This is a genomic window from Embleya sp. AB8 (assembly GCF_049739465.1).
Lineage (GTDB): Bacteria > Actinomycetota > Actinomycetes > Streptomycetales > Streptomycetaceae > Embleya.
Genome location: NZ_JBMHHY010000042.1, coordinates 1 through 57,671 on the forward strand (window position 1 = coordinate 1; position 57,671 = coordinate 57,671).

General features: G+C 70.9%; 49 protein-coding genes (1 of these 49 running past the window's edge). 34 read left to right on the top strand and 15 right to left on the bottom strand.

What is annotated here, in order from left to right; translation table 11 throughout:
• Nucleotides 1-1,658 precede the first annotated feature (1,658 nt).
• Complete coding sequence (locus ABIA38_RS41245; protein WP_424644138.1) at nucleotides 1,659-3,365, top strand: MFS transporter; 1,707 nt, start codon at nucleotides 1,659-1,661, stop codon at nucleotides 3,363-3,365.
• 109 nt (nucleotides 3,366-3,474) lie between these two features.
• On the opposite strand, the gene cysC is transcribed toward ABIA38_RS41245, so the two are convergent.
• The 5 genes from cysC to ABIA38_RS41270 all read right to left on the bottom strand — a co-directional run bounded on the left by cysC (nucleotide 3,475) and on the right by ABIA38_RS41270 (nucleotide 7,886).
• Nucleotides 3,475-4,068, bottom strand: coding sequence for an adenylyl-sulfate kinase (gene cysC / locus ABIA38_RS41250; protein WP_424644139.1), 594 nt, complete (start codon nucleotides 4,066-4,068; stop codon nucleotides 3,475-3,477).
• A 231-nt stretch (nucleotides 4,069-4,299) separates the two neighbouring features.
• Nucleotides 4,300-5,766: an MDR family MFS transporter gene (locus tag ABIA38_RS41255; protein WP_424644140.1), complete on the bottom strand. Its 1,467-nt coding sequence runs from the start codon at nucleotides 5,764-5,766 to the stop codon at nucleotides 4,300-4,302.
• 340 nt (nucleotides 5,767-6,106) lie between these two features.
• On the bottom strand, nucleotides 6,107-6,430 hold the full coding sequence (locus ABIA38_RS41260; RefSeq protein ID WP_424644141.1) for a DUF2470 domain-containing protein: 324 nt from the start codon (nucleotides 6,428-6,430) through the stop codon (nucleotides 6,107-6,109).
• Between the two features lie 35 nt (nucleotides 6,431-6,465).
• Complete coding sequence (locus ABIA38_RS41265) at nucleotides 6,466-7,107, bottom strand: neocarzinostatin apoprotein domain-containing protein (protein ID WP_424644142.1); 642 nt, start codon at nucleotides 7,105-7,107, stop codon at nucleotides 6,466-6,468.
• A gap of 62 nt (nucleotides 7,108-7,169) precedes the next feature.
• Complete coding sequence (locus ABIA38_RS41270; protein ID WP_424644143.1) at nucleotides 7,170-7,886, bottom strand: neocarzinostatin apoprotein domain-containing protein; 717 nt, start codon at nucleotides 7,884-7,886, stop codon at nucleotides 7,170-7,172.
• 464 nt (nucleotides 7,887-8,350) lie between these two features.
• Here ABIA38_RS41270 and ABIA38_RS41275 point away from each other — a divergent pair, with 464 nt between their 5' ends.
• From ABIA38_RS41275 to ABIA38_RS41300, 6 genes are all read left to right on the top strand, one after another.
• On the top strand, nucleotides 8,351-9,040 hold the full coding sequence (locus tag ABIA38_RS41275) for a heme oxygenase (biliverdin-producing) (protein ID WP_424644144.1): 690 nt from the start codon (nucleotides 8,351-8,353) through the stop codon (nucleotides 9,038-9,040).
• Nucleotides 9,041-9,161: 121 nt separating this feature from the next.
• Nucleotides 9,162-10,151 carry an ABC transporter permease gene (locus ABIA38_RS41280; protein ID WP_424644145.1) on the top strand — a complete coding sequence of 330 codons (990 nt, stop codon included), beginning with the start codon at nucleotides 9,162-9,164 and terminating at the stop codon, nucleotides 10,149-10,151.
• Nucleotides 10,148-11,107 (top strand): ABC transporter permease, encoded by a 960-nt coding sequence (locus tag ABIA38_RS41285; RefSeq protein WP_424644146.1) that lies wholly within the window; start codon nucleotides 10,148-10,150, stop codon nucleotides 11,105-11,107. Before ABIA38_RS41280 ends, ABIA38_RS41285 begins: the two co-directional genes overlap by 4 nt.
• Nucleotides 11,104-12,687, top strand: coding sequence for an ABC transporter substrate-binding protein (locus ABIA38_RS41290; protein WP_424644147.1), 1,584 nt, complete (start codon nucleotides 11,104-11,106; stop codon nucleotides 12,685-12,687). Before ABIA38_RS41285 ends, ABIA38_RS41290 begins: the two co-directional genes overlap by 4 nt.
• Nucleotides 12,687-13,682 carry an ABC transporter ATP-binding protein gene (locus ABIA38_RS41295; protein WP_424644148.1) on the top strand — a complete coding sequence of 332 codons (996 nt, stop codon included), beginning with the start codon at nucleotides 12,687-12,689 and terminating at the stop codon, nucleotides 13,680-13,682. The genes ABIA38_RS41290 and ABIA38_RS41295 overlap by 1 nt, the downstream gene beginning before the upstream one ends.
• A gap of 163 nt (nucleotides 13,683-13,845) precedes the next feature.
• Nucleotides 13,846-14,826, top strand: coding sequence for an oligopeptide/dipeptide ABC transporter ATP-binding protein (locus ABIA38_RS41300; protein WP_424644149.1), 981 nt, complete (start codon nucleotides 13,846-13,848; stop codon nucleotides 14,824-14,826).
• 2 nt (nucleotides 14,827-14,828) lie between these two features.
• Here the strand turns inward: ABIA38_RS41300 and ABIA38_RS41305 are convergent, their stop codons facing one another.
• Entirely contained in the window at nucleotides 14,829-15,269 is a 441-nt protein-coding gene (locus tag ABIA38_RS41305; RefSeq protein ID WP_424644150.1) for a pyridoxamine 5'-phosphate oxidase family protein, read from the bottom strand.
• 560 nt (nucleotides 15,270-15,829) lie between these two features.
• On the opposite strand from ABIA38_RS41305, the gene hpnC reads away from it, so the two are divergent.
• The 11 genes from hpnC (at nucleotide 15,830) to ABIA38_RS41360 (ending at nucleotide 26,796) form a co-directional block, all read left to right on the top strand.
• The gene (hpnC, locus tag ABIA38_RS41310) at nucleotides 15,830-16,729 is read left to right on the top strand and encodes a squalene synthase HpnC (RefSeq protein ID WP_424644151.1); all 900 of its coding nucleotides are present in this window, start codon (nucleotides 15,830-15,832) and stop codon (nucleotides 16,727-16,729) included.
• A 10-nt stretch (nucleotides 16,730-16,739) separates the two neighbouring features.
• Nucleotides 16,740-17,621: a presqualene diphosphate synthase HpnD gene (hpnD, locus tag ABIA38_RS41315; protein ID WP_424644152.1), complete on the top strand. Its 882-nt coding sequence runs from the start codon at nucleotides 16,740-16,742 to the stop codon at nucleotides 17,619-17,621.
• A gap of 115 nt (nucleotides 17,622-17,736) precedes the next feature.
• On the top strand, nucleotides 17,737-19,113 hold the full coding sequence (gene hpnE / locus ABIA38_RS41320; RefSeq protein WP_424644153.1) for a hydroxysqualene dehydroxylase HpnE: 1,377 nt from the start codon (nucleotides 17,737-17,739) through the stop codon (nucleotides 19,111-19,113).
• Nucleotides 19,110-20,135 (top strand): polyprenyl synthetase family protein, encoded by a 1,026-nt coding sequence (locus ABIA38_RS41325; protein WP_424644154.1) that lies wholly within the window; start codon nucleotides 19,110-19,112, stop codon nucleotides 20,133-20,135. The genes hpnE and ABIA38_RS41325 overlap by 4 nt, the downstream gene beginning before the upstream one ends.
• Before the next feature lie 4 nt (nucleotides 20,136-20,139).
• A complete protein-coding gene (shc, locus tag ABIA38_RS41330) occupies nucleotides 20,140-22,089 on the top strand; it encodes a squalene--hopene cyclase (protein ID WP_424644155.1) in 1,950 nt (649 codons plus the stop codon).
• Between the two features lie 3 nt (nucleotides 22,090-22,092).
• Nucleotides 22,093-22,731 (top strand): 1-hydroxy-2-methyl-2-butenyl 4-diphosphate reductase, encoded by a 639-nt coding sequence (locus tag ABIA38_RS41335; RefSeq protein ID WP_424644156.1) that lies wholly within the window; start codon nucleotides 22,093-22,095, stop codon nucleotides 22,729-22,731.
• Complete coding sequence (locus ABIA38_RS41340) at nucleotides 22,712-24,091, top strand: aspartate aminotransferase family protein (protein ID WP_424644157.1); 1,380 nt, start codon at nucleotides 22,712-22,714, stop codon at nucleotides 24,089-24,091. The genes ABIA38_RS41335 and ABIA38_RS41340 overlap by 20 nt, the downstream gene beginning before the upstream one ends.
• Nucleotides 24,092-24,174: 83 nt before the next feature.
• Nucleotides 24,175-25,053, top strand: coding sequence for an amidohydrolase family protein (locus ABIA38_RS41345; protein ID WP_424644158.1), 879 nt, complete (start codon nucleotides 24,175-24,177; stop codon nucleotides 25,051-25,053).
• A complete protein-coding gene (locus ABIA38_RS41350; protein ID WP_424644159.1) occupies nucleotides 25,053-25,175 on the top strand; it encodes a hypothetical protein in 123 nt (40 codons plus the stop codon). Before ABIA38_RS41345 ends, ABIA38_RS41350 begins: the two co-directional genes overlap by 1 nt.
• A gap of 190 nt (nucleotides 25,176-25,365) precedes the next feature.
• Complete coding sequence (locus ABIA38_RS41355) at nucleotides 25,366-26,208, top strand: hypothetical protein (RefSeq protein ID WP_424644160.1); 843 nt, start codon at nucleotides 25,366-25,368, stop codon at nucleotides 26,206-26,208.
• A 102-nt stretch (nucleotides 26,209-26,310) separates the two neighbouring features.
• On the top strand, nucleotides 26,311-26,796 hold the full coding sequence (locus ABIA38_RS41360) for a nitroreductase/quinone reductase family protein (protein ID WP_424644161.1): 486 nt from the start codon (nucleotides 26,311-26,313) through the stop codon (nucleotides 26,794-26,796).
• Nucleotides 26,797-26,834: 38 nt separating this feature from the next.
• Here ABIA38_RS41360 and ABIA38_RS41365 read toward each other — a convergent pair whose 3' ends face one another.
• Complete coding sequence (locus tag ABIA38_RS41365) at nucleotides 26,835-28,160, bottom strand: acyl-CoA synthetase (RefSeq protein WP_424644195.1); 1,326 nt, start codon at nucleotides 28,158-28,160, stop codon at nucleotides 26,835-26,837.
• 275 nt (nucleotides 28,161-28,435) lie between these two features.
• Between ABIA38_RS41365 and ABIA38_RS41370 the strand changes: the two genes are divergently transcribed.
• From ABIA38_RS41370 to ABIA38_RS41380, 3 genes are all read left to right on the top strand, one after another.
• Nucleotides 28,436-28,915 carry a hypothetical protein gene (locus ABIA38_RS41370; RefSeq protein ID WP_424644162.1) on the top strand — a complete coding sequence of 160 codons (480 nt, stop codon included), beginning with the start codon at nucleotides 28,436-28,438 and terminating at the stop codon, nucleotides 28,913-28,915.
• Between the two features lie 324 nt (nucleotides 28,916-29,239).
• On the top strand, nucleotides 29,240-30,073 hold the full coding sequence (locus ABIA38_RS41375) for a hypothetical protein (protein WP_424644163.1): 834 nt from the start codon (nucleotides 29,240-29,242) through the stop codon (nucleotides 30,071-30,073).
• A gap of 172 nt (nucleotides 30,074-30,245) precedes the next feature.
• On the top strand, nucleotides 30,246-30,827 hold the full coding sequence (locus tag ABIA38_RS41380; RefSeq protein WP_424644164.1) for a TerD family protein: 582 nt from the start codon (nucleotides 30,246-30,248) through the stop codon (nucleotides 30,825-30,827).
• Between the two features lie 24 nt (nucleotides 30,828-30,851).
• Here the strand turns inward: ABIA38_RS41380 and ABIA38_RS41385 are convergent, their stop codons facing one another.
• Both ABIA38_RS41385 and ABIA38_RS41390 read right to left on the bottom strand, forming a co-directional pair.
• Entirely contained in the window at nucleotides 30,852-31,490 is a 639-nt protein-coding gene (locus tag ABIA38_RS41385) for a sigma-70 family RNA polymerase sigma factor (RefSeq protein WP_424644165.1), read from the bottom strand.
• A gap of 265 nt (nucleotides 31,491-31,755) precedes the next feature.
• Nucleotides 31,756-32,310, bottom strand: a complete 555-nt coding sequence (locus ABIA38_RS41390; RefSeq protein ID WP_424644166.1) for a DUF3558 family protein — start codon at nucleotides 32,308-32,310, stop codon at nucleotides 31,756-31,758.
• A gap of 390 nt (nucleotides 32,311-32,700) precedes the next feature.
• On the opposite strand from ABIA38_RS41390, the gene ABIA38_RS41395 reads away from it, so the two are divergent.
• Both ABIA38_RS41395 and ABIA38_RS41400 read left to right on the top strand, forming a co-directional pair.
• The gene (locus tag ABIA38_RS41395; protein ID WP_424644167.1) at nucleotides 32,701-36,078 is read left to right on the top strand and encodes a pyruvate carboxylase; all 3,378 of its coding nucleotides are present in this window, start codon (nucleotides 32,701-32,703) and stop codon (nucleotides 36,076-36,078) included.
• A 328-nt stretch (nucleotides 36,079-36,406) separates the two neighbouring features.
• Nucleotides 36,407-37,294, top strand: coding sequence for an RNA polymerase sigma factor SigF (locus ABIA38_RS41400; RefSeq protein ID WP_424644168.1), 888 nt, complete (start codon nucleotides 36,407-36,409; stop codon nucleotides 37,292-37,294).
• Between the two features lie 167 nt (nucleotides 37,295-37,461).
• Here ABIA38_RS41400 and ABIA38_RS41405 read toward each other — a convergent pair whose 3' ends face one another.
• Complete coding sequence (locus ABIA38_RS41405) at nucleotides 37,462-38,253, bottom strand: PIG-L deacetylase family protein (RefSeq protein WP_424644169.1); 792 nt, start codon at nucleotides 38,251-38,253, stop codon at nucleotides 37,462-37,464.
• A gap of 252 nt (nucleotides 38,254-38,505) precedes the next feature.
• Nucleotides 38,506-39,885 carry an MFS transporter gene (locus ABIA38_RS41410; RefSeq protein WP_424644196.1) on the bottom strand — a complete coding sequence of 460 codons (1,380 nt, stop codon included), beginning with the start codon at nucleotides 39,883-39,885 and terminating at the stop codon, nucleotides 38,506-38,508.
• 493 nt (nucleotides 39,886-40,378) lie between these two features.
• On the opposite strand from ABIA38_RS41410, the gene ABIA38_RS41415 reads away from it, so the two are divergent.
• Nucleotides 40,379-40,852, top strand: a complete 474-nt coding sequence (locus tag ABIA38_RS41415) for a MarR family winged helix-turn-helix transcriptional regulator (protein ID WP_424644197.1) — start codon at nucleotides 40,379-40,381, stop codon at nucleotides 40,850-40,852.
• A gap of 32 nt (nucleotides 40,853-40,884) precedes the next feature.
• On the opposite strand, the gene ABIA38_RS41420 is transcribed toward ABIA38_RS41415, so the two are convergent.
• Nucleotides 40,885-41,763 (bottom strand): hypothetical protein, encoded by an 879-nt coding sequence (locus ABIA38_RS41420; RefSeq protein WP_424644170.1) that lies wholly within the window; start codon nucleotides 41,761-41,763, stop codon nucleotides 40,885-40,887.
• Here ABIA38_RS41420 and ABIA38_RS41425 point away from each other — a divergent pair.
• The 5 genes from ABIA38_RS41425 to ABIA38_RS41445 all read left to right on the top strand — a co-directional run bounded on the left by ABIA38_RS41425 (nucleotide 41,762) and on the right by ABIA38_RS41445 (nucleotide 48,126).
• The gene (locus ABIA38_RS41425) at nucleotides 41,762-42,793 is read left to right on the top strand and encodes a WD40 repeat domain-containing protein (RefSeq protein WP_424644171.1); all 1,032 of its coding nucleotides are present in this window, start codon (nucleotides 41,762-41,764) and stop codon (nucleotides 42,791-42,793) included. The two genes, ABIA38_RS41420 and ABIA38_RS41425, sit on opposite strands and share 2 nt — an antisense overlap.
• Before the next feature lie 2,132 nt (nucleotides 42,794-44,925).
• Complete coding sequence (locus ABIA38_RS41430) at nucleotides 44,926-45,738, top strand: ABC transporter ATP-binding protein (RefSeq protein ID WP_424644172.1); 813 nt, start codon at nucleotides 44,926-44,928, stop codon at nucleotides 45,736-45,738.
• Between the two features lie 45 nt (nucleotides 45,739-45,783).
• Complete coding sequence (locus tag ABIA38_RS41435) at nucleotides 45,784-46,368, top strand: DoxX family protein (RefSeq protein ID WP_424644173.1); 585 nt, start codon at nucleotides 45,784-45,786, stop codon at nucleotides 46,366-46,368.
• A 120-nt stretch (nucleotides 46,369-46,488) separates the two neighbouring features.
• The gene (locus tag ABIA38_RS41440) at nucleotides 46,489-47,202 is read left to right on the top strand and encodes a uracil-DNA glycosylase (RefSeq protein WP_424644174.1); all 714 of its coding nucleotides are present in this window, start codon (nucleotides 46,489-46,491) and stop codon (nucleotides 47,200-47,202) included.
• A gap of 306 nt (nucleotides 47,203-47,508) precedes the next feature.
• Nucleotides 47,509-48,126 carry a hemerythrin domain-containing protein gene (locus tag ABIA38_RS41445; protein WP_424644175.1) on the top strand — a complete coding sequence of 206 codons (618 nt, stop codon included), beginning with the start codon at nucleotides 47,509-47,511 and terminating at the stop codon, nucleotides 48,124-48,126.
• 31 nt (nucleotides 48,127-48,157) lie between these two features.
• Here the strand turns inward: ABIA38_RS41445 and ABIA38_RS41450 are convergent, their stop codons facing one another.
• The 3 genes from ABIA38_RS41450 to ABIA38_RS41460 all read right to left on the bottom strand — a co-directional run bounded on the left by ABIA38_RS41450 (nucleotide 48,158) and on the right by ABIA38_RS41460 (nucleotide 51,229).
• Nucleotides 48,158-49,024, bottom strand: coding sequence for a TIR domain-containing protein (locus ABIA38_RS41450; RefSeq protein WP_424644176.1), 867 nt, complete (start codon nucleotides 49,022-49,024; stop codon nucleotides 48,158-48,160).
• 73 nt (nucleotides 49,025-49,097) lie between these two features.
• The gene (locus tag ABIA38_RS41455) at nucleotides 49,098-50,063 is read right to left on the bottom strand and encodes an effector-associated domain 2-containing protein (RefSeq protein ID WP_424644177.1); all 966 of its coding nucleotides are present in this window, start codon (nucleotides 50,061-50,063) and stop codon (nucleotides 49,098-49,100) included.
• Between the two features lie 107 nt (nucleotides 50,064-50,170).
• A complete protein-coding gene (locus ABIA38_RS41460) occupies nucleotides 50,171-51,229 on the bottom strand; it encodes a TIR domain-containing protein (RefSeq protein ID WP_424644178.1) in 1,059 nt (352 codons plus the stop codon).
• A 342-nt stretch (nucleotides 51,230-51,571) separates the two neighbouring features.
• On the opposite strand from ABIA38_RS41460, the gene fxsA reads away from it, so the two are divergent.
• From fxsA to fxsT, 5 genes are all read left to right on the top strand, one after another.
• Entirely contained in the window at nucleotides 51,572-51,820 is a 249-nt protein-coding gene (gene fxsA, locus ABIA38_RS41465) for an FxSxx-COOH cyclophane-containing RiPP peptide (protein ID WP_424644179.1), read from the top strand.
• A 15-nt stretch (nucleotides 51,821-51,835) separates the two neighbouring features.
• Nucleotides 51,836-52,984: an FxsB family cyclophane-forming radical SAM/SPASM peptide maturase gene (locus tag ABIA38_RS41470; protein ID WP_424644180.1), complete on the top strand. Its 1,149-nt coding sequence runs from the start codon at nucleotides 51,836-51,838 to the stop codon at nucleotides 52,982-52,984.
• Complete coding sequence (locus tag ABIA38_RS41475) at nucleotides 52,981-54,360, top strand: HEXXH motif domain-containing protein (protein WP_424644181.1); 1,380 nt, start codon at nucleotides 52,981-52,983, stop codon at nucleotides 54,358-54,360. The genes ABIA38_RS41470 and ABIA38_RS41475 overlap by 4 nt, the downstream gene beginning before the upstream one ends.
• A gap of 132 nt (nucleotides 54,361-54,492) precedes the next feature.
• Entirely contained in the window at nucleotides 54,493-55,314 is an 822-nt protein-coding gene (locus ABIA38_RS41480; RefSeq protein ID WP_424644182.1) for a hypothetical protein, read from the top strand.
• A 4-nt stretch (nucleotides 55,315-55,318) separates the two neighbouring features.
• Nucleotides 55,319-57,671 carry the 5' portion of an FxSxx-COOH system tetratricopeptide repeat protein gene (gene fxsT / locus ABIA38_RS41485; protein ID WP_424644183.1) on the top strand. It continues 1,529 nt past the right edge of the window, so 2,353 of the gene's 3,882 nt are visible here — the first part of the coding sequence; the start codon lies at nucleotides 55,319-55,321; the stop codon falls past the right edge of the window.

Sequence of the window (57,671 nt, forward strand, 5' to 3'; positions counted from 1 at the left end):
CTTGGTGCTTCGCATCCGTTGTTGCCCGTCCACTACGTGGCCGTTACTGCCCTGGTCGGCTTCCCCGATTCGTGGTCGGGGGCGGTCGGCCGCTTGGGCGTCGGGGTGTTGGGCTGCTGGCGCGGTGGCTCTGGGTCCGTTCGGCGGGGCCGTCTCGTGGCAGGTGGCCGCCGTCTCGTCGTTGCTCGTCCCCTCCGGGGCCGGGGTTTTTTCTTGGTGCTTCGCATCCGTTGTTGCCCGTCCACTACGTGGCCGTCACTGCCCTGGTCGGCTTCCCTGGCTCGTGGTCGGGGGCGGTCGGCCGCTTGGCGGCCTCGGTGGCCGGTGGCCATGCCGCGTCTCGCAGCCCCTCACGGCTCCCGCTCTCTCCTCGGGACCGAAACCGGATCCCGACGAGACTCCCAGGGCCTGGGGCGATGCGTGACCTGCGGTTTTGCCCGGCACCCGCATCTACGCAGGCCGGCGAGTGCGGGTTTCGTGCTCTCCGGGCCGAAACCGAGGCACGACAAGACAAAAAGGGCCGCACGCCGACGGAGAACCCAGCGCCTCACACACCCCACCGGCGCAACCCGAGCCGACAAACCCACGCCCCGAACGGAAACCGACCAACTCGCACGAGGCCGGAACGCCTGCGCAGCGGCCGAACACCCCGACGCCCCACGGACAACCGCCCCCGACCGCGAATCGGGGGATGCCGTCCAGGGCAGTGACGGCCACGTAGTGGACGGGCAACAACGGATGCGGAGCACCAAGCAAAGACCCCGGCCCCGGAGGGGACGTGCAACGACGAGACGGTGGCAGCCGCCACGACCCGGCCCCGCCGAACGGACCCGGGGCCACCGCGCGCCAGCCCAACAGCACGACGCCCAATGCACAACGGCCCCGACCGCGAGTCAGAGGAAGCCGTCCCGGGTGGTAACGGCCACGTAGTGGACGGGCAACAACGGATGCGAAGCACCAAGCAAACCCCGGCCCCGGAGGGGACGTGCAACGACGAGGCGGTGGCAGCCGTCACGAGCCGGCCCCGCCGAACGGACCCAGGGCCACCACGCCACCAGCCCAACACCACGACGCCAAGCGACAACCGCCCCCGACCGCGAGCCAGCGAAGCCGACCAGGGTGGTAACGGCCACGTAGTGGACGGGCAACAACGGATGCGGAGCACCAAGCAAAGACCCCGGCCCCGGAGGGGACGAGCAACGACGAGACGGTGGCCACCCGCCACGAGTCGGCCCCGCCGACCAGACCTAGGACCAACCACCCCACCAGCCCAACACCACCACGCCCAACCCGCCAACCGCCCCCGCCGCGAACTGGCCAAGCCGACCCCCGTGGCAACGGCCGCGTCCTGGCTGGCCTTCCTTCTCCTCCTCGGACTTCGACAGCTAGCTGACGAGGCGTCAGGGAATTATTGTTGCGAATCGGGATTCAGTGGGCATCGCGCCCGCGCTCGCTCTTCCTCGCTTCCCTCTGACGTGCTAAACACTGTCAAGCAGTTCGGCTGGAGTGCACCGATCCGGTTGGCATCGTCCACGAGACGCGCCCGCCCCGTCGAGGCCGAGTGGCTCTTTGCCCCGAAGATTCCGTACAAAACCGGGCGTGTCGCCGCAGTGACACGTGTCCGGTGCACGCCCCTGCACAGAACGGAAAGTACCGGTATGTCTGCGACCGTTGAAGTACCCGCGAAGCCGCCGGAGCCCGAACCCGAACCCGAGCCGGAGCCCGAACCCAAAGCCGAGCCCGATCCCTCCTCCGTCGACACCGGTCGACTCGAAGGAGCTTCCAAAGGCCGGGTGTTCGCCGTTCTGGCCGTCGTGGTGATGTTCTCCGAGGTCGTGCCGCTTCAGTACGCGATGATCTCCTCGGCCGTGCCGGAGATCGCCCCGTCGTTTCGGTCCGTCGGCGAGAGCATCTCGTGGATGGTGGTGATCCTGGGCCTGGTCGGCGGCGCGGTCAGTCCGCTGATCGGCAAGCTTTCCGATGTCTACGGCAAGAAGCGGCTGTTGCTCGCGACCAGCGTCTCGTTCCTGTTCGGCTCGCTGATCTGCGCGCTCACCAGTTCGTGGCCGCTGTTCCTGGTCGGCCGCGCCCTCCAGGCGGTCGCGTTCGGGATGACCGCCGTCGTGTACGGGCTGATCCGCGACCTGATGCCGCGCAGGTTCATCCCCGTCGCGATCGGCGTCTCGGCCACCGGCCTCGGCCTGTCGGCCGCGCTCGCGCCGGTGGTCGGCGGGCTGCTCACCGAGCACTACACCTGGCGCTCGTTGTTCTGGTTCCTGGTCGTCTACATGGTCGTCCTGATCCCGCTGCTGTTGATCGTGGTGCCCGAGTCCAAGCTGCGGGTGCCGCAGAAAGTGGACTACGTCGGCGGCGTCATCCTCGGCGCCGGACTCGCGTTGATCCTGCTGTACATCAGCCAGGGGCAGGCCTGGGGCTGGGGTCGGCCGTCCGCGTTCGGGTACGCCATCGTCGGCGTGCTCGTGATCGGGCTGTGGGTGTTGTGGGAGCAGCGGGTCGCGAACCCGATCATCGACCTCAAGCTGCTCACCGCCCCGCGCGTAGCGCTCGTGCTCGGGATCGCGTTCCTGGCCAACATGATCATCGGCATCCAGAACTACCTCACCAGCTACATGGGCCTGACCCCGGACGACGTCAAGCAGAACACGCTCGACAAGTACGGCGCCGGCGCCGTCCAGGGCGCCAAGGCCATGGGCGCGCCCGAGGCGACGTGGGCGGGGATCGCCGACCAGGTCAAGGCGGCCGTGTCGATCAACGACTCGCTCGACTACGCGCTCGGCTTCACCCTGCTCGGACTGGCGCTGCACGTACTGATCTGGCAGTCGATGTCCAGCATGATCGCCGGCCCGCTGGCGGGTCTTTGGGGGCAGCGCCGGGGGCTGCGGATGCCGATGGTCGTGGGTGTCGCGACGCTGACCGCGGCCGGCTTCATGTACCTGTTCCTGCACGACTCGTGGCAGCTGATGCTGATCTGCGGCGTGGTCTACGGCATCGGTTTCGGGATGTACTACGCCGCCGCGCCGAACCTGATCATCGAGGCCGTACCGCAGGAGCAGCAGGGCATCTCGTCCAGCATGCTGGTCGTCGCCCAGTCCTTCGGCGCCTCGGTCGGCGTCGCGCTCCTGTCGCCGATCTTCACCGACAACCGCCTGCGGATCACCGGCCCGGCGCCGAGCGGTCAGGGCCTGGCCACCCAGGACGCGTGCAACGAGCGGGGCTGTACGTACACCACGGACGCCTTCACCACCGGCTTTTGGATCCTGATCGGGTGCGGCGTACTGGCGCTGGTGATCGCGCTGGTGATGAAGCACGGCCGCAAGCCCGCCACGGGTGGTCTGCTGCACTGAGTCCCGAACCGAGTCCCGAACCGAGTCCCGATTCGATATGACGTGATGTCAGGACCCGTGAATCCGCCAAGGATCCACGGGTCCTGACATCACGTCAGCAGGTGGCCCGCTACCCCCCGAGCAGCGTCGCGTCCAGCAGCGCCACCAGCTTGGCCGCCTGCTGCTCCGGGTCGCCGTCGGCCGGGGTCAGGCGCAACTCCGGGGCGTCCGGGGCCTCGTACGGGGCCGAGATGCCGGTGAAGTCGCCGATCTCGCCGCGCCGCGCCTTCGCGTACAGGCCCTTCGGGTCGCGGCGTTCGCACTCCTCGATCGGGGTGTCCACGAACACCTCCAGGAACGGCAGCCCGTCCCCGGCGTGCAGGGCCCGGACCCGGTCGCGGTCGGCGCGATAGGGGCTGATCACCGGGACGATCGCGATCACACCCGCGTCGGCGAACAGCCGGGCCACCTCGCCGACGCGGCGGATGTTCTCCGTACGGTCCTCGGGGCCGAATCCGAGGTCACCATTGAGGCCGAGCCGGACGTTGTCCCCGTCCAGCCGGTACGCGGTGACCCCGCGCTCGACCAGGAGCCGTTCGGCGATCACCGCGACCGTGGACTTGCCCGAGCCGGACAGGCCGGTGAACCAGATCGTCGCCCCGAGCGCCGGACGCCGCTCGCGCGTCACACCGCCCTCGTGCCAGACCACGTTGCGCTCGCTCACGACCGACTCTCCATCCACCCAGGCGCTTGTCCGCGTCGATTCCCGCGTTGATTCCCGCGTCGATTCCGCATTGATTCCGCGCTGATACCGAGGATTCGTACCGTACGGGGCGCCCCGCGCCGACTCGGATCCGGTCCGCCACCCGGACGCGTTGTCCTCGGACGCGTTGTCCCCGAACGCCAAACAAAGCAAAACGCCGGACAAAGCAAATCAGCCCGGGTAGGCGTTGACTCAGACCGCCGCGCTCTCCGTGATCGGCTCGCCCGCCGGGACCACCTCGGTCTTCTTCCGGAGTGTCGAGGCCGCGTCGTTGTCGCGGATCGTCAAGGCGGCGATCGCGCCGAGCACCGCCAGGCCCGCCGCGACCAGGAAGGCCACGTGGTAGGCGTGCAGGTTCGGGCTGGGGGCGGCACCGGACTTGATGGTCATCGTGCCGATCCCGGCCAGCACGCTGGCCAGCAGCGCGACGCCGAGGGCCGAGCCGAGTTGGCGCTGGACGTTGAAGATGGTCGAGGCGCGGCCGTTGTCCGCCGGGGCCGTACGCGCGAACGCCGCCGCCTGCATCGGGATCATCACGTGGGCCATCGACGCGCCGGTGCAGAACATCAGCACCACGATCAGCGCCGCCGAGGTGTCCCCGTCGACCAGCGAGAGCAGCGCCGCACACGCGCCGATGCCGAGCAGGCCGCCCGCCATCAACCGGCGCGGGCCGACCACCGGGTACAGGCGCGAGACCCACTGGGTGGCGAGCACCACGCCGAACGCCTCGGGGAAGGTGAGCAGGCCGGTCTCCAGGGCGCTCTTCCCGAACGCCTGCTGCTGCATCAGCGGGAAGACGTACAGCACGCCCAGGAACGCGGCCGAGTTGACCATCGAGACCACGTTGGTGCTGACGAACAGCCGGTCGCGGAGCAGGCGCAGGTGCAACATCGGCTCCTTGACCCGGAGTTCGACGAAGACCATGGCAATACACAGGATCAGTCCGGCGATTCCGGTGGACAGGATGATCGGCGAGCCCCAGCCCTTGGACGCGCCCTCGCTCAGCGCGTACATGAGCAGCGCGAAGCCCGCGCCGGAGAGGACGAAGCCCGGCAGGTCGAAGCGGCCCGCCTTCGGGTTCCGGTACTCCTCCAGGAAGACCAGGCCGAACACGAACGCGGCCAGGCCCACCGGCAGGTTGATGTAGAAGACCCAGTGCCAGGACGCCTTGTCCACGAGCAGGCCGCCGAGTACCGGGCCGAGTGCGGGGGCCAGTGCGGTGGGGACCATCAGGATGCGGGACGCGCGCACGCGCTCCTCGGGCGGGAAGACCCGGAACATCATGGCCATGCCGACCGGGGTCAACATGCCGCCGCCCGCGCCCTGGAGGATGCGGAACAGGACGAGCTGGTCGATGCTCTGCGCCAGGCCGCACAGTGCGGACGCGCCGGTGAAGACGGCCAGGGCGATCAGGAAGATCCGCTTGGTGCCGAACCGGTCGCCGAGCCAGCCGGAGGCGGGGATGAACACCGCCAGGCTCACCAGGTAGCCGACCGCGACCGTGGCCAGCGATGCCTGGGACGCGCCGAGGTCCTTGCCGATGGCGGGCAGCGCGACGTTGATGATGGTGACGTCGAGGATGTTGACGAACATCGCGGCGACGAAGACGGCGCCGACCACGACCTTCTGGCTGAGACGTGACGCGGATATGGGCGGCATGCGGCTGGGGCCTTCATTCGGGGGGCGGAGGAGCGCGGGGCGCGTCGAGGGGCGGAGCCTGGTACTGAGCGAAGCTCACTATATCTATTGGTACAGGTGCGGCCGACTGGTTTTCCCGGACACGACAACGCCGACGACCCGGGAGACCTTCCTCCCGGGTCGTCGGCATGACACGTGTTACACGTACAGGTGACGACTACACGTACAGGTGACTACAGGTACGTGTGACTACAAGTACGGGTGACCACCAGTACGGGTGACCACAGGTAGGTGGTCGGGCCGATCGGCCTGCCGGTTCCTGCCGATCCGCTCGCCGGTTCCTGCCGATCGGCCGCGCCGCTCAGTGCTCGCCCTCGCCGCGCGCCGGCACGCCGAGTGCCTCGCAGGCCGCGTGGTACTGCGCGACGACCTCGATGCGCACCTCGCGCCGCTCGGTGATCGACCGGCTCCACGGCACGCGCACCGCGACCGGCTCGCCCGCCACGATCGCCGAGTAGTAGGCCGCTTCGCCGTCCAGGCCGGTCATCGTCGCCGCGGTGGCCTCGGGTTGTCCGCCCAGGCCGCGCGCGATGAGCAGGCAGTCGTCGGGGTGGTCGTCGTTCATGTGCTTGCGGACGGCGGTGATCGCGTCCGGTCCGAACGGGTTGACGGTCGCCTCGCTCATGCGGGTCGCCTCCGGCGGTAGGGGTCGAGGATGGGTCAGCCGCGCACCGAGTCGCGGCGCCGACGCGACGCGAACACCGCGCCCACGCCGACCACCAGGATGCCCGCGCCCAGGTAGCCGAGCTGCGTGCTCGACGCGCCGGTCTTGGGCAGCTGCGGCTGCCCGGCCTCGGTGGTGGCGCCGGTCTGCGGCGTGGTGCCGGCGGGCGGCTGCGTGGCGGGGGCGGCGGGGGCGGTGCCGAAGGTCACCGGCATCCAGACGTCCTGGTCCCGGTTGGCGATGTCGGTGTGGTCGTTGAACGTGGCCACGAAGCACGCGGTGGCGGCGCAGTCGACCTTCGTCTTGTCCTTGCCCTCGAAGGTCTGCGCGGGCTTGATCTTCACCGAGAAGGTGCCGTCCGGACCGACCTGCGGGACATAGCCCGCATTGCCGTACTGGGTGGGCACCCCTCCGGCCGGCTTGGCCACGGTCTGCGCGATGTAGACGCCCTTGCCCGGCTTGTAGCCCTTGCCGGTGACCGTGATCTCCTCGCCGCCGGCGGCCAGGCCGGTGGACTTGGACAGGGTGATGGTCGGCGCGTCGGCGGCCGACGCGGGCGCGGCGGCGAACGTGGTGAGGCCGAGGCCGATCGCACCGGCGGCGGCGACGGCGGCGACCGTCGTACGGGACTTGCGCATGGAGTTGCTCCGAAGGCTGGGAACGCTGGGAACGAGGGACAAGAAGATGGGGGAGCGGCGGATCAGGCGCTCGGCCGGCGGCGCTTGACCACGACCGCGCCGGCGATGGCCAGGACCACCACGACGGCGGCGACCACGCCGATGATCAGCCCGGTGTTGTCGTCGCCGTCGTCCTTCTCGGACGAGGACTTCGACGCGGCCTGACCGGCCGCGGCACTCGGCGCCGCGGCCGGCGCCTGAGCCGAGGTCTGCGGCGCCCCGCCGGCCCCCGGCGCACCCGCCTGCGGGGCCGCCGTGGCCGGGGCCGGGCTCGCGGGCAGGCCCGGGGCCTCGCCCTCGAAGCCGATCGGCAGGTAGGCCTCCTGCGTACGGTCCTTGCCGTTGGCCGAGTTGGACGTGGCGATCGCACAGCGGGTCTTGAGGCAGTCGACCGCGCCGAACTTGGCGATGACCTTGACGTCGGTGCTGAACGAGCCGGTCGCGTCCGCCTCGGTGGGTCCGGCGAACGAGCCCATGTCGCACGCGCGGCCCGCGCCCTGGGCCGGGTCGCAGGGCAGGATGAACAGCCGCACTCCCGGCGTGAAGCCCTTGCCGACCAGCTTGACCACGTCGCCCGCCGGGTTCAGTCCGGTGGTCTTCGCCGCGGTCAGGGTGGCCTTGCCCGCCGCCGGGGTACCCGACGCGTGCGCGGGGCCGGCCAGGCCGACGGCCGACCAGGCGAGCAGGAGGATCACGGCGACGACGGCGCCGCCGAGGCGTCCGGTACGGGCTGGGCTCACGTGGTGTCCTCTGGGCCGACCGTACGACTGCGTACGGAATGATTGGAGGTGAGGCTATCCTAAGACCGGGTCCGGTCGCCGGAACCTGCGGGGGTGACCCCGAAGGTGCTCGCGACGGGCCCGGAGCGGGCATCGATACATGCTCCTCCCGGCCGTCGATCGGGTCGAACGCGACCCCGCCGACAACGTGCCGACAAGTTGTCGGTAACTTATTGACGGCACCGCATCGCGCCACACAGACTGCGAGGGCCGGTGGAAACGGGTGGCGACCCGAATCGCCGGGAGTGCTTCGCCCTGGGCAAAAGTGCCCAATCCGCACGGGCATCGTCGCCCATCCATCACAGTTCGCACCGTTCGCACGCATTCCTACGTGACTTCCTACGTGACTTCCTACGTGATTGCCACGTGATTCCCACGTACTTCGTGCGCGTTCGGTGGATCTTGTCGCACCTAGGGGAAACCTCATGACCACGACCGAGACCGCCGAGACCGCCGGTGCCACCCCGACCTTCGCCGAGTCGCTGCGCAAGCGCTCGTGGGCCTTCCACCAGGAGGCCGAGGGCTCGGGCTTCCTCGAGGCGCTGATGAAGGGCGAGCTGACCCGGGACGCGTACACCGCGATGGTGGCCCAGCACTACTGGGCCTACGTGGTCCTCGACGACGCCGCGGACACCATGCGCAACGACCCGATCGGCGCCCCGTTCGCGGACGCCCGGCTGGACCGGCGGGCCATCCTGGAGGCCGACATGCGCTTCCTGGCCGGCGCCGACTGGAAGGAGCGGTGGCCCGCCAACGAGGCCACCCGGCGCTACGCCGACCGGATGCGGGAGAAGTGCTACGACTGGGCCGGCGGCTTCGTCGCGCACCACTACACCCGCTACCTCGGCGACATGTCCGGCGGCCAGTTCATCGCCAAGCAGATGCGCAAGCACTACGACCTGCCGGGCACCCAGGGCAGCGACTTCTACGTGTTCGACCGGCTCGGCGATCTGACCGTGTGGAAGGACGCCTACCGGGCCGCGATGAACAACGCCCCGTGGGACGCGCAGGAGCAGGAACTGGTGATCCAGGAGGTGCTGTTCGCGTACGACATCAACAGCGCCGTACTGCGCGAACTCGGGCAGGACCTGGAGCGGTTCCGCAAGACCGCCTGACCACTGCCCGACACCGCCCGACCGCCGCCCGACGCCCGGGCGGGACACACCGCACGCCCCGGGGGCCCACCGTTCGATGCGCCGTCCGACAATGGACGGCGTATCGATCGGCAGGAGAGAGATGACGAACTACCTGGTGCGGCGCGTCCTCGGCGTCGTCGTGGTCATGTTCGCCGTCGTGACCGGCCTGTTCCTGCTGCTGCACGCCTCCCCGGTGAGCCCGGTCAACCAGCTCGCGCCGCAGGTCGCGGCCGATCCGGTGGCCCGCGCCGCGGTCGAGCACCGGATGGGCCTGGATCGCCCGCTGCTCACCCAATACCTCGACTATCTCGGCGGCGCGCTGCACGGGGATCTGGGCAACTCGCTCTACGACGACTCCTCGGTGGCCGACCAGATCGGCCGGGCGCTGCCGATCTCGCTCGAACTCGGGCTGCTCGCCTCGGTGTTCGCACTCGTCCCGGCTGCCCTCCTGGGCGCGTGGTCGGTGCTGCGCCGGGGCGGGGCGGTCGACCACGGCACCCGGGTGTTGACCGTGCTGGCGATGTCGCTGCCGGGCTACTGGCTCGCGGTGGTCGCGCTCGTACTGGTCGGCGACAGTCATCCCGACCTGCTCCCCAACGCGGGCGGCTTCGTCACCTTCACCGAGGACCCCGCGACCAACCTGAAGGTGCTCGTGCTGCCCGCGATTGTGCTCGGCCTGGCCACCTTCGCGATGCTCACCCGCTCGTTGCGCGGCGGCCTGGCCGACGCGATGGCCTCCGACCACGCGCTGTTCGCGCGCGCGATGGGCGGGTCGCGATGGCTGACGCTGCGTCGGGTGGCGCTGCGCGGCGCGCTGGTGCCGACGCTGACGGTGGCCGGCGTATTGATCGGCGGGCTGCTCTCGGGCACCGTACTGATCGAGAACGTGTTCCAGATTCCGGGGATCGGGCAGCTGATGGTCACCGCCTTCCAGCGGCAGGACTATCCGCTCGCGCTGGGCGCGTGTGTGGCCACCTCGGCGATCTTCCTGCTGCTGAACCTGGTGGTCGACCTGCTCTACCCGCTGGTGGATCCGCGTACCGGCGTCCACGGCCGCGGCCGGGACGAACTCGGGCGGGTGGCCGGATGAGGGCCCGGCTGCGGCTGCCGCGCCTGGGCGTGGCCGGTTGGCTCGGGCTGACCTGCGTGCTGCTCTACCTCCTGGTCGCCACCGTCGGCCGGCTGCACGGCGACCCCACCGCACTGGTCACCCCGGGGCCCGAGGCGCCGTCGCTCGACCATCCGTTCGGCACCGACCACCTCGGTCGCGACCTGCTCGCCCGGACCGCGCAGGGCGCCTGGACCTCGCTGCTGATCTGCCTGACCTCGGTCGGCTTCGCGGTCGTGGTCGGCATGCCGCTCGGCCTACTCGCCGGCTACCGGCACGGCGGCCGGCTGGACGGGCTGCTGATGCGCACGGTGGAAACCCTCCAGGCGCTCCCGCAGTTCGTCTTCGTGATGTTTCTGATCGGCCTGATGGGCACCGCGGACATGCACTTCGGGCCGGTCACCGTCGGCAACGGGGCCCGCGTGGCATTCGCCATCGGACTGGGCTTCGTGCCCTACTTCGCCCGGGTCGCGCGGGCCGCGACGGTGGTGGAGATGCAGGAGGACTACGTGGCCAACCTGCGCGGACTGGGCGTGCCGACCCGGGAGATCCTCTTTCGCGAGGTGCTGGTCAACGTCTGGCCGCCGGTGCTCGGCCAGGCGTGCCTGGCGATGGCCATCGCGGTCTTCGCCGAGGGCGGCCTGAGCTTCCTGGGCCTGGGCGTGGCCCCGCCGACGGCCACCCTGGGCAATCTGATCGCCGACGCCGGCGGGCAGATCATCGGCGGCGACTGGTGGTACGCCACGCTGCCCGGCACGGTCCTGGTGCTCGGCATCCTGGGCTTCAACCTGCTCGGCGACCCGGCCGCGAGGCGCCCGGCACGATCGACCCAGACCCAGACCCAGACCCAGACCCAGACCCAGACCCCGACCCCAACCCCGACCCCAACCCCGATTCCGAGCCCGACTCCGAGCCCCATTTCGAAGGAGACCCCGTGACACCGGTACGCACAGTCGGCCTGAACCGTCGAGGCTTTCTCGGCCTCGCGGCGCTCGCGGCGGCCGGCGGCACGGGCGTGCTCACCGCGTGTTCGAGCTCCTCCGGTGCCAAGCGGGTGGCCGACCGGCACCGGGACGGCATCCTGCGGATCGGCGTCGCCTCCGCGCCCAGCAGCCTCAATCCGCTCGACTCCGGCTCGGAGATCACCCGGTGGATCGCCGAGCCGATCATGGAGAGCCTGTACGGCTACGACGCCAAGCTCGCCTCGGTGCCGCTCCTGGCCGACGGCGAACCGGAGCTCAGCGACGACAAGTTGGCCTGGACGATCCGCCTGCGTCAAGGCGTGACCTGGCACAACGGCGCGCCGTTCACGGCGGACGACGTGGTGGCCACCCTCGCGCACATGCTCGATCTGGCGGCGGGCAGCGAGTGGATCACCTACATGCTCGGCTACCTCTCCCGGTTCGAGAAGGTGGACGAGCACACGGTACGGATCGTGCTGAGCAAGCCCTACGGCCTGCTCCGCTCGCACCTGACCAACCTGCCCATCACCCACAAGGACTTCGTGGCCCGCAAGGACACCATGATGGGCACCGGGCCGTACCGGCTGGACCGGTTCGTGGCCGGCCAGAGCTTCACCCTCTCCCGCTTCGACCGCTACCACGGCGGCCAGTACAGCGGCGGCGCCGCGCCCGCGTTCAAGGGCATCGAGTACACCGTCTTCAGCGACGCCAACACCCGGGTACTGAGCCTGCGGCAGGGCAAGGTCGACCTGATCACCACGCCGTCCTTCGCCACGTTCGACACGATCCGCAGGGACAAGTCGCTGGCGCTGGTGCTCACCGAGGCGCCACTGGACGTGCTCAGCTACGTGATGATGCGCAAGGAGCCGTTCAGCGACCCCGACTTCCGTAGGGCGGTCGCGCTCTCGATGGACCGCCAGGGCGTACTCCAGCGGGTGTACGGCGGCGAGGGCACCATCGGGCAGGGGCCGATCGGGCCTGCCGAACTCGGCTACGACGCCGCGTTGCAGCCCTTCCCGCCCACGCCGGACCTGACCCGGGCCCGCGAGTCGCTGGCCCGGGCCAAGACGTCCAAGCGCTCGTTCACCGTCACCATCGGTACCAACCAGGGGATCCGCGACATCGCCCAGGTGCTGGTCGCGGGCTGGAAGCAGGTCGGCCTCGACGTCACCATCGAGCAACTCCCGGGCGGGCCATGGTCGAACAAGTGGCTCTCGCGCGACTACGACATGCTGATGAACACCTTCTCGTCGGGCTTCACGTCCGGCCCGGCGAACTACCTCACCCTCGCCCCGGCGGGCTCCACCAACGTGCTCTCCTGCGGCTACGCCAACCCCGAGGTGGACCGGCTGATCGACACCATCTGGCAGACCTCGGACGCCGCGGAACGGGTGGCCGCGCTGGGCCGGGTGGACCGGTTGCTCGCGGAGGACGCGGTGATCACCCCGCCGGTGTACCCGAAGCTGGCGCTCGCCCAGCGGGCCGAACTGTCGCCGTTGGACCCGACGATGTTGCGGATCAGCCGGCTCGATCCGCAACACCTGCGGTTCGTTTGATGACGAGTACGAGTACGAGTACGAGGACGAGCGCGAGCGCGACGCCGCTGTTGCGGGTGCGCGATCTCGACGTCACCTATCGCGGGTCGGCCGGTTCGGTGCCCGCGGTGCGCGGGGTCTCCTTCGACGTGGCGCCGGGCGAGATCCTGGGTCTGGTCGGCGAGTCGGGCAGCGGCAAGAGCAGCGTGTGTGCCGCGCTGACCGGCCTGCTGCCGGCCGGTGCGCGGCGCCGGGCGGCGGGCCTCGAGTTCGAGGGCGCGGACCTGGTCGCGATGCGCGAGCGGGAACTGCGCCGGGTACGCGGTCGCCGACTGGCGTTCGTTCCGCAACAGCCGATGACCTCGCTGGCGCCGACCACCCCGGTGGTGCGCCAACTGCGCTGGTATCTCGGCGATCGGCTCGACGATGTCGAGGTACGCGAGACGCTGCTCGGGATCGGCCTGGGTCCGGTCCTGGACCGGCCGCACGATCTGCCGGGCGGCTTCTCCGGCGGGCAACTCCAGCGGGTGGTGATCGCGATCGCGGCGCTGGCCCACGAGCCCGCGCTGCTCCTCGCCGACGAGCCGACCACGACCCTGGACGCGACCGTACAGGCGCAGGTGTTGCGGTTGTTGCTGACCCTGCGGGACAAGCTCGGGCTGGCCATGGTCTACGTCTCGCACGACCTCGCGGTGGTGTCCACGATCTGTGATCGGGTGGGCGTGATGTACGGCGGGCGGCTCGTGGAGACGGCGCCGGTGCGGGAGATCTTCGCCGCGCCCCGGCATCCGTACACCAGGGCGCTGATCGCCGCGATGCCCGCCACGACCCCGGCCGACCGACCGCTGCGCGCGGTCGAGGGCAGCCCGGACGGCGCGAACCTGCTCCCCGGCTGCCCGTTCGCGCCGCGCTGCCCGGACGTGCTGGACGTGTGCCACGAGCGTATGCCCGACCCGATCCGGCACGGCCCGAACGAGGTGCGGTGCCACTGCGTGGGGCGGGGGGATGGGTCGTGACGGCGGCGTCGAGCGCGCGCGGGCCGGGCCTCGGGCGTGTGGGGGGCGATCCGGGCCGCCGTCGGGTGGAACGGGAGGCCGCGCTTTCGGGCGCGCGCGGGCCGGCCGTCGGGTTCGGTGCGCGCGATGTGGGCTGTCACCGGGGGGACGAGGGGGTCGGGTCGTGACCGCGTTGTTGGGCGTGTCCGGGCTGACCAGGCGGTTCACCCTGCCGCGTGCGCCGGGATTTCGGCGGGTCGGGCCGCGGGTGGTGGCGGCGGTCGAGGATGTCTCGTTCGAGGTGGCGGCCGGGGAGGTGCTCACGATCGTCGGGGAGTCCGGGTCCGGGAAGACCACCGTGGCCCGCGTGCTCGCGGGTCTCGATACCGCGACGGCCGGCACCGTCTCGCTCGCCGGGCGCGAGTTGGCCGGCGTCCGTACCCCCGCCGATCAGCGGCTGATCCAACTGGTCACGCAGAACCCGCGCGCCGCGTTCAACCGCCGGCGCACCCTGCGGCACGCGTTGCATCAGCCGCTGCGGGTGCACGGGTTGGCCGCGAACCGGGCCGAACGGGACGCGCTGGTCCTGGATCTGGTCGAGCGGGTGGGCCTGACGGCGGATCACCTGGACCGGCTGCCCGGTGAGGTCAGCGGCGGCGAACTGGCCCGCCTGGTGCTCGCGCGCGCGTTGTCGGTGCGCCCGCGCGTCCTGGTGTTGGACGAGCCGACCGCGAGCCTGGACGCGAGTGTCAAGGCGACGGTGGTCGAGCTGCTGCTGCGGCTGCGGGCCGACCTGGACCTGGCGATCGTGGTGATCACCCACGAGATCGACATCGCCCGCCGGCTCGCCGATCGGGCTGCGGTGATGTACCTGGGGCGGATCGTGGAACTGGGCCCGGCCGAGCGGGTGCTGGCCCGGCCGCGGCATCCGTATCCGCTCGCCCTGCTGGCCAGTGTGCCGGTGCCCGATCCGGCCCGGGTCGGCCCGGCGAGCGCGGCGGCCCTCGGCGAGGGCATCGTCGGCGAGGTGCCCTCGCCGCTCGACCCGCCGGCCGGTTGCGGGTACCACCCGCGCTGTCCGTTCGCGACCGAGGTGTGCGTCGAACGGCGACCGCTCGCCGAACCGCTCGGCGACGTGGAGGTGGCCTGCCACCACCCTCGGTGAGTTCAGGCCGATATCGGCGCGCCGGCCGGCCCGAGCAGCCGCCCGGCGACCACCTCCGGGTCGAGCCGGAAGATCCGGTGCGGCCGACCCGTGTCCCACGTGCGCGGCAGCAGCCGGGCCAGCCGGGTGCACTCGGTCGGCTCGTCCACCCGCAGCACCCGCCCGGTGACGGTGACCGTCCAGCCGGTGTGCGCGTGTGGGTCGTAGGAGTCCGCCTCGAACGCGCAGACACAGTCGTGCAGCGCCGCGTGCACGCGCTGGTCGGCCGCCGTGCGGAAGGTGAGCGCACCCCGGTCGAAGCGGAAGTGCACCGGCAGGATCGCGGGCAGCGCGTCCAGGTTGAACACGACCCGGCCGATCGGCACCGAGGCCATCAGGCCCAGCGCGTCCCTCGGGGCGAGGTCCACCGGCGCCCCGGGGTGTCGAATCGTGTCGTCCGCCATCCCTCAAGCTTGCCCGCGCGCGGCCGGCGTGCGCAGGGGCAAAAGTCCCGGATGCGCGGACCGTTAGGCGACCCGGGTCGACTGTGGTCGCGCATTCGGGTATCGATTCGGTCTACGGCGGCGTGTCGACGCGCGCGCTATCCTCCGGGTATTCCGCAAATCCGGAAAGTTGATCAACATTTCGCCGGCCACTCGCTTTATCGACCCCGCTTGGTCCATTGGGCACGGATAATCGCGGTACTCCTCATGCGGAAGGCGGAACTCCGCACTACTCCACAGGGAGGGTTCGCGGAACGAAACCTCCCCAGGTGCCCGGAATCCACCAGGGCATGCCGGACGTCCTGTGTGGTACGGGGAACACCATCGCCGGCCAGGGCGTTCGTGGTGATAACAAAAGTGTTTCGTGAAGGAAAAGTCCGGGTGAGCTATGACACGCGTGTTCTCGGTGCTTGATCGATCCGACTTCGATCGGGCAAGCTGAACCGTCAGACCGACCGGGACGGCACGAATTCCTGGCCAACTGTAATGTTGGGAATGTTTTCGGGGGCCCAGGGAGAGTTATGGGGAGTGATTCCCGCGGTCTCGAGCGCGAGCCCGACACGGGCCTGGACGACTCGGCGGGCATCGACGCCGCGGTCATCGACCCGGACGTGGTCATGCGCCAGGCCGGCCACGAGAACTTTCCCGTGGCGATGGGGATCCTGCGTCCCGACCACCGCCGGCACCTGCTGGCCGTCTACGGCTTCGCCCGCCTGGTGGACGACATCGGCGACGAGGCGCGAGGGGATCGACTCGCCCAGCTCGACGCGTTCGAGCAGGACCTGCGCCGCGTCTACACCGGCACCCCCAGGCTCGAGGTGCTGCGCCGGCTGCAACCGAGCGTGCGCGAACTCGACCTGCCGATCGAGCCGTTCCTGGGGCTGATCCAGGCCAACCGGCAGGACCAGGTGGTCCGCCGCTACGCGACCCATGCGGACTTGGTCGCCTACTGTGCGCTGTCCGCCGATCCGGTCGGCCGGATCGTGCTGCACGTGTTCGGCCGGGCCACCGAGGAGCGGATCGCTTACTCCGACGAGATCTGCACCGCGCTGCAGATCGTCGAGCACCTGCAGGACGTCGTCGAGGACCTGGGCCGCGACCGGATCTACCTCCCCCAGGAGGACCTGGACCGGTTCGGCGTCACCGAGGCCGATCTGGCCGCGCCCACCGCGACGCCCGCCGTACGCCGACTGATCGCCTACGAAGCCCACCGCGCGACGTTGTTGTTGCGCTCCGGCGCACCGCTCGCGGGGACACTGCGAGGGCGCGAACGCCTCGCGATCGCCGGATTCGTGGCCGGCGGACGAGCGGCCGTGTCCGCGATCAAGGACGTCGGCTTCGACGTCCTGGCCCATCGGGCCAAGCCCGGTAGGGCCACCCTGTTGCGCGAGCTGTCCGGCGTACTGGTACGAAAGAGGTAAAAGGGGAACCATGGACGTCGACGCTTCGTATGCGTATTGCGAGCGCCTGACCCGCAATCAGGCGCGCAACTTCTACTACGGCATCAGGCTGCTGCCCGAGCCCAAGCGGCTCGCGCTCAGTGCCGTGTACGCCTTCGCGCGCGAGATCGACGACATCGGCGACGGCGACCTGCCGGCCGATCGTAAGGTCGCCGAGTTGGCCCGGATGCGCAAGCAGCTCAAGGACCTGAGCGCGGATCGAGACCCGGTCGCGGTCGCGCTCGCCGACGCCGCGACCCGCTTCCCGATCCCGCTGTCCGCGCTCGACGAGCTGATCGACGGCGTCGAGATGGACGTGCGCGAGACCGCGTACGAGACCTTCGACGAGCTGCGGGTCTACTGCCGCTGCGTGGCGGGCACCGTGGGCCGGCTCTCGCTGGGCATCTTCGGCTCGCGCGACTCGCTGCACGCGCCCGACCTCGCGGACACCCTGGGCATCGCGCTGCAGATCACCAACATCCTCCGCGACATCAAGGAGGACAAGGACAACGGCCGGGTCTACCTGCCCCGCGAGGACCTGGCCAAGTTCGGCCTGGAGGACGCGTGGCACAGGGACGGCCGGTTCACCCAGAGCGCCGCCTTCGACGACCTGGTCCGGTTCGAGGGCGAACGCGCCGAGCAGCTCTTCGAGCGGGGGCTGACCCTGCTTCCGCTCCTTGATCGGCGCAGCGCCGCCAGCACCGGCGCGATGGCGGGCATCTATCGCCGGCTGCTGACCAGAATCCGTGAGGAACCGGGTCAGGTACTGATAGGTCGGCTCTCGCTCCCGGGCTGGGAGAAGGCCGAGATCGCCACCCGCGCACTGGCCGGCCTGCCGGTCGGCGCGCACTCGTTGCTCGCCCGCAGGCGGTGAACCTCCGGTGTCGTGCCGCCGGGCGCGACACTGGCGATGACCGGCCCGAGGCCGGTGTGGCAAACCGGCCGCAGGGGCCGGTACAGGGATTGATCACGTGGGTACGGAGCAAGGCATGAGCGCACGCATGGTGGTGATCGGGGGCGGCCTGGCGGGCATCACCGCCGCGCTGACCGCCGCCGACGCCGGCGTCGAGGTCACCCTCCTCGAGGGCCGGCCCAGACTGGGCGGCGCGACGTTCTCGCTGCGTCGCGACGACATGTGGCTGGACAACGGGCAACACGTCTTCCTGCGCTGCTGCACCGAATACATCTCCTTCCTGGAGCGGATCGGCAGCGCCGACAAGGTCCACCTCCAACCCAGGATGGAGGTACCGGTGCGCACCCCGTGGGGCACCCGGACCCGGCTCGCCCGCTCCGCCCTCCCGGCCCCCCTGCACCTGTCCTCGGCGCTGGCCCGCTACCCGCTGTTGACCATGGCCGGCCGGGCCCGGGTCGGCCGCGCCGCGCTCGCGATGCGCCGGCTCGATCCGGCCGACCCGGCCCTGGACGAACTCACCTTCGCCGCCTGGCTGGACCGCTACGGCGTCACCGCCCGCGAACGCGAGGCGATGTGGGACCTGATCGGCATCGCCACGCTCAACCTGCCCGCCACCGAGGCCTCCCTCGCGATGGCCGTCAAGGTCTTCCGCACCGGCGTGCTCGATCGCAACGACGGCGCCGACATCGGCTGGAGCCTGGTCCCGCTGCAGGAACTGCACGGCGACGCGGCCGGCCGGGCACTGGCGCGCGTGGGCGCGCAGGTGCGGCTGCGCAGCCGGGTGGACGCGCTGGAGCGCGCCGCCGACGGCACCTTCGTGATACGCGCGGACGGCGAGCGGATCGAGGCGGAGGCGGTGGTGCTGGCCGTACCGCACTACGACGCGGCCCGGTTGTTGCCCGCGGGCGCCCTGCTGCTCGGCGACATGCCCGCCGATCCGACCCTGCTCGCCGGCCTCGGCACCTCGCCGATCGTGAACCTGCACGTGGTCTACGACCGCCCGGTGCTCGACGTCCCGCTGGCCGCGGGCATCGGCACACCGGTCCAGTGGATGTTCGACCGCAGTGCCGGACACGGCCTGGAGGCGGGCCGTTACCTGGCGGTGTCGCTGTCCGCGGCGGGTCGGGAAATCGACCTGACGAGCGCGCAACTGCGGGATAGGTTCGTGCCGGAACTGGCCCGCGTGTTGCCGGCTGCCCGGGCGGCCCGGGTCGAGCGGTTCGTGGTCACCAAGGAACGGTCCGCGACCTTTCGCCCCGCCCCCGGTTCGGGCCGGCTGCGGCCCGGCCCCCGGACCGCGGTCCCCGGTCTCGCCCTGGCCGGGGCGTGGACCGCCACCGGATGGCCCGCGACGATGGAGAGTGCCGTGCGCAGCGGCCGCTCCGCCGCCCGTGAGGCCCTTCCGCATCTCGGCCGCACCCGTGCCATCCCGGAGAGGACGACACCGCTATGACGCTCGCCGACGCATCGATCGCCCCCGCCGTGCTCGATCGCGCGCGCGAGGCGAGCCGCCCCGCGCTGCGGGTCGCGACGGCCCGACTCGAACCGCCGCTGGCCCGGGTGGCCGCGTACCACATGGGGTGGGCCGACGAGGCGGGGCGCGAGCTGCCGGGCAACGGCGGCAAGGCGCTGCGCCCGGCACTGGCGCTGCTGTCCGCCGAGGCGGTCGGCGCGCCGACCGCCGTGGGCGTCCCCGGCGCCGTCGCGGTCGAACTCGTGCACAACTTCTCGCTGATCCACGACGACCTCATGGACGGTGACGAGGAACGCCGGCATCGGCCCACCGCGTGGAAGGTGTTCGGCCCGGGCCTTGCCGTCCTGGCCGGCGACGGACTGCTCGTGTTGGCCGAACAGGTCCTGATGGACGCCGACGCGGACGGCGACCGGGCCGCCCGCATGCTCACCGAAGCCACCGCCAGGTTGATCGACGGACAGTCCCAGGACCTGTCCTTCGAGGCCCGACTCGACGTCACCGTCGAGGAGTGCCTGACCATGGCGGGCAACAAGACCGGGGCCCTGCTGGCCTGCGCGTCGGCGATCGGGGCGGCCCTCGCGGGCGCCGACGAACGCAGCGTGCAGGCGCTGTACGGCTTCGGGCACCACCTCGGCGTCGCCTTCCAGGCGGTGGACGACCTGCTGGGCATCTGGGGGCGACCCGAGACCACCGGCAAACCCGCCTGGAACGACCTGCGCCGACGCAAGAAGTCCGTGCCGGTCGTCGCCGCCCTCTCGAGCGACACGACCGCCGGACGCGAGCTGGCGCGCATCTACACGGACGAAGGACCGCGCAACGAGGAGGGACTCGCCCTGGCCGCACGCCTCGTCGAGGAAGCGGGCGGGCGCGCTCGCACCGAGGCCGAGGCGGCGCGGCGTCTGGAGCAGGCGATGGCCTGCCTGGACTCGCTGGACGTCCCGCAAGGTACCTACACGGACCTGACCTCACTCGCGGCCTTCACCACCACTCGGGAGTTGTGAAGAGATGACAGTGACCGTCCAGCCGGGAATCGGCGACGTCAGCGAGGACAGGGTCAAGGACGCGCTCGACAAGGCCGTCGCCCATCTGATGGACCTTCAGGACGATGCGGGCTGGTGGAAGGGGGAGTTGGAGACCAACGTCACGATGGACGCGGAGGACCTGCTCTTCCGCGAGTTCCTGGGCATCCGTACCGAGGAACAGACCCTGGCCAGTGCCCGGTGGATCCGCGCCAACCAGCGCTCCGACGGCACCTGGGCGACCTTCTTCGGCGGCCCCGCCGACCTGTCGGTGACCGTCGAGGCGTACGTCGCGCTCAAGCTGGCCGGTGACGATCCGAAGGCCGAACACATGGCCGCCGCCGCCGCGTTCATCCGCGAGCGCGGCGGACTGGCCAACACCCGGGTGTTCACCCGGTTCTGGCTGGCCTTCTTCGGCTGGTGGTCGTGGGACGAACTGCCGGTGCTGCCCCCGGAGATCGTCTACCTGCCCAAGTGGTTCCCGCTCAACGTCTACGACTTCGCCTGCTGGGCCCGGCAGACCATCGTGCCGCTGACCATCGTCAGCTCGCTGCGCCCGGTTAGGCCCGCGCCGTTCGACCTGCGCGAGCTGCGCCCCACCGGCCCGGTGCCGGCCCGGCCCGGCGCGGACGACCCGTGGTCGAAGGTGTTCCGCGCCCTGGACGCCGGGTTGCACCAATACCAGAAGCGGCCGATCAAGCCGATCCGGCAGACCGCGATGCGCAAGGCCGAACAGTGGATCGTGCGCCGCCAGGAGGCCGACGGCGGCTGGGGCGGGATCCAACCGCCGTGGGTCTACTCGCTGATCGCCCTGCGGCTGATGGGCTATCCGCTCGACCACCCGGTGATGGCCCAGGGCATCAAGGGCCTGGACGGCTTCACCATCGTGGACACCGACGAGCACGGCGAGCCGCGCCGCCGGTTCGAGGCGTGCCAGTCGCCGGTGTGGGACACCGGGCTGACCCTGGTCGCGCTGCGGGACGCGGGAGTTCCGGCGTCCGACCCCCGGGTGGTCAAGGCCGCCGGGTGGCTGATGGACGAGGAGATCCGCGAGGTCGGCGACTGGGCGGTACGCCGCCCGGACCTGGAACCGGGCGGCTGGGCCTTCGAGTTCGCCAACGACTACTACCCGGACACGGACGACACGGCCGAGATCGTGATGGCGCTGCGCTACACCGACCATCCGGACGGCGCGCGCAAGGACGCGGTGTTGGACCGGGCCGAGCGGTGGACCGCGGGGATGCGCAGCAAGGATGGCGGTTGGGGCGCGTTCGACGCGGACAACGTCAGCATGCTGCCGCTGAAGCTGCCGTTCTGTGACTTCGGCGCGGTCACCGACCCGCCCTCGGCCGACGTCACCGCGCATATCGTGGAGATGCTCGCCGACGGCGGCGCCCGCTACAGCTCCTATGTCGCGGACGGCGTCAAGTGGCTGATGGAGCATCAGGAGGCGGACGGGTCGTGGTTCGGCCGCTGGGGCGCGAACTACATCTACGGCACCGGTGCGGTGGTGCCCGCGCTGGTGACCGCGGGCGTCGACCCCCGGCACGCGGCGATCCGGCGCGCGGTGCGCTGGCTGGTGGCGAAGCAGAATCCGGACGGCGGCTGGGGTGAGGACCTGCGCAGCTACGACCAGGCCACGGCGTGGTCCGGGCGCGGCGAGTCGACCGCGTCGCAGACCGCGTGGGCGCTGCTCGCGCTGCACGCGGCGGGCGAGTTCGGCGAGGTCGCGCAGCGCGGGGTGGCGTGGCTGACGGAACATCAGAACGAGCTGGGCGGGTGGGACGAGCCGCAGTTCACCGGCACCGGCTTCCCCGGCGACTTCTACATCAAGTACCACATGTATCGGCTCGTGTTCCCGGTGATGGCGCTCGGCCGGTATGCGGCGCTCCCGATGGCCGGCACGGCCGCGGCGGTTGCCGAGACGACAGGTTGAGTCATGCCCCTGATGGTGGTCACCCCGCTGCGGATCGAGATGCGTGCGGTCGAGGCGGGGCTGATCGGCGCCTTCAATGTGCGGGTGGAGCGCGCGGGGATGGGGCCGGACCGGGCTCGCGCTCGGGCGCGGGCCCTGGCCGCGCTCCCGACCGAGGAGTACGGCTCGCTCGCGGTCGCCGGATTCGGCGCGGGGGTGGGGGAGGGGGTGTCGGTGGGGGACGTGGTGATCGCCTCCGAGGTGCGCGGCCCGGACGGGACCGTGATCGAACTGCCCACCTCCGGGCGGCTGTTGGCGTGGATGCACCAGGTCTCCCCGAAGCTGAGGCTGCATCACGGGCCGATCGAGACGGTGGACAGGCTGGTCAAGGGCCGGGCCCGGCAGGAGCTGCGCGGGCGCGGGGTGTTGGCCGCCGACATGGAGTCGGTGTATCTGCTGGCGGCGGCGGGCGAGCGGCCGGCCGCCGTGGTGCGGGTGATCACCGACACCCCGGAGCGCGAGCTGCTCCGGCCGCGCCTGGTGGTGGACGGGTTCCGGGCCTTTCGCACGCTGCGGCACGCGACCCCGGCCCTGGTTGACTGGGCCAACGACGAGCGAACCAAGTCAGGAGGTACGGCGGGCGATGACGTTCGACCTGGGTGAGACGTACGAGGCGTACGCGGACCGCGGTTTCGAGCTGCACGCGAAGCACCTCAATCCGCAACTCCCGCGCGTGTTGCGGACGATCGGCATGGACCGGAACTACGTCCGGGCCGAGGGGCCGTACCTGTACGACGACAAGGGGGAGCGATACCTGGACTTCCTGTCCGGGTTCGGCACCTACGGGGTCGGCCGACACCACCCCGTGGTGCGCAAGGCGATGCAGGACGTGATCGCGCTCGATCTACCGGACATCGTGCACTTCCACACTCCGCCGCTGGCCGCCGCGCTGGCGGATCGGCTGCTGGCCCGGGCGCCGGGGATGGAGCGGGTCTACTTCTGCAACAGCGGGACGGAGGCGGTCGAGGCCGCGCTCAAGTTCGCCCGGTTCGCCACCGGGCGGCGCCGGATCGTCTACATCGACCACGCCTTCCACGGACTGACCACCGGCGCACTGTCCGTCAACGGCGCGGCCGAGTTCCGCAAGGGCTTCGAGCCACTGCTGCCGGACGTGGGCATCGCGCTGGGCGATCTGGACGCATTGGCACGCGAGTTGAAGCGCGGCGACGTGGCGGCGCTGATCGTCGAGCCGATCCTGGGCAAGGGTGTGCTCGCACCGCCGCCGGGGTGGCTGGCCGCCGCGCAGACGTTGTTGCGCGAGCACGGCGCGTTGTTGATCGCGGACGAGGTGCAGACCGGGATGGGCCGCACCGGGAAGTTCTTCGCGTACCAGTGGGAGGACGGCGTCGAGCCGGACATCGTCACGGTGGCCAAGGCGCTGTCCGGCGGCTATGTGCCGATCGGCGCGACGCTGACCCGGGACTGGGTGTTCAAGAAGGTCTATTCGACGATGGACCGGGTGCTCGTGCACGACTGCACGTTCGGCGGGAACAACCAGGCGATGGCGGCGGGCCTGGCCACCCTCGCGGTGCTCGACGACGAGGATCTGATCGGGAACAGCGCGCGGATGGGCGACGCGTTCGTGGCCGGGCTGACCCCGCTGATCGACAAGTACGAGCTGTTCGCCGAGGTGCGCGGGCGGGGCCTGATGATCGGCCTGGAGTTCGGCAGGCCGCGTTCGCTCAAGCTGCGCGCCGGGTGGACGGCGTTGCAGGCGGCCCGGCACGGGCTGTTCGCGCAGATGGTGGTGGTGCCGATGTTCCAGCGGCACCGGGTGCTCACCCAGGTCGCGGGCGATCACATGGACGTGATCAAGCTGCTGCCGCCGTATGTGATCGGGCAGCCGGACGTGGACACGTTCGTCAAGGGCTTCGTGGACGTGATGGACGACGCGCACAAGGGCACCGGGCTGATGTGGGACTTCGGCCGGACGCTGATCAAGCAGGCGATGAGCAACCGCTGAGCGGGCGCTTCGGCTATGGATCCGACCCCCTGCGGCTGTTAAGTTGACGGAGTCAATCAACTTGATGGTGCAGGGGGTTTGCCATGTCCGGCGCCGGATCCACGGTCGAACCGGGGGCGGTCGATCTGCTGATCGGCTTCCCGAGTGCCCAGGCCAAGAGCCACTACGACTTCCTCAAGCCGCAACTGCGCGACGCGCAGAGCGGCGAGATGGAGTTCCCCGCCGAGTACATGTTCAAGGGGGTCCCCAACACGCTGGCCGACGGCGTCGACCCGGTCGAGGTGACGGTCGGTCACATGGACGCGTGCGGCGTCGAGATCGGCCTGGTCGGGCTGAGCGAGACCGCGCTGCGGGCGATCGCGGAACACCCGAAGCGGTTTCGGCCCACGCTGGAGGTGGACCCGAACGAGATCACCGCGACGGTGCGGCGGATCCGGCAGGCGCACGACGAGCACGGGATCGTCGCGGTGACCACGTTCCCGGCCGGCTGCAATCCACAGGTCCCGGTGAGCGATCGGCGCTACTACCCGATCTACCAGACCTGTATCGACCTGGACCTGCCGATCGTGGCCAACGCGGGCATCGCCGGACCACGCGTGCCGTCCGCGTGTCAGGACGTCATGCACTTCGACCAGGTCTGCTACGACTTCCCCGAGCTGCGCATCGTGATGCGACACGGCGCGGAGCCGTGGGAGGACCTGGCGGTCAAGCTGATGCTCAAGTGGCCCGGGCTGTACTACATGACCTCCGCGTTCGCGCCGAAGTACTACCCGAAGGCGATCGTCGACTACGCGAACACGCGCGGCGCGGACAAGGTGATGTACGCGGGTTACTACCCGATGGGCCTGTCCCTGGAGCGGATCTTCCGCGAGCTGCCGGACGTGCCGTTCCGGCCCGAGGTGCGGCCGAAGTTCCTGCGGGAGAACGCGATGCGCGTATTCAAGCTGGGGGCGACGGGCTGATGGTCGGGGCTGCTTCCGCGCGTTACCCGATCATCTCGGCCGACGGCCATGCCGGCGCGGGCATGGACGCGTATCGCGAGTTCCCGGACCCCGCCGACAGCCCGGCGTTCACCCACTCCTGAGCCGAGCCGCGCGCCGACCCGGGATGCCGGCCCGGGGCGCCGCTCGACCCACGCGGCGAGCACCCGACTCCGGGTCGGTCCGGGCGGGTCACGCCGGCGGCAGCGCGACCTCCATCGGGATCCGAGGGCCGTTACGGTGGCTCCACCGTGGGGGTCCACATCGGTGGATGCAGCGGCGTTTGGGGGATCGGTGCGATTCTTCGGTCTGTTGCTGAAAACGGCGGCGGTGGTGGCCGGGGTGGTCGCGGCGTTCGTGTTGCCATCGTCGTTGATCGACGGCGGTGGTGGTGGGTCGACGAGTCTCGTGGTCGCAGTCTTCTTCGGCTGCGCGGGCATCGGGCTCGCGGTGGGTGGTTACATGCTGTCCCGGCGGGCCGAGTCGCGGTCGCCTCGGCTGCTCGAAGTGCCGTTTTGTGAGCCGGGGTTGGCGTGGCAACCGGAGCCGGGCGGGCGGTGGTTGTGGCCCGACGACTGGGCGCTGCTGCCGGATCCGGTGCCGGAGGCGCCTCGGCCGACGTTCTGGGGCGAGCCGGTGTTGCCACAGGTGCCGGTGCCGCCGGACGAGATTCTGCGCCGGTTGTGGTTGGCCCGCGCGCATTTGGCGACATCTCTCGGCAGTGGGCCGACCGGCGTCCGGGTGGGCCCGATGTACGCCGCCACGATGTTGTTCGCGTTTCTCGGCTTCCTGTACTGGTTCGCGATCGATACCTACGTGAACGCCGAGGGCCTGGCCGAGGACCGCGCGCTCGGGCTCGGCGGGATCCTGGCCGGCACGGTGTGCCTGGTGCCGCTGTACCGGCTGTCGCGAACCGTCGGGGCGGATTTCGGTCGGAGCAACCGCCGTTGGCACCGCCTGTTCGCCGAACTGCGCACCTGGCAGCAGGCCGACGCGGCGCGCCCCGGCGGCCCGCTCGGCGGCCCGGAATGGCACCGGTTTCGGATCCTGCTGCCGCGGACGCGGGCCCGGGAGGCATGGGAGCCGTCCCTGGACGCGGCGCTCGTGGTGTACCCGCCGGCGCAGCCGTTGCACTGAGCCGGGTGCGTTCGGATGCCCGTACCACCATTGCCGGTTGGCGAGGTCGCGGCTAGAGTCGCGCAACCGAACCGCCGCCCGTGCGCTCCCTGGAGAACGATCATGGTGGAACAGCAGAACGACGAGTTCATCGAGCCCTCGCCCGAGGAGATCGTCCTCTTCACCAGGGAGCATGTCTCGCAGCTGGAGCAGTCCGACGGCGACGACGTCTGGCACCTGGCCGGCATGGATCACGTGCTCGTGCACACGGTCGGCCGCAGAAGCGGCCGGCTGCACAAGGTCGCACTCCCGTTCTGGGCGGACGAGAACGGCCGGCGCGTCGTGGTCGCCTCCTTCGCCGGCGCCGCGAAGCACCCGTCCTGGTACGTGAACCTCACCGACCGCACGGCCAACCCGCAGCTGCTCGTCCGAGTCCAACGCGCCACGTACTGGAGTACGCCGGAAATCCTGGAAGCCGACGAGTACGCCGAGACCTGGACGGCGCTCACCGCGGACCGCGCCTATTACGCCAACTACCAGACCCGCACCGACCGCAGGATCCCGCTGGTCCGCCTCCCGGAGACCACCCTGATCGCCCAGCGCACCTGACGGATAGTCAGAAGGGTTGGTTTCGGGGCGATTTCGCGTCAGCCTGCGAGCAACTTCTTCTGGATCTTGCCCATTGCGTTGCGCGGGAGGTCGGGCACGAAGATCACCCGCCTCGGGCGTTTGTGCACCGACAGGTCGCCGGCTACGTGGTCGATCAGTTGGCGTTCGGTCACCTCGCCGCCCAGGACCACGAAGGCGACGATCTCCTGGCCCAGGTCGGTGTGCGGAACGCCGATCACCGCGGCCTCGCGTACCGCCGGGTGGGCCAGCAACGCGCCCTCGACCTCGCCCGCGCCCACCCGGTAGCCGCCGGTCTTGATCAGGTCGGTGCCGGCGCGGCCGACGATGCGGTGCCAGCCGTCGGCGGCGATCACCGCCACATCGCCGGTGCGGAACCAGCCGTCCGGGGTGAAGGTCGCGGCGGTCGCGTCGGGGCGGTTCAGGTAGCCGTGGAACAGGGTCGGCGACTGGATCTGCAACTCGCCGACCGTCTCGCCGTCGTACGGACACGGCGAGCCGTCCTCGCCGACGAGTCGGGTACGGACACCCGCGATCGGCAGGCCGACGAAGCCGGGTCGACGCTCGCCGTCGGCGCGCGTACTGATCGTCATCAGCGTCTCGGTCATGCCGTAGCGCTCGATCGGCCGGTGTCCGGTGAGTTCGGCGATCCCCTCGAACACCGGTACCGGCAGCGGCGCGCTCCCGGACACCAACAGCCGTGCGCCGGCCAACGCCCGTGCCGCGTCCGGGTCCTGCGCGATCCGCGACCACACCGTGGGCACCCCGAAGTACAGACTGCCGCCGGCTGCCGCGTAGGCCGCCGGCGTGGGCCGACCGGTGTGCACCACACGCGAGCCGATGCGCAGCGCGCCCAGCACGCCGAGCACGAGGCCGTGCGCGTGGAACAGCGGCAGGCCGTGCACGAGGACGTCGTCCGGCGTCCACGCCCACGCGTCCGCGAGGCCGTCCAGACAGGCGGCGATCGCGGCGTGCGAGATCAGCACACCCTTCGGCGCGCCCGTGGTGCCGCTGGTGTACAGGATCAGCGCGGTCGTGTCGGGCGCCGGCTCCGGGTACGTGCGCGCCGACCGCGCGCCGAGGTCGACCGCGATGCCGGGCAGCCCACCGTCCGTCCACGGCCCCGGCGCGATCAGCAGCGTCGCGCCCGAGTCGGCCAGGATGTGTGCCCGCTCCGTCGGCCCCGAATCCGGCGGCACCGGCACGACCGGGACACCCGCCAACAGCCCGGCCAGGGTGGCCACCACGGTCCCCAGACCCGCCTCGGCCCGAACCGCGACCGTCGCCGCCGCACCGATCCGCTCGGCCAACGCCCCCGCCGCCCCGAACAACGCCTCCCGCGACATCGCCTCCCCGGCAACGACCACCGCGTCGCCCCGATCGGATACGGGACCGTGCGCAGACAGGAGCGCAGACACGAAGCAACCTCCAGGGACGGCAGCCGACCCGCCGATGCTATGCGGGTCCGACCGGGCGCCGGGAGTCCGGTCGCCCATTTGCGCGCGTCGGGTCGGCAGCCTGCGCAGACGCCCTGCCGGCGCCGCTTCGAGCACGCCGACACCGAGGGGTGTGCCCCTTTCGGGTGATGACAGCGCGAGAGTTTCGAAGTAGTTTCAAAGTCATGGCCATCGAGAACGCCGCTGTCAACTTCTCCGAGTTGGTGAACAAGAACAAGCAGACGCTTGCGCTGCTCAACGAATCACCACGGTTGTTGTTGCACCGCAGAGACGGCGAGGACCTGGTGCTCACCACTGCGGCACGAGCTGAACAGGACCAGAGCGTGGTGTCGGCCGCCACGCGGATACTGGCCGCGATGGCGCGACGCGAGCCGGGGAGCACGGAGTTGCTCCTCGACGTATTGCCGGACGCTTTCCCCTGGGTCAGGTTTCTCCCCGAGGCGGATGTCCATGCCTTCGCCGTCGAATTGGTCGACACGATGCGGGCTGCGGACTCCGTCGGCAACAGCGCCTCCGTCGCGCAGTTGCTCACCGCGTGGCAGCACACCGCCGAGGTCCACTCGGACCCCGAACTCCTGGCCGCGCTGACCCGGAACCACGACGAGGACTACGGCCCGGCCCCCGACCCCCGAGCCGGGGCATGACCCCCGGGCGCGGTGATCGAGGTGACCGGCGGCGGTCGTATCCGGTACCTCGTGGACACGGCCCGCGACACGTGCTGGGTCACCTTCGCCGGAACCGGCCATCCGCGGGCCACGGAGCGCCGTTGATTCCCGGTCCGTGGGAGGCTGATTGCGAGCCTGCCGTGGAGGAGTCAAGGGGTTTCCCTTACGGGTCAAGGGGTCTCCCCTGCGACATGTGGGTGGCCGCCCCCTAGCGTGGACTCGGGCCCCGGGGAACCGGGAATCGGGGCGGGGCGTCCCAGGGGCGAGGCAACGGGAGGAACGGGTGTGGGGCGGGTGGTTGTGGTGAGGGTGAAGGGTCTCGGGGTCGCGGCGGTCGTGGGTGTGTCGCTCGCGGTGCTGAGCGGGTGTGGGAACGGGCGGAGTCCGCTGTCCACCGTCGACAAGGTTTCCCCGACTCCGGTGGCTTCGGGCGATCGGGGCGGGTCGGGGCTGGACGAGAACGTCAAGAACGAGGATCTCGACGTCGGCGAACTGGTGCGCCGCGCCAAGCAGTCCGCGACGAAGATCAAGACCGTGCACGTCGTCGCGGACATCACCGCCAAGGGCAAGGTGACCAGGCTCGACCTGCGCGTGGACCGCGGCAGCGAGGACTTCCAGGGCCGGATCGAGCAGGACGGCGTCAAGTTGGACGTACGCCGGATCGGCTCCGCGATGTACGTCCAGGGCGACGAACAGGCGTTCCGGTCCCTCGTCGGCGGAGCCGTGGACGGCGATTTCGCGGCCAAGTTGCTCGCCGGCAAGTGGCTCCGGGGCGATGTCAACAGCGCGAAGTTGGGCGGCATACGCGGCATCACCACGGTCGCCGACCCGGGCGCGGCGCTGAAGGACTTCCCGGAGAACGGCATCAAGCTGCCGGTCGAGACGATCAACAACCGCAAGATGATCCCGCTCACCGGTCCGCCCGGACAGGACGACGGCAAGGTCTACATCGAGGCCCAGGGCGGCAAGCCGTACCCGGTCCTGATCGTGTCGCAGGGCGCCACCAACACCGGCTCGATCAGCTACGGCGACTTCGACGTACCGGTCACGGTGACCGCGCCGGCGCCCGGCGACGTGGTCGACATCCCCGACCGGAGCAGCTCCTCGGCGACCCCCCGGCCGGGCACGACCGCCTGACCGGCAGGTCGTCCACCGGGCCGGAAATCCCTCGACTTGCCACGAACGACGTGGTGGGCCGACCGCGCTGATCCACTCGTCCTAGGATGCTCCCCATCCGTGGCCGCTCGTCCGATCGGTCACCGCAATCGGGGAACCAACTTTCGGGGAACCACCGTAGAGGGGAGTTGCGATGACGGTTGTTCTCGCACAGGGGGAGAGCGTCGTGCTCGGCAAGGGCGAGTCCGGTTCGGCCGCCCGGGTCCGGATGGGACTGGGCTGGGAGGCGATCCGGCACAAGGGCCTGCGCCCGGGTCTGCAGGCGCTCACCGGCGTCGACCTGGACGCGTCCTGCCTGCTGTTCGATGCCGACCACCACCTCGTGGACACCGTGTGGCCGAGGCAGTTGGTCTCCAAGGACGGTGCGGTCAAGCACACCGGCGACAACACCACCGGCGCCGGCGAGGGTGACGACGAGTCGATCATCGTCGACCTCGAGTCGCTGTCGCCGCGCGTGACCGCCCTGGTCTTCACGGTCAGCTCGGACTCCAGCAGCGCCTTCGCCAAGGTGGCCGAAGCGCACTGCCGGATCGTCGACGAGCACGATGGCAGCGAACTGGTGCGCTTCGAACTGTCCGAGCACGGCGGCCACGACGCGCAGATCATGGTCAAGCTGGTGCGCGTCGCCGAGGGTTGGGCGCTGACCGCGATCGGCGAGTCGACCAAGGGCAACACGTACCACGACCTGCTGCCCGCGATCCTCAAGCACCTGTAACAGCGCGCGAAGCCACCCGGCGGACTACGCCGCCACGACGAACCCGCGTTCGCGCGCGTAGTCCGCCAACGCCTCGCGCAACCGGCGCCGCCCCCGGTGCAGCCGCGACATCACCGTGCCCAGCGGCACCCCCATGAACGCGGCGATGTCCTTGTACGCATAGCCCTCGACGTCGGCCAGATACACCGCGACCCGGAACTCCGCCGGCAGCGCCCGCAGCGCGGCCACCACCGCCGAGTCCGGCAGGTGGTCGAGTGCCTCGGTCTCCGCCGAGCGCAGCCCGGTCGACTCGTGCGTGCCGGCCCGGTACAGCTGCCAGTCCTCGATCTCCTGCGCCGCCGTCTCCAGCGGCTGTCGCTGTTTCTTGCGGTAGGAGGTGATGAAGGTGTTGGTGAGGATCCGGTACAGCCAGGCCTTCAGATTGGTCCCGTCGCGGAACTGGTGGAAGGACGCGTACGCCTTGGTGAAGGTCTCCTGGACCAGGTCCTCGGCATCCGACGCGTTGCGGGTCATCCGCAGCGCGGCCGGGTAGAGCGGGTCCAGGAACGGCACGGCGTCGCGCTCGAAGCGCTCGCGTCGCGGCCCGGGGGTGCTCGGCAGATCACTCACGTCGTCGCTCCCGGTACGAAGGGTACGAACCCGTCGGCGCCTTTCGGTCCCCACCGCGCCCGGGTGTGTCACTCCCCTGCTCATCATGTGCCCGCCGACGCGCGAATCAGCCGGGTCATAGGTCCCCCGTCGCCGAGCCCGACGGCCCGTGCACGACAATCGGTCATGATTGGTGACTGAACGTCAGAATTCGTTCGCCGATTGCCACTTCCGTACATTCCACAACCCCGCCTCCGAGCCGTATCCTCAGCCCATGGGTGACTCTGCGCGCACGAGCGTGATCGCAGCGACAGCGGAGAGGGGAGTGGGCCACTCTCCGCTAGAGCCTGCTCACCGCGAGCTTCGCCAGCGACACCAACTGCTCCTTGCTCGGCGGCGGATCGCCGCCACCGGCGTTCAGCGAGAACACCGCCGTCTCGTCGCCGCGCCGCGCCGCGACCACCAACACCCCGCCGATCGTGTCCGGCTGCACGTAGACCGCCGCGTCGCCCACCCCCGGCACCTGCTCCGTACGGACCCCGCCCAGCGTGCCCAGGTACGCGTCGAGCGCCTTGTCCACGCCGCCCGAGGTCTTCGACCGGGTCGCGATCGTACTGATCACCGGAGTCCCGTCACCGGCCGCGTAATCGCAGCCCAGCGGATTCTGCGCGGCCCGCAACCCCGGCATCGCCAGCGCCTGCGAGACCTGCTCGGCGGTCAGCACCGCGCACGCGTCCACCGCGCGCAGATCGCCGCCCGCCCCGCCGCCGTTCGCCGCCGGGCTCGCACTCTTGTCGCCACGCGCCTTCGAGTCGCCGTCGCCGGCACCGCTGCACGCGGCCACCGGCAGCACGACGGCCGCCACCGCGACCACCACGCCGATTCGAACCCTCACGGTGCTCCCCACTTCCCGGCTCGACGCCCGGGGCGTTTCCCGGTCCCCGGCATGATCCGACATTTCCCGCCCGACCGGGTGGCCGGGACCGAATCGACGCTGCCGCCGACCGTCGCGAGTGGTCCTTCCCGTCTCGCGATTCGGGCTGCGATCAAGGTCACACCGACCCCGATGAACCCGATCTGCGCAGGTGGGACCCACAAACCCGGGCCGGCCGAGGTGCCCGGCATGTGGACCGGGCCTGCGGGGCACCTGCACACGTGTCCTAAAGTCACGCAGGTTCGACCCCGATGACGTGGCCCGAACCCGGCCACGGCACCCTGTCGTTCCGAGGCACCCGTCCCGATTTCCCCCGCACCCGGACACCCCGGGCAAGGAGGTACGTAGCTCGTGATTCGTAAGCTTCTGGTCGCCAACCGCGGCGAAATCGCCGTCCGCGCCCTGCGCGCCGCCACCGAGCTGGACATCACCACGGTCGCCGTCTACGCGTACGAGGACCGCCACTCGCTGCATCGGCAAAAGGCGGACGAGAGCTACGAGATCGGCGAGCGGGGTCATCCGCTGCGCGCCTACCTCGACGTCGACACGATCGTCGGCGCGGCGATCGCCTGCGGCGCCGACGCGATCTACCCCGGCTACGGCTTCCTGTCCGAGAACCCGCTGCTCGCGAAGGCGTGCGAGGCCAACGGGATCACCTTCGTCGGGCCCTCCGCCGAGGTGCTCTCGCTGGCGGGCAACAAGGTCCGCGCGTTGGAGGCGGCCAAGGGCGCCGGGTTGCCCACCCTGCAGACCGCGCCGCCGCAGGACGACGTGGACGCGCTGGTGGCCGCCGCCGACACGATCGGCTTCCCGATCTTCGTCAAGGCCGCGGCCGGCGGTGGCGGGCGCGGGCTGCGCAAGGTGGACCGCCGCGAGGACCTGCGCGCCTCGATCGAGACCGCGATGCGCGAGGCACAGACCGCGTTCGGCGACCCGACCGTCTTCCTCGAGGAGGCGGTGATCCGCCCGCGCCACATCGAGGTACAGATCCTGGCCGGCGCCGACGGCGGCGTGGTGCACCTGTACGAGCGGGACTGCTCGATGCAGCGCCGGCATCAGAAGGTCGTCGAGATCGCGCCCGCGCCCAACCTCGACCCCGAACTGCGGGACCGGATCTGCGCCGACGCGGTGCGCTTCGCCGAGGCGGTGGGCTACCGCAACGCGGGCACCGTGGAGTTCCTGCTCGACGAGCGCGGGCGCTACGTCTTCATCGAGATGAACCCGCGCATCCAGGTCGAGCACACGGTCACCGAGGAGATCACCGGCGTCGACCTGGTCCAGGCCCAACTGCGGATCGCCGCCGGCGCGAGCCTGACCGATCTGGGCCTGGTGCAGAGCGAGATCCGGATCCAGGGCGCCGCGCTGCAGTGCCGGATCACCACCGAGGACCCCTCGGCCGACTTCCGCCCCGACACCGGCACGGTCTCCGCCTACCGCTCCCCGGGCGGCGCGGGCGTGCGTCTGGACGGCGGTACCTACACCGGCGCCGAAGTGCTGCCCTACTTCGACTCGATGCTGGTCAAGCTCACCTGCCGGGGCCGTACCTTCGCCGACGCGGTCAGCCGGGCCCGGCGCGCGGTGGCCGAGTTCCGCATCCGCGGCGTGGCCACCAACATCCCGTTCCTACAGGCGGTGTTGGACGACCCGGCGTTCCGCGAGGGACGGATCACCACGTCGTTCATCGACGAACACCCCGAGCTGGTCCGCTCGCGCCCCGGCGCCGACCGCGGCACCCGCCTGCTGGCCTACCTGGCCGATGTCACGGTCAACCGCCCCTACGGGCCGACCCCGGCGGGCCTCGCGTCCCCGCGCACCAAGTTTCCCGAACTGCCCACCGGCGACCTGCCGCGGGGCAGCCGGGACCGGCTGATCGAACTGGGCGCGGCCGGCTTCGCCCGGGCACTGCGCGAGCAGAGCGCACTGGCGGTCACCGACACCACCTTCCGTGACGCGCACCAATCGCTCCTGGCCACCCGGGTCCGCACCCACGACCTCGCCGCCGCGGCGCCCTACGTCGCGCGGATGACGCCGGAGCTGCTCAGCGTCGAGGCGTGGGGCGGGGCGACCTACGACGTCGCGCTGCGCTTCCTCAAGGAGGACCCGTGGCACCGCCTGGCGGCGCTGCGCGCGGGGATGCCCAACCTCAACCTCCAGATGTTGCTGCGCGGGCGCAACACCGTCGGCTACACGCCCTACCCGGACCGGGTGTGCGTGAAGTTCGTCGAGGAGGCCGCCCGGACCGGCATCGACGTGTTCCGGATCTTCGACGCGCTCAACGACATCGAGGCGATGCGCCCGGCGATCGAGGCCACCCTCGGCACGCACGCCATCGCCGAGGGCACGCTGTGCTACACCGGCGATCTGTCCAACCCGGCCGAGAAGTTGTACACGCTTGACTACTACCTGCGCCTGGCCGAGCAACTGGTCGAGGCCGGCGTACACGTGTTGTGCGTCAAGGACATGGCCGGGTTGCTCCGGGCGCCCGCCGCGCGCACCCTGATCGGCGCGCTGCGCGAGCGCTTCGACCTGCCGGTGCACCTGCACACGCACGACACCGCCGGCGGGCAGCTGGCCACCTACCTGGCCGCCGTGGAGGCCGGGGTGGACGCGATCGACGGCGCCTCGGCCGCACTGGCGGGCACCACCAGCCAGCCGCCGCTGTCCGCGATCGTGGCCGCGACCGACTACACCGAGCGGGCCACCGGCCTGTCCCTGGACGCGCTGTGCGCCCTGGAGCCCTACTGGGCGGCGGTACGCGAGGCGTACGCGCCGTTCGAATCCGGCCTCCCCGCGCCCACCGGCCGGGTCTACCGGCACGAGATCCCCGGCGGCCAGCTCTCCAACCTCCGTCAGCAGGCGATCGCGCTGGGCCTGGGCCACAAGTTCGAGGACATCGAGGACGCCTACGCGGCCTCCAACCGGATCCTGGGCAACATCGTCAAGGTCACCCCCTCCAGCAAGGTGGTCGGCGACCTGGCCCTGCACCTGAGCGCGGTGGGCGCCGACCCGGCCAAGTTCGAGGCCGACCCGGGCGCGTTCGACGTGCCGGACTCGGTGATCGGCTTCCTCCAGGGCGAACTGGGCACCCCGCCCGGCGGTTGGCCCGAGCCGTTCCGCACCCGCGCACTGGCCGGCCGCACCGCCAGTTCCAGCCGCACGGTGCAGCTGACCCCCGAGCAGGACGCCGCGCTGGACGGCGACGACCTGCGGGCCACCCTCAACCGGCTGCTGTTCCCCGGCCCGGCCAAGGACTACGTCGAGGCCGAGCGGCTCTACGGCGACGTCTCCGCGGTGCCGACCGTGCCGTTCCTGTACGGCCTGGTCCAGGGCGAGGAACTGGCCATCAAGTTGTCCACGGGCGTCGCGCTCTACCTCGCGGTCGAGGCGGTCGGCGACGCGGACGAGCGCGGCTTCCGCACCGTGTACTGCCGGATGAACGGCCAGCCGCGCGTGCTCTCGGTCCGCGACCGCTCGGTCAAGCCGGCCCGGCCGGAGAGCGAGCGGGCCAACCCGGACAACCCGAAGCACGTGGCCGCGCCGTTCAGCGGCGTGGTCACCCTCCAGGTGGCGGTGGGCGACGAGGTCGAGGCCGGCGGCACGGTGGCGACCATCGAGGCGATGAAGATGGAGGCGTCGATCACGGCACAGTCGGCGGGTACGGTTTCCCGGCTCGCGATCGGCGCGGTGTCGTCCGTGGAGGCGGGGGACCTGCTGCTCGAACTGGGCTGACGTGCCGGGCTGACGTGCCGGGCCGGCCGGCCCGGCGGCCGGACCACGAACCACCACCCGAGCATTCGGGTGGTGGTTCGTGACGTTTTCCGGACACGTTTGGCCGACGTTTGATTACTCGATGTCCGGATTCACTGCGCCGTATGGGCTGCTTTCGCTCGTTTTTTCCGTTTCGTCGGTCCGTCGTTTGCCGAGGTGAGGCCGCATGTCGCGATCCTGACGTCAGGACGTACCCCCGGAGGGCTCTTGATCTTCCTGTGCTTCACGTCACAGACTCGATGTCGCTCGGGGTTATCGGTGTCCATCCATCCGGATTGGGAGACCCTGCATGGCCGTGCGCCTGAGCACCCTCGACACGACCGCGGAACCCCGCGCCGCCGCCCCTCCGCCACCGCCGACGGTCGATCTCGACGACCTGCTGGCCCACCCGCACCTGGTCACCCGGCTGCCCACGCCGATGGCCCGGGCGGCGGGCGACCTGATGCTCGCCCGGCTCGCCACCCTGGAGCCGGGCACCGCGGACCACTCCTACCTGCGCGGGCTCCTGGTCGAGCTGAACCTGCCGATGGTCCGGCACGCCGCCGGGCGCTACCGGCGGCGCGGTGAGCCGGTCGAGGACATCGTCCAGGTCGGCACGATCGGCCTGATCAAGGCGATCGACCGCTACGAGGCGGACCGCGGCAGCAGCTTCATGGCCTACGCGATGCCGACCATCATCGGCGAGATCAAGCGCTTCTTCCGGGACACCTCGTGGTCCGTCCGGGTGCCGCGGCGGCTGCGCGAGCTGCGCACCGAACTGCTGCGCGCCACCGACGAGCTGACCGCGCTGCACGGCCGCACCCCCACGCCGCGCGAGCTGTCCGAGCGGCTGTGCATCACCGAGGAGGAGGTGCTCGAAGGTCTCGACGCGTGCACGGTCTACACCGCGACCTCGCTGGACGAGACCGCCTACGGCGACGCGGACGGCCAGGAGACGGTCGGCGACCGGCTCGGCTCCGAGGACCACGCGCTCGACCTGGTCGAGTATCGCGAGGCGCTGCGCCCGCTGCTGGCCGAACTGCCGCAGCGCGAGCGGGCCATCCTGGTCATGCGCTTCTACGGAAACCTGACCCAGGCGCAGATCGGTGAGCGGATCGGCATCTCGCAGATGCACGTGTCCCGCCTTCTCGCCCGCACCCTGGCGTCGCTGCGCGAACGGCTGATGATCCCGGGCTGACCACGCGTCGACCCCGGGCGCCCTCGGCGCGGCGAGTATGCGCGTTTCCCTTCCCATCGGCGACCGGATGTACCGGATGTACCGGATGACGGATGTACGTATAGACGTCCGTCATACGTCCGTCCGAGGCGGGAAGGGGAACGCGCATTCGTGTGCGCGGTGGCGGCTCAGCGGAAGAGCACCTCGTACGGGCGACGGAAGTAGACCAGCTTCTCCGGCGGCAGCGGCACCCGATCGTCGCGCCCCGGCACCAGCGGTGCGATCTGCGACGCCAGGCACGACAACGCCCGTTCCTTGCGCGCCTGTTGCACCTCGGTCAGGTCGACCCGCAGAGCCCGACTCCACGGCACCCGGCTGTCCTGCGGGTGGGCCCACTGCCACATCCGCAGCGGGAATTCGAGCAGCCCCACACCGGTCTCCCGGCACGCGGCATCGGCCGCGCGGCCGGTGCTCTCGTGATCCGCGAACCCGTCCTCGCGCCAGTTCGTCGCGCTCAGGGCGAACCCCGCGACCAGCGGGATCAGCCGCTCGACCAGATCACGCTCGTGGCTGCGCACGGCCCGGTCCGGCAGGCGCAACCGGATCACCTCCACCGGGGCCACCCCGCCCGGGTTGCCGACGATCGTGGCGAAGGCCCGATCGGATTCGCGGACCCGCCGGGCGGCCAACACCGAACCGGGTAACCGGCTGCCCGGGTGCGAGGCGTCGCCGTCGGTGACGCTGACCACCCGTACCGGCGCGCCGGCGGCCACCGCCCGGGAGATGAGCCCGCCCACGCCCAGGATCGCGTCCTCCGGGTGCGCCGCGACCACCACGAGGCCGCCGGCCAGGACCGGCCAGTCCTCGGGGAGCGCGACCGGCAGCGGTTGCCGCCGCCATTCGGATTCGGCGGTCCACGCTCCTTCGGTGCCCGGATCGGGTGCGGGTGGACGCGATCCGCGGAAGGTGGGAAGGCTCATGTTGTCTCCCTGTCGAGAGGCGTAGTCGGGGTGCCGGTCTCCCAAAGGTGTGGTCGGCGCCTGGGTAAGACTTACGAGCATCGGTTACCGGGACGGGGTTTGGCCATCTACGACACGGGAATTGATGCGCCGTCAGTACGTCAATTGATGCGCCGTCAGTTTTCCGTGCGGGTGCTGTGTGGTTGTTGTGTGGTGCCGTGCGGGCGCTGTGGGGTGCCGTGCGGTTGCTGTGTGGTTGCCGTCGGTTCCTCGTCAGCGCGCGGTCGGGACGGTCGCGGGGTCGTCCGCGCGGGTTTCCGTCGGTATCTGCGCGGCCTCGACCGGCTTGCGGCCGGGGATGAACAGCGCGACCAGCAAGCCGAGTACGGCCGCTCCACAGCCCAGCCACAGCGCCGTCACGAAGGCGTCGTGCGAGGGGAATTCGTGTCCACCGGCGCGCATCGTCAGATTGGCGAGCACGACGCCGACCACCGCGCTGGAGGTGGACGTACCGATCGAGCGCATCAGTGTGTTCAGCCCGGTCGCCGAACCGGTCTCGCCGATCGGCACGGCCTGCATGATCAACGACGGCATCGCCGCGTAGGCGAGCGCCACGCCGACCGCGGAGAGTACCGACATCGCGACGATCTTCCAGATCGCGTCGAGCATGAACACCGAGAGCGCGTAGCCGATCGCGATCACCAGGGTGCCGGCGAGGAGCGAGATCTTGGGCCCGTACGCGGCGGACAGCCGGGCGGACAGCGGCGAGACGAGCATCATCACGATGCCGGAGGGGGCCATGCACAGGCCCGCGACGACCATGCTCTGGCCCAGCCCGTAGTCGGTGATCTCCGGATTCATCAACACCTGCGGGAACACCAGCGACTGGGCGAACATCGCGAAGCCGACCACGATCGACGCGAGGTTGGTGAACAGTACCTGCGGCCTGGCCGAGATGCGCAGGTCCACGAGCGGCTGGGCGGTGCGCAGTTCGAGCCGGCCCCAGCCGAGCAGGACCACGACGGCGAGGCCGAGCAGACCGAGCGTGGTGGCGCTGCCCCAACCCCAGCCGGCGCCTTTGGTGATCGCCAGGAGCAGGGCGACCAACCCGACGGACAGCCCGCCGGCGCCGACGAAGTCGAAGCGGCCGGGCAGTCGGATCGGCGACTCGGGCACCACGAGCAGGACCAGCACGATGTCGAGGGCCCCGATCGCGCCCGCCGCCCAGAACATCATGTGCCAGTCGGCGTGTTGCGCGATCAACGCGGCCACCGGAAGCCCGATCGCGCCGCCGATGCCGAGCGTCGCGCTCATCAGCGCGATCGAGGAACCCAGCTTCGCGGGCGGGAGTTCGTCGCGCATGATGCTGATGCCGAGCGGGATCACGCCGAACGACGCGCCCTGGAGCAGTCGGCCGAGCACCATCGGGAGCAGCGTGTCGGACAGCCCGCACACCGCCGAACCGACGACCATCAGGGCAAGGCTGACGATCAGGATCCGACGTTTGCCGAACATGTCGCCGAGCCGGCCCATCACGGGCGTGCAGACCGCGCCGGAGAGCAGGGTGGCGGTGACCACCCAGGACGCGTCGGTGGGCGAAGTGTCCAGCAGCTTGGGCAGGTTGGGGAGAAGCGGGACGACCAGGGTCTGCATGAGCGCGACGACCACGCCGCAGAAGGCGAGTACGGCCACCACGGGGCCCGGGCGGTGTACGGGGGTGGGCGGCGGTGCGGGTGTGGGTGGGAGAGGGGGCGTGGGTGGTGGTGGGGGCGTGGGCTGGGGCGGCGGACTCGGCTCAGGTATGTCGCTCGGACCGGTCACTTGTTGCCTCCAGGGTCGCCGCCGGATCGGGTGATGGTGCGGATTCGCGCTGTCGGGTGATGGCGCTTGTTGCCGGTGGTTGGTGTGGTCGTGCGTGTGGTCGTTGGCGCGGTCGTTGCGTGCTTAGTGGTGTGGTGCCGTGCGGTCCGTGCGGTGCGGTGCCGTGCGGTGCGGTTGTTGCGTGGTTATTGGCACGGTCAATGAATGTGCACGATACACATGATGTGTATCGTGCACATCGGGTGGGGTCGGCGCTAGGGTCGAGGGACGGCGCATTGGTGTGAAGGTGGGAGTGGACGTGTTGGAAGGCATCGAGCGGGAGCTGATGCTGATCGCTCGGCATCACGTCATGGGCAAGCGGCGGGGCGACGGCATGGAGCGATCGGCCTACCTGTTGCTGACCCGGCTCGAGGTCGAGGGCCCGATGTCGATCGGCCAACTTGCAGAAGCGTTCCGCCTCGACACCTCGACGGTGAACCGCCAGGTGGCCGCCCTCTTGCGAGCCGGCGACGCGGAACGAATCCCCGACCCCGACGGTGGCCTGGCCCGCAAACTACGCATCACCGAGACCGGCACGGAGCACTTGGCGGCCGAGCGCTCGACCCACTGCCGGGGCCTGGAGCGGGTGCTGGCGTCCTGGGACGCGGGCGAGCGACGGGAGCTTTTCGACGTGCTGTCGCGCTTCAACCGCGCGGTAGAGGAGGTCGAGGGGCGGGAGTGGCCTCGGAGTGAAGTGTGGGAGGACGGGGCGCACTCGGGCGGCGGCGGGGCGCATTCGGGCGGCGCGGCCCGCGGGTGAGGGGTGGGCGGGGCCGGTTGGGTGACGGGGGGTCAGGCTTCCTTGGGCGGGCTGGAGTTGGGGATGGGCTCGGGGTTGGGGGCGGGCCTGACGGTGGGCTTGGGGGCGGTGTCGGTGGTGGAGTCGGCGGTGGGGTCGGCGGTGGGGTCGGGCGCCGACTCGGGGGTTGGGGTGGGGGGCGGCTGACGGGTCGAATCGGCCTCTGGGGTGGGGGGTGATTCGCGTTCCGGTTCGGCTTTCGGTTCGGGGCTCGGTTCGGGGTCCGATTCGGGTTCGGGTTCGGGTTCGGGCGCGGCAGTGGGTGCGGTGGGATCGGGATTTGGCTTGGGTGTTGGTTGGGCTTCGGGGGTTGGGGCCGGTTCCTGCGGCTTCGGGTCGGGGGTTGGTGCCTTGGCGGGCTCGGGTTTTGGGGTGGCTTCGGTGGTGGCCGGGGTGGCGGGGGTGGCAGGTTCGGCCGTGGCGGCGGTGTCGGGCTTGATCGTCGGCGGTGTGCGGGTGACCGGCGATTCCTGCTTTGTCGCCGGTTGTTCGGCGGGTTCGGGCGTATCGGTTCCTGCTGCGTCGACGAAGTCCCCGTCGTAGTCGTCGTAGTCGTCGTCCGGGGCATCTCGGTCGTCTGCGAAGCGGCGGCGGCCCGCGATGGCCAGCAGGGCGCCGGCGGCGACGAGGACCAGGCCGGCGACGAAGATCTTCGGCTCGTTGCCGCTGGCGCCGGCGATGTTCGCCGCGGTCGGCGCCGTACCTTCGAGGGTCCTCAAGGTGTGATCCGATCCATCGGCAAACAGGTCCGATCGTCTTACTAGCAGACTTGCCGAACCCGAGGAAACCGGCGCCGACCTGAGAGTTTTCCTGGTCGAAACACGAAGGCGCAAGGATCGCCCCGCGAACAAGGGGGCCGCGATGACTGTCATGGCGACACGTACGGGGCTGGGCTGGGAGCACCGGATCGACGATGTACCGGCCGCGGTCGCGTGGTCGGGCGGATTGTGCGTGGTCGCGGGTGCCGCCGGCGGGGTTCGACTGCTGGACGCGGCGACCGGACAGCTGCTGGCCCGGATCGTCTTGCCGGGTGGGGTGCGCCGGGCGGGCTTCTCGCCGGACGGCACGGTGGTGGCGCTCGCCGGGCCCACCGGGTACGCGCTGTGGCGGGTCACCGACGGCGCGCTGCTGGTACGGACACCGGGCCTGCCCGCGCGGTTCGCCTGGTCGGCCGGCGACGGGTGTGCGGTGTCCTTCGGCGGCGCCGTACGGGTGTACGCGGGCGACACCGGGGCCGAGTCGTGGCGGGCCGTGGACGGGCCGGAACGGGTGGACGACGTGGTCTGGGTCGACTCGGCCGGCGGGCTGGCGATCGCGCTCGGCGGCGAGGTGCACATGTACGGACCACGCGGCCGGACGAATGTGTGGACCTACCCGGTCCCGGTACGCGTCCTTGCCGGTGCGCCGGATGGGGCCTGGCTGTGCGCGGCGGGCGATGCACCGGGCGTGCACGTACGCGGTGCCGGCGGAACGCACGAGGACCTCGGCGCGGCCGGCGGCGCACCGATCGCCGGGCTCGCACTGGACCCGGGCGGGCGCTGGTTGGCGGCCGAGGACCGGTCCGGGCTGACCGTATGGGACCTCGCCGCGCGCGGCGGGCGAGTACGTCCGCGCCCACGCCGACTGCCGGCCCAACCACGCGCGTGCACCCCGAGTTGGCGGCCCGGTGGGGGTGGGAGCGGGGGTGGGGGTGGGCTGATGGCCACGTCGGGTGGTGACGGGATGCTGGTGGTGTGGGATGTCCGTACCGGCTCGCCCCGGCGGGCGCCGACCCCACTGGCCCGCCGACACGTCTCGGCAGCGATATGCGCACTCGCCTGGCACGGCCGGGCTGCGCTGCTGTTCGCCGACGAAACGGGCCGGGTCTGCGTACAGCGATTCCCGGAGATTGGTGGTCGTTGAGGCGAGCGGGGGACGGCGCGACCGAGCGACCGGGCGGGCGGGCGGGGGTGGGGTGGTGCCGCGTGCCGGCTCACCAACGGGCTGACCGCGCCGGGTAGTTCGACACCCATCGAGCACGCGCCGCGCTCAGACGGAGGCCAAATCCCGGGCAGTCGACCACTCGCCTCAGGTCCCTGGCCCGTCCCGCCACCTGTGCCACAGGCGCGCTATGCGGCAGTTGCTGTCCGGGTCGGCTTGGCTGGCTCGTGGTCGGGGCGGTTGGCCGGTGGGCGTCGTGGTGTTGGGGTGGTGCGTGGTTGGTCCTGGGTCCGTTCGGCGGGGCCGAGTCGTGGCGGGTGGCCGCCGTCTCGTCGTTGCTCGTCCCCTCCGGGGCCGGGGTTTTCTTGGTGCTTCGCATCCGTTGTTGCCCGTCCACTACGTGGCCGTTACCACCCTGGTCGGCTTTGCTGGCTCGTGGTCGGGGGCCGTTGTCCGCTTGGCGTCGTGGTGTTGGGCTGGTGCCGTGGTTGGTCCTGGGGCCGTTCGGCGGGGCCGGGTCGTGACGGTGGCCACCGCCTCGTCGTTGCACGTCCCCTCCGGGGCCGGGGTCTTTGCTTGGTGCTTCGCATCCGTGTTGCCCGTCCACTACGTGGCCGTCACTGCCCGGGACGGCTTCGCTGGCTCGTGGTCGGGGGCGGTTGGCCGCTTGGGCGTCGTGGTGTGGGGCTGGTGGCGCGGTGGCCCTGGGTCGGTTCGGCGGGGCGGGGTCGTGGGGGGTGGCCGCCGTCTCGTCGTTGCTCGTCCCCTCCGGGGCCGGGGTCTTTGCTTGGTGCTCCGCATCCGTTGTTGCCCGTCCACTACGTGGCCGTCACCACCCGGGTCGGCATCCCCTGACTCGTGGTCGGGGGCCGTTGTCCGTGGGGCGTCGGGGTGTTCGGCCGCTGCGCAGGCGTTTTGGCCTTACTGGGGTTGGGTCGTGGGTGTTGCGGTGTGCATGTGGGCCGCAGGGTTGGGGTCTTGGGTGGGGAGTGTGTCCGGTGCTTGGTTTTCCGGCGCGGTGTGCGGCCTTTTCTGCCTTGTCGTGCCTGGGTTTCGGCTCGGGGCGCACGAAACCCGCACTCGTCGGCCTGCGCGGACCCGGGTGCCGGGTGAAACCGCAGGTCGCGCTTCGCCCTAAGCCTTGGGAGTCTCGTCGGGATCCGGTTTCGGTCCCGAGGAGAGGGCGGGAGCCGTGAGGGGCTGCGAGACGCGGCATGGCCACCGACCGCCGGGGGCCGCCGCCGGGACAACGGCTCCCGACCGCGAGTCGGGGGATGCCGTCCAGGGCAGTGACGGCCACGTAGTGGACGGGCAACAACGGATGCGGAGCACCAAGCAAAGACCCCGGCCCCGGAGGGGACGTGCAACGACGAGGCGGTGGCACCCGCCACGAGTCGGCCTCGCCGAACGGACCCAGGACCAACCACGGCACCAGCCCAACAGCACGACGCCGAGCGGACAACGGCCCCCGACCACGAGTCAGAGGAAGCCGTCCAGGGCAGTGACGGCCACGTAGTGGACGGGCAACAACGGATGCGAAGCACCAAGCAAAGACCCCGGCCCCGGAGGGGACGAGCAACGACGAGGCGGCGGCCACCTGCCACGAGTCGGCCCCGCCGAACGGACCCAGGGCCACCACGGCACCAGCCCAACCCCACGACGCCAAGCGGCCAACCGCCCCCGACCACGAATCAGCGGGGTGCGGGTGGTTGCCGCCGTGTCACTTGCCGTTGGCCAGTGTCACGTGGATGCTTTCCGGTCCGTCCGGGGTGGAGGACGGAACGGCCGGTGGTTGTAGGGGCTGTTGGCCTGGGAGGGTGGTTGCCAGGTCCTGGTCGAGGAGGGCGAGGGCCGCCTCCCACCTGGGGTATTCGCCGGGTGGGGCGGTCGAAGGCGGCGGTCGTGCATTGGGCCATCCTCCCTGGTGGCCCTGGTGGTTGCCACGACGTCGGGGCATGGCTGCCGGTTCGACGGTGGTTGGTTTTTCCCGCCCGGGTTGCCCCGACCGGTTCGCCTCGCCTGATTCGCCCCGCCCGGTTCGCCCCCGCGCCGCCCACCTCTTCGATTAGGTTAGCCTTCCCTTATATCGGGCTCGTGCCTCGGGAGGGTCGGTTGTGGAGCTGATTGTGGAAGGGCTGCATGCCGGGTATCCGGGGCATCCTGTCGTTTCCGGTGTCGATCTTTCCGTGGCGGCCGGGACCGTGGTGGCGGTTGTGGGGCCCAATGGTTGTGGGAAGTCGACGCTGCTGCGGGCCGTTGCCCGGTTGCATCGGCCGGAGTCGGGGTGTGTTCGGGTCGGCGGGGATGATGTCTGGCGGCTGAAGCCTCGTCAGGCCGCGCATCGGGTCGGCCTGTTGCCGCAGAATCCGCAGGCGCCGGAGGCGGTCACCGTGGCCGGGCTGGTGCGCTACGGGCGGCATCCGCACCAGGGGCTGTTCCGGCAGTGGTCGGGTGCGGACGAGCGGGTCTGTCGGGACGCGTTGACCGCGACCGGGGTGCTCGACCTCGCCGATCGGCGGCTGGATCAGCTCTCCGGCGGGCAGCGGCAGCGTTGTTGGGTGGCCATGGTGATCGCCCAGGAGGCGCCCGTGTTGTTGCTCGACGAGCCGACGTCGGCGCTCGACCTCGGGCATGCCGTCGAGGTGCTGGGCCTGGTTCGGCAGGTGGCCGCCGGTGGGCGCACCGTGGTGATGGTGCTGCACGACCTGGCCTCGGCCGCGCGGTACGCGGATGTACTGGTCGCCATGCGCGACGGCCGGGTGATCGCCTCCGGGCCGCCCCGGGAGATCGTCGACGCCGCCCTGGTACGGGCGTTGTACGACATCGACGCCGATATCCTTCGGGCGCCGGGGGACGACACCCCTGTGGTGGTGCCGAGGACCGCCGGGATGAGCTGCGACACGGTGGATTCGGGTTCGCTCCGGTAGGTTGCCCACCGTAATGTGACGGTGCGTCAGCTAAAGAGGTGGGCGATGTTCGGCAGGAATAGGAAGGCCGCGGTGGCGACCGAGGGTCGGGACGTGGCGGCGCTCGTACTGCGCGCGACGCTCGGTCCGATGCTCTTCGCGCACGGGTACAACAAGGTCGCCGGTCCCGGCGGCCTCGCGGGTACCACCGGTTGGTTCGAATCGCTCGGGCTCAAGCCCGCCGAGGTGCACGCCCGCCTGGCGGCCGGGACCGAGATGGCGGCCGGTGTCGGTATCGCGCTCGGCGTCGCCAACCCGCTGCCCGCGGCGGCGACGGTGGGTCTGATGAGCGTCGCGGCGGCGACCGACCACAAGGGCAAGGGTTTCTTCGTCTTCAAGGGTGGCTGGGAGTACACCGCCATGGTCGGCGGCGCGGCGGTCGCGCTCGCGGCGCTCGGCAACGGCAAGTACTCGGTGGACGCGCTGGTCGGTCGACGCAGGTCGGGCCTGCGCCCGGCCCTGTTCGCGGCCGGTGTCGGCGTCGCGAACGCCGCGCTGCTGATGAAGCTTTGCTACCGGCCGGAGCCGAAGTCCGCGCCCGGGTCCGCGCCGGAGTCCGAGCCGAAGCCGGACGAGACGGTCGAGGTCTGACACTTCGGACCACCGCGCGCCGGCCCGGACCACCGCGGTCCGCCCTCGGCCCGCACCGAATCCCTCGGTGCGGGCCGAGGTGTCCGCGCGAGCGGATACGTTTGGATCCCTCGTTGATCCATGGGCGTCGGACGCCCTCTCCTGGAGGTTCTTGCTGTGCAGACGTTGCCCGAGTCCTGGCAGCCCGTGCTCGCGGAGGAGTTGGCGAAGCCCTACTACGCCGAGCTCACCGCGTACGTGGACGCGGAACGCAAGGAACACCAGATCTTCCCGCCGGACGACGAGGTGTTCGCGGCGCTGGCGGCGACGCCGTACGACGAGGTCCGGGTGCTCGTGGTCGGGCAGGACCCGTACCACGACGACAACCAGGCGCACGGCATGTCGTTCTCCGTGCGTCCGGAGGTGAAGATCCCGCCGTCGCTGCGCAACATCTACAAGGAGATGCACGCCGACATCGGTCTGCCCATCCCGGACAACGGCTATCTGCTGCCGTGGGCGCAGCAGGGCGTTCTGCTGCTCAACACGGTGCTCACGGTGCGGGCCCACGAGGCCGCGTCGCACAAGGGCCGGGGCTGGGAGAAGTTCACCGACGCGGTGATCAGGTCGGTCAGCGACCGGGACGAGCCGGTGGTGTTCGTGCTGTGGGGTGGGCATGCGAAGAAGAAGGCGGCGCTGATCGACACGGCCAAGCACACCATCGTGCAGGGCGCGCATCCCTCGCCGCTGTCCGCGAAGCTCTTCCACGGCAGCAAGCCGTTCTCCCAGATCGACGCCGCGCTCGCGGCCATGGGCCACAAGGCGATCGACTGGACGATCCCCAACCTCAAGAAGTAGCGATGGCTGGAAGTAGCGACGGCTGGAAGTAGCAGCGGCAAGAGGTGGCAGTGGCAGGAAGTAGCGGCGTCGAGATGTAGCGGCGTCGAGAAGTAGCGCAGCGCGGGGGCGCAAGAAAAACGACAGCCGGCGTTCCGGTTCGGTATCGGCTCGGCCGGTATCGGACCGGAAACGGGCGCCGATCGGGAATGTCCGGAAATCTCCTTGCATTGCTGCGGAACACGCTCCGCGAGCGCTTACGGTGTGAGATTCCCTCCCTCCATGCCTCCCGAGGCGGCCCCCGTGTCGACGACCACCGTTCAGCCCGTGACCCCCACCCTCGACCTCACTCCCGGCTACGTCGCGCATCGCGGCCTGCGTGCGGAGTTGGCCCGACTGACCGAGGTGACCCGACACCTCGATCCGGTCGACATCCTGCGTGTACGCGCGGTCGAGGAGCATCTCGCCCTCGTCCTGCGCTTTTTGCGTGCCCACCATCGCGAGGAACACATCGTCCTGTATCCGTGGGTGCGGGCCGGTTCGCCCCGGGCCGCCCGCACCGTGACCGCGTTCCAGGTCGAGCACTCGACCCTGGAGGAGGCGATGCGCCGCGCCGCCGACGTCACCGTGCCGCTGCGCGATCGTTCGCCCGCGATCGGCCGGTTGTACGAACTCGTGGCCCGGCACAGCCTGGCCGAGGAGCACGAACTGTTCCCACTGATGCGCCGGCACGTTCGCGGCACCCCCGACGGGCGCATGCCCACTCGCACGATGCGGGTCCTGGGGCGCGACCTGCCCGCGTTCGTGGCCTTCCACCTGCACCACGCCACCAGCGCCGAGCGGCGGCGGGTGTTGCGCTGGATACCGCCGGGCACGGCGCTGCTCTGGCGGGCCGGCTGGCGGCGCGCCTACGAACGGCGTCGGCGCGCCGCGTACGGCGGTTGACGCCGGGCCGGCCCGATCGGCGGGAGCAGGATCAGGACACCCGCTCGCCCGGGCCGGCCGGATCGTGCGCCCCCGTCGACTCGCCCAGCAGTGCCCGGACCCGTTCGATCTCCGGGCCGGTCGGCTGGACGTCGCTCAGCGCCCGGACCAACGCGTCCAGCGCGCGGGCCGGTTCCGGCTCGGCGAGGGTGGACAGGTCGCGGATCAGCCGCAGCAGCATGATCCGCGGCGCGGCGATCTGTTCGCGGGGCAACGGCCGTTCGAAGTAGTCCTCGGCCAGATCCAGCCACAGGTTCCACATGTCGGTCCGGGCGATCCGGGGCACCGCCAGGATCGCGTCGGTCAGCTCCCGGGTCCGCCCGGCGATGATCGTCCGGCGCGGCGGAGGCATCTTGGGCGGCGGCGGTGGGGGTTCGACCTCGGCATCGCGCTGGACCGGGATATCGGGCAGCTCGTCCGGCCGACCCGGTCCGCGGATCGCCGCCATCAGCTCGGCGCGGGCGTCCTCCTCGGACTTGCCGTAGAGCGTGCGGCGCAACAGCGGCCGCAGTACGGAGGGGATGTCCTCGCGTCGAAGCTCGTGCACCACGAGCGGGATCAGCCGTCGGCCGCTGCCGCGCAGCGCGTCCGACATCGCGGTCCATTCGACCGTGGTCCAGCGCTCCGGTGCGAAGTACGCGGGGGAGAACAGCGCGATCATGTGTCCCGCGTTGTCCACTGCCCGGCTGACCAGCGTGGTGAGGTTGTCGCCGGTGGCCCAGTCCCACGCGTCGAGTTCGAAGTCCACACCGGCCTGGAGCAGTTGCCCGGCGATCCACTTCGCCCAGTCCGTGTCCGAACCGGCGTGGCTGATGAAGTAACGCACCGTATCGTTCCCGAACTCCCTGTCGTTCGCCATGCCTCCAGCATCGCGCACCCGCCGGCCGAATATGACCCCTTGCGAGCCGAATCCGAAAGCACAGGGAGGACCCTCATCCGGGCAACGTCTCGATCGCCCGGCAAACCTCCTCCACGCCCTTGGTGTTCGGCAGTACGTCGCGCAGCGCCCGACACAGGCACTGGAGCGAATGGATCGGTTGGGGTCCGTTGACCAGGGTTCGCAACATGTGCAGCAACATCGAACGCGCGTCCGTCATGTGCCGGTGCAGCAACTGGTGTTTGAGGTAGTCCTCGGACAGGTCCAACCAGATCGACCACGTGTCCGGGGCGCGCAACCCCTGGACGGCCAGGAAGAGTTCGGCCAGGTAGGCGACCTGGTTCTGCGGGATGGTCCGGGACGCCTTCGCCACGTTGCCGAAGCGCAGCAGCTCCAGGGTCACCTCGGGGGAGACCAGACCCGCGGCGAACAGTTCGGCGATCCGGGCGACCGCGGCGGGTCGGTCGCCGACGAACGCGGCGATGGTCTCGGCGGTGCCCATCTCCAGCTCGACGCCCTGATGCGCGTCGAGCAACATCAGTACCGACGAACCCCGGTCCAGCGGCGGCAGATCGACCGTGCTGCCGAGCCCCCGGGCCTGTGGGTCGGTGCTGGTGATCAGTACGTGGCCGGGGCCGGGCGGGATCATCTCGCCGACCAGACCGGGCCGGTCCACCTCGTCGAAGACCAGCAACCAGCCGGTCCGCGAGTGCAGTTCGTGTTTGGCGTCGACCAATTGGCCGACGTGATCACCGAGTTCGATCAACTGTTCGAGGATGCGGTGGATGAACGCGACGGCCCGCTCGGTGGGTCGGCCGGCGCAGTCGAACCACCACACCACGTCGTACAGGTGTCGGTGCCGGTAGGCGTATTCGCGGGCCAGGTGTGTGGTGCCCAGGCCGGGCAGGTCGTCCTGCGGGCGCAATACGACCCGGTGTTCGGCCTGGAGCAGCGCGCGCAGTTCGACGAGCGTGCCGTCCCGGCCGTAGAAGCGGCCGCGCGCGCCGGGGACCTGCCACACCGGTGGTTTGTCCGTGGGCGAGCGCGGCGGCAGCGGTGGCGGCATCCTGGGCGATGCGGCCGGTCTCGGCGGCCGGGGCGGTGGCGGGGGTATCGGGTCGGACACGCTCAGGAGGACCCCGTATTCCGCGCCGGCAGCGGCGCGAACCGCTGTACCGCCGCCACCAGCAGATCGCGCTGCCCGAGCGCGTCCGCCTCGGTCAGGTCGACCGGCGGTACGCCGCGGAACATCGACGGCACCTGGGTGTGTCCGATCACGATCGGCAGCAGTCGGCCGTCGTTGTCCCCGTCGCCCAGCGCCTCCTCCCACTCGTCCATCGCCAACCGGCGGGCCTCGAAGTAGTGTTCGGAGAACAGTGCGAGCACGTGTTCCCCCAGCAGGCGCGCGCGGGCCATCGCCTTGCCGAAGCTCTCGCCCGCGCTCCAGTCCCAGCGGCTGAGCGAGACCCGGTAGTCCTCGAAGGTGAGCACCTCGGAGACCCAGTCGGCCCACGCGAGGTCGTTGCCGACGTAGCTGATCACCAGGTCGGTGCGGGCCGGCGGGACCGGTTCCAGGATCGGCAACCGGCGCGGCATCGGCTCGGGCATGGTCCGCGAGGAGCCCTCGTGGCTGCCGAACATCGGTGCCATCTCGGCCGCCTCGGCCGCGGTCAGCGGCGCGAGCCGCACGCGCAGCGCCGCCGCCACCCGATCGGCGACCGCGCGCACCGCGCGCACGTAGCCGAGGTCGCGGATGCCGCCCAGGCGCAACATGTCGAACACGCTCTGCCCGCGCCCCGGCGAGGCGATGCCCGCCGGCCAGTCGATCCGGCCGACCGGGCCGGGGATCGGCCGTTCGATCCGGTTCCACGGCACCGCGATCAGATTCGGCGCAAAGACGCCGACGATCGACTCGTGGCGGCGCAACCGGTCGGTGAACACCGCCCAGTCCCGGCCGCAGTCCAGGTCCTCGAAGTAGTCGTCTGAGCACAATGCGATCATCGCCCGCGCCTGGGCGGGCGGATCGCCGTCCGGGGACTGCACCGGACCGAACGTCGGCTGGAGTCGGATCGCCCCGCGCACCCGCATCGGGCCGCGGCGCAACTCGGCCTCGACGTCGTCGTGAAAGCGCGCCGCCCACTTGGGATCACGGTCGGCGACGTGACTCGTGAAGAAGTCGTAGTCCACCAAGCGACCCCCGGATCGAGCACCGTGCACGGACGGCAAAGCGAACCCACGCGCCTCGGCCGCGGGTCTGGCAAGCGCCGCCCCCATGCCGGTCGTTCGTAGTACGACTCTGCCCACACAGAGCATCGCGCAGGCCGACCCGGCCCGGCTAGTATAGGAAGGCTTGGGTAATCGTGGCGATACGTTCCGCGCTCGAATGTACGGGTTTTCCTCGGACGGCACGCGCGAAGGCTCCGCGAGGGGCCCGCGCGCACGGCACGCGCCGGCTGCCCCGGGCGGCTCCCGAGCGTTCGGCGGCGCGGGGGATCGGGGGACCTGCGGATGCAAGGAGAGTGCGGTGACGTGGAGTCGGCGCTGCCCGACCTCGACGGACTCTGTCTCGACGACTTGGACCACCTGCCGGCCTCGGTGCTCGCATCCGCGCTGCGGCGGTTGATCCACGAATCGGAGGAGCCGTCGGAGGTGGTGGTGGCGGGGTTCGAGAGCGTCGTCGACCCCGTACTCGTCGAGGTGGCCGACGGCGGACGCGGTGCCGGACCAGGTGCGGACGGCGATCCCCGGTCCGACGGGAGCGACCCGGTTCGGGCCTGACCATCTGGAGGGCCGATGAACGAAGCGATTCCGTTTCGGCAATTCGTGGTCAAGACGGCGGCCCGCTGCGACCTCGCGTGCGATCACTGTTACGTGTACGAACTCCGGGACCAGAGCTGGCGCGAGCAGCCGCGGGTGATTGCCGACAAGACCGTCGGCGCGCTCGGGGTCTGGCTGCGCGCGCACGCCGAGCGGGCCGGCCTGTCGGTTCTGGACGTCGTGCTGCACGGCGGCGAACCGCTGCTCGCCGGACCGGACCGGATCGACACGATCGTGCGCGACCTGCGGGCCGCCACCGCGGGTGTGGCCGAACTGCGGTTCACCGTGCAGACCAACGGGGTTCGCCTCGACGAGCGGTTCGCCGAGGTGTTCCTGGCGCACCGGATCCGGGTCGGCGTCTCGCTGGACGGCGACGCGCTCGCGCACGACCGACACCGGCGGCACGCGGACGGGCGGGGCAGTCATGCCGAGGTGGTGCGGGCGATCGCGCTGCTGCGCCGGCCGCGCTACCGACCGTTGTACGGCGGCCTGTTGTGCACGATCGACCTGGCCAACGACCCGGTGGCCACCTATCGCGAGCTGCTCGGCCACGCACCGCCGATGATCGACCTGCTGCTGCCGCACGCCACCTGGGAGTTCCCGCCGCCGGGCGCGCGGCCGGGGGAAACCCCCTACGCCGACTGGTTGATCGCGGTCTTCGACCGGTGGTACGGCGCGCCGGTACGGGAGACCCGGGTGCGGATCCTGGAGGATCTGGTGGACCTGGTCCTCGGCCGGCCCGTGCCCAGCGAGATGTTGGGCCTGGCGCCGCCGGGTTCGGTGGTGATCGAGACCGACGGCACGTTCGAACGTGAGGACTCGCTCAAGGCGACCTTCGACGGCGCGGCGGCCACCGGCCTGGACGTCTTCCGGCACGACCCGGCCACCGTGCTGGCCGCGCCCGCGTACGCCCCGGCGAATGCCGCGCTCGGGGCGAGCTGTCGGCGCTGCCCCGTGCTCGACATCTGCGGCGGCGGACTGCGGGCGCACCGCTATCGGCCGGACACCGGCTTCGCCAATCCGTCCGTGTACTGCGCCGACCTGCGCGCGCTGATCGACCACGTGGGCGCCCGCGTGCGCGCCGACGTCCGCGCCCTGGTGGCCGAATCCGGGAGCCGGCGATGATCGGGACACACCGGATCGGCGCTCCGGCCTTCGACGAACTCGCGGCCGGTCAAGGCGACTTCGCAGCAGTCTCGGCACTCGCCCGGGCCCAGGAGAGCCGCCGACTGCTCCAGGTCTACGCGGTCGTCGCCACCGCCCGCGAACGGCTGCCCGGCGCCCGCACCGCGCACCTGACCGAGGCCCTCGACCTGCTCGCGCACCTCCAACGCACCGCGCCGGACGCGGCCCGCACCGTGCTGACCCACCCCTACACCGGCGCGTGGGCGATGCGCGGCCTGCTCCGGCTGCGCGCGCCCGAGTTCGATCCGGCCGCCCCCGACCTGGACCAACTCCTGGGCCACCTGGGCTCGATCGCCGCCGCCGCGGCGCTGCGCGCCGATCCCGAACACGGCACCCCCGGCCGAGTCGAGCTGTACACCGTCGGCGGCTGGGCCCACCTGCCCACCCTGGGCCGGGTGCGGGTGGCCGCCGACCCGGGTCGGATCGCGCTGACCGGCCGGCAGTGGTCGGTCGGCGGCCGGCTGATCTCCCGCCGCCAGTTCAACCGCAGGTGCTCGGCGAGTGCCGCCGGCCTGTCCGCGACGTTGTCCATCGAGGACCTCGACCCCTATCGCGACGTGCACCGCTGGCAACCGACCGAGCGGTTGACCGCCCATCAAGTATCGTTGTTGCAACGCAACTTCGCGTTCGCGTGGGATCAACTGGCACACTCGCACCGGGCCTACGCGGCGGCGCTGCCGGCGGCGCTGTCCACGCTGGTCCCGGTGGCCGCGGGCCCCGGCGTCAGCCTCAGCTCGTCCTCGCGCCACGCGTTCGGCGGCCTCGCCCTGACCCCGGAGGTGGGACCGACCACGCTGGCCGTCACGCTCGTGCACGAGTTCCAACACAACAAGCTCGGCGCCATCCAGGACATCACCAAGCTCTCGGCGCGTTCGGCGGCGCGCTACCGGGCGCCCTGGCGGCTGGACCCCCGACCCGTGGGGGCGCTGCTCCAGGGTGCCTACGCGCACCTGGGGATCGCCGACTTCTGGCGGGCGCGGCGACACGTCGTCGAGGGGGAGGAGCAGGATCGGGCGCAGGCCGAGTTCGCGGTGCACCGCGCGCATGTCGGCGAGGCGATCCGCACGCTGCGCGGGTCCGGCGAACTCACCCCCGACGGCGAGCGGATCGTGGCCGGCATGGCGGCCACCGCCGAGCCGTGGTGGGCCGAGGACGTACCCGCGGACGCGGCGCGCCGTGCCGCCGAACGGGTGCGCTCGGGGCGGCGCACCTGGGCCGAACGCAACGGGCTCGCGGCCGGCCACGAGCCCGCCGACCGGGTGGTCGACCCGAACGACACGAGTGGCGCGAGCGGAAGGACACACAACGCGAGATGAACATGTTCTTACCTGATGTATATGAGAGGTAACGTCGCGTGAGGGGACTCGGGTAACGTGGGAACAACGAGTGACGGTCGGGGAGGGCAACTTCTCGCGCGTCGAAATCGACAGCCGACAACAGGGGTCGAGATGACACCGGTCTTCTTCACGAGTCGGTCCTGTGGCGACGAGCGCGCCTACGTCGAGCGCTTCCACGCCGACCTCGAACAGGCGGTCTCCGCGCGGCTCGCGAGCCAGGGCGGCGCGCGCGGCCTGCTGTCCACGTGCGCGGACACCGGCCCCGGCGAACCCCCCGAGGCACACGCCGCCTGTTCGATTCCGGCGGCCGTGGTGCTGGCCTCGCCCGACTACCTCGCCGACCCCTGCGCGATGCGCGAATGGGCGGTGATGGTCGAACGGGTGCGCGGCCATCGGGCCCGCACCGGCGAGCAACTCGACGCCGTGGTCACCGTGCGCTGGCGGGCCACCGAACCCGGGCAGGGCGAGCGACCGGACCCCGACCTGGGCACCGACGAGGAATACGGCCCGATCTACGCCCGCCACGGACTGTTCGACCTGATGCGCCTGGAGGGCCACTCGGCCGACTACCGGCGCCTGGTCGCCGAGTTGGCCCGGATGGTGGTCGAGGTCAACCGCGTACCGCTGCGCCCGCTGCCGGCCGCCGAGGCCCGCGAGTTGTTCCCGGCCGTACCCACCGACCCGAACCGCAACACGCCGCAGAGCCGGAACCACGGCCACGGGCCGGACCGGAGCCGGCCCGAGAGCGCGAGTGCGACCCCCGCGCGAGCGGCGCTCGGCGCCCCCGCGCCGTTCGGGACCGGCATCCGAGTGTTGTCCCCCCATGCACGCACCGGGTCGGATGTACCCACCCGACCCCGATGGATCACGGCCCGACACAATCCCCGCCGCCCGTTGTTGTGGGGACCCGGTGGAGACGCAGAGGAGCACTGAGGCGATGAGCGACAAACCACCGGGCACGATCGTCACGTTCTACTCGTACAAGGGCGGCACCGGGCGCACCATGGCGCTCGCCAACGTCGCCTGGATCCTGGCCTCCCGCGGCAAGCGGGTGCTCGTCGTCGACTGGGACCTCGAATCCCCGGGCCTGCACCGCTACTTCCACCCCTACCTGATCGACAAGCGGCTCGAGGACACGCGCGGCGTGCTCGACATGATCCGCCGATTCGCCCGGGTGGTCGGCTCGGACGCGAGCACCGACGAGATGATCGAGGCGAGCCGGATCGCGGACAGCCGAGTGGACGGCTACGCGGTCAAGGTCGACCGGGACTTCCCCGACGGCGGCCTGATCCGCTTCCTCGGCCCCGGCCGGCAAAACCACGAATACGCCGCCACGCTGGCCGGGTTCAACTGGGCCGACTTCTGCGAGAGCCCGCACGGCATCGGCTTCCTGGACGCGCTGCGCGAGGACATGCGCGCCTGCTACGACTACGCGCTGATCGACAGCCGTACCGGGCTCAACGACATCGCCGGGATCTGCACCACACTGCTCCCCGACATCGTGGTGGACGGCTTCACGCTCAACGAACAGGCCATCGACGGCGGCGTCAACGTGGCCCGCTCGATCGCCCGCCAGGCCGACCGGCCGCTGCGCATCCTGCCGGTGCCGATGCGGGTCGAGGACGACGAGAAGGACAAGCTCGAAGCCGGCCGCGACCACGCCCGCGAGCGGTTCGCCGAGTTCCTCGCCGAGCGCTCCGACGCCGAGCGCACCAAGTACTGGGGCGAGGTGGAGATCCCGTACAAGGCGTTCTACGCCTACGAGGAGACCCTCGCCACGCTCGGCGACCGGCCGCTGCAGGAGGGCAGCCTGCTCAGCGCGTACGAGCGGCTGGCCGGCGTGCTCACCGACGGTGCGATCACCCGGCTCGCGCCGATCGACGAGGTGGAGCGCCGGCGCGAACTGCGCCGCTTCGAACGGGTCAGGTACACCGCCCCGGTTACCGTGCGCATCCTCTACAGCGCCCGCGACCGGATGTGGGTCGACTGGGTGCGCGCGCAACTGACCGCCGCGGGCGCCCAGGTACTCGGCACCGGCGGTCGGGAAACACCCCTGGACGACCTGCGCAGCGTGGACAGCGTCGTGGTCGTCGCCTCGCCGCGCTCGTTGCCCAGCCGGTCCTGGACCCCGATGCGCACCGCGCTGCGCCGGCTGGCGGCCGCCGATCAGGTCAGCGTGGTGACACTGCGGGTGGACGACCTGCTCGACGGCGACCCGGGCGTGGGCGAGACGGTCTCGCTGACCTCGCTGTCCGAGGAACACTGCCGCGCCGTACTCCTGGGCGCGTTCGGCCGCACCCCGGCCGACCCGGCGCCCACGGACGGCCCCCGGTTCCCCGGCACCAAGCCGCGCGTGTCCCAACTGTTGCCCCGACACCCGGCGTTCACCGGCCGCGACGACATCCTGGAGCGGCTGCGCGACCAGCTCGCCAAGGGCGCCACCGCCGTACTGCCGCAGGCCCTGCACGGTCTGGGCGGCGTCGGGAAGACCCAGGTCGCACTCGAATACGCGCACCGCTTCGCCGCCGACTACGACGTCATCTGGTGGGTCACCGCCGAACAGGCCCAGGGCGTCGCCGCCCAACTGGCCCGGCTCGGCGCCCGCCTGGACCTGCCCACCGGGGAGAACGTCGCGGACGCGGCGGCCACGGTGTTGCAGACCCTGCAGCAGGGCGAGCCGTACGACCGCTGGTTGCTCGTCTACGACAACGCGGACGAACCCGCGTCGCTGGCCAACCTGATGCCGCAGGGCAGCGTCAACGGCCATGTCCTGGTCACCTCGCGCAACGACCTGTGGGCGCGCAGCGCCCGCCCGCTCGAGGTGCCGGTGTTCCGTCGGGACGAGAGCGTCACGCTGCTCCAGCGCCGGGTGCCCGCGCTGACCGAGGCCGACGCGCAGAAGGTGGCCACCGCGCTCGGCGACCTGCCGCTCGCGGTCGAACAGGCCGGTGCCTGGCTGGCCGAGTCGGCGATGCAGGTCGAGGAATACCTGGAGCGGGTCAACACCCGGGTCAGCGCGATCCTGGACGAGGGCCAGCCGCCGGACTACCCGACCACCGCTGCCGCGACCTGGACCGTCTCGCTCGACGAACTCGGGCAGCGGCAACCGGCCGCGGTCCGGCTCCTGGAACTGTGCGCCTACCTGTCGCCCGACTCGATCTCGATGCGGCTGCTGCGCACGCGCGAGGTGCTCCAGGAACTGGTCCGGGTGGACAGCGCGCTCGGCGACACGCTGCTGCTGTCCCGGATCTTCCAGCAGCTCGGCCGCTACGCGCTGGCCCGGGTGGACC

Coding starts and splice junctions, on each gene's coding strand:
- ABIA38_RS41480 (WP_424644182.1), top strand. CDS start 54,493: ATGACACCGGTCTTCTTCACGAGTCGGTCCTGTGGCGACGAGCGCGCC.
- ABIA38_RS41420 (WP_424644170.1), bottom strand. CDS start 41,763: ATGACAGTCATCGCGGCCCCCTTGTTCGCGGGGCGATCCTTGCGCCTT.
- ABIA38_RS41435 (WP_424644173.1), top strand. CDS start 45,784: ATGTTCGGCAGGAATAGGAAGGCCGCGGTGGCGACCGAGGGTCGGGAC.
- ABIA38_RS41350 (WP_424644159.1), top strand. CDS start 25,053: ATGGTCGGGGCTGCTTCCGCGCGTTACCCGATCATCTCGGCCGACGGC.
- ABIA38_RS41400 (WP_424644168.1), top strand. CDS start 36,407: ATGGCCGTGCGCCTGAGCACCCTCGACACGACCGCGGAACCCCGCGCC.
- ABIA38_RS41345 (WP_424644158.1), top strand. CDS start 24,175: ATGTCCGGCGCCGGATCCACGGTCGAACCGGGGGCGGTCGATCTGCTG.
- ABIA38_RS41335 (WP_424644156.1), top strand. CDS start 22,093: ATGCCCCTGATGGTGGTCACCCCGCTGCGGATCGAGATGCGTGCGGTC.
- ABIA38_RS41295 (WP_424644148.1), top strand. CDS start 12,687: ATGACGAGTACGAGTACGAGTACGAGGACGAGCGCGAGCGCGACGCCG.
- ABIA38_RS41470 (WP_424644180.1), top strand. CDS start 51,836: ATGAACGAAGCGATTCCGTTTCGGCAATTCGTGGTCAAGACGGCGGCC.
- ABIA38_RS41280 (WP_424644145.1), top strand. CDS start 9,162: ATGACGAACTACCTGGTGCGGCGCGTCCTCGGCGTCGTCGTGGTCATG.
- ABIA38_RS41265 (WP_424644142.1), bottom strand. CDS start 7,107: ATGCGCAAGTCCCGTACGACGGTCGCCGCCGTCGCCGCCGCCGGTGCG.
- ABIA38_RS41415 (WP_424644197.1), top strand. CDS start 40,379: ATGCTGATCGCTCGGCATCACGTCATGGGCAAGCGGCGGGGCGACGGC.
- ABIA38_RS41370 (WP_424644162.1), top strand. CDS start 28,436: ATGGCCATCGAGAACGCCGCTGTCAACTTCTCCGAGTTGGTGAACAAG.
- ABIA38_RS41475 (WP_424644181.1), top strand. CDS start 52,981: ATGATCGGGACACACCGGATCGGCGCTCCGGCCTTCGACGAACTCGCG.
- shc (WP_424644155.1), top strand. CDS start 20,140: ATGACAGTGACCGTCCAGCCGGGAATCGGCGACGTCAGCGAGGACAGG.
- ABIA38_RS41425 (WP_424644171.1), top strand. CDS start 41,762: ATGGCGACACGTACGGGGCTGGGCTGGGAGCACCGGATCGACGATGTA.
- ABIA38_RS41365 (WP_424644195.1), bottom strand. CDS start 28,160: ATGTCGCGGGAGGCGTTGTTCGGGGCGGCGGGGGCGTTGGCCGAGCGG.
- ABIA38_RS41245 (WP_424644138.1), top strand. CDS start 1,659: ATGTCTGCGACCGTTGAAGTACCCGCGAAGCCGCCGGAGCCCGAACCC.
- ABIA38_RS41340 (WP_424644157.1), top strand. CDS start 22,712: ATGACGTTCGACCTGGGTGAGACGTACGAGGCGTACGCGGACCGCGGT.
- ABIA38_RS41450 (WP_424644176.1), bottom strand. CDS start 49,024: ATGGCGAACGACAGGGAGTTCGGGAACGATACGGTGCGTTACTTCATC.
- ABIA38_RS41380 (WP_424644164.1), top strand. CDS start 30,246: ATGACGGTTGTTCTCGCACAGGGGGAGAGCGTCGTGCTCGGCAAGGGC.
- ABIA38_RS41260 (WP_424644141.1), bottom strand. CDS start 6,430: ATGAGCGAGGCGACCGTCAACCCGTTCGGACCGGACGCGATCACCGCC.
- ABIA38_RS41255 (WP_424644140.1), bottom strand. CDS start 5,766: ATGCCGCCCATATCCGCGTCACGTCTCAGCCAGAAGGTCGTGGTCGGC.
- ABIA38_RS41285 (WP_424644146.1), top strand. CDS start 10,148: ATGAGGGCCCGGCTGCGGCTGCCGCGCCTGGGCGTGGCCGGTTGGCTC.
- ABIA38_RS41440 (WP_424644174.1), top strand. CDS start 46,489: ATGGGCGTCGGACGCCCTCTCCTGGAGGTTCTTGCTGTGCAGACGTTG.
- ABIA38_RS41360 (WP_424644161.1), top strand. CDS start 26,311: ATGGTGGAACAGCAGAACGACGAGTTCATCGAGCCCTCGCCCGAGGAG.
- hpnC (WP_424644151.1), top strand. CDS start 15,830: ATGGGGAGTGATTCCCGCGGTCTCGAGCGCGAGCCCGACACGGGCCTG.
- ABIA38_RS41410 (WP_424644196.1), bottom strand. CDS start 39,885: ATGCAGACCCTGGTCGTCCCGCTTCTCCCCAACCTGCCCAAGCTGCTG.
- hpnD (WP_424644152.1), top strand. CDS start 16,740: ATGGACGTCGACGCTTCGTATGCGTATTGCGAGCGCCTGACCCGCAAT.
- ABIA38_RS41325 (WP_424644154.1), top strand. CDS start 19,110: ATGACGCTCGCCGACGCATCGATCGCCCCCGCCGTGCTCGATCGCGCG.
- hpnE (WP_424644153.1), top strand. CDS start 17,737: ATGAGCGCACGCATGGTGGTGATCGGGGGCGGCCTGGCGGGCATCACC.
- ABIA38_RS41275 (WP_424644144.1), top strand. CDS start 8,351: ATGACCACGACCGAGACCGCCGAGACCGCCGGTGCCACCCCGACCTTC.
- ABIA38_RS41405 (WP_424644169.1), bottom strand. CDS start 38,253: ATGAGCCTTCCCACCTTCCGCGGATCGCGTCCACCCGCACCCGATCCG.
- ABIA38_RS41305 (WP_424644150.1), bottom strand. CDS start 15,269: ATGGCGGACGACACGATTCGACACCCCGGGGCGCCGGTGGACCTCGCC.